The 57671-nt window shown below is 53.2% G+C and carries 55 protein-coding genes, 1 other RNA gene, 1 pseudogene and 1 other annotated feature (1 of these 58 running past the window's edge); of the genes and pseudogenes, 21 read left to right on the plus strand and 36 right to left on the minus strand.

Annotation, left to right across the window (positions count from 1 at the left end):
• Positions 1 to 193: 193 nt before the first annotated feature.
• The 3 genes from clpB to rluD all read right to left on the minus strand — a co-directional run bounded on the left by clpB (position 194) and on the right by rluD (position 4605).
• A complete protein-coding gene (gene clpB, locus OGY18_RS03045) occupies positions 194 to 2767 on the minus strand; it encodes an ATP-dependent chaperone ClpB (protein ID WP_003826468.1) in 2574 nt (857 codons plus the stop codon).
• Between the two features lie 129 nt (positions 2768 to 2896).
• Entirely contained in the window at positions 2897 to 3628 is a 732-nt protein-coding gene (gene yfiH, locus OGY18_RS03050; protein WP_126317545.1) for a purine nucleoside phosphorylase YfiH, read from the minus strand.
• On the minus strand, positions 3625 to 4605 hold the full coding sequence (gene rluD, locus OGY18_RS03055) for a 23S rRNA pseudouridine(1911/1915/1917) synthase RluD (protein ID WP_003826464.1): 981 nt from the start codon (positions 4603 to 4605) through the stop codon (positions 3625 to 3627). Before rluD ends, yfiH begins: the two co-directional genes overlap by 4 nt.
• Before the next feature lie 131 nt (positions 4606 to 4736).
• Between rluD and bamD the strand changes: the two genes are divergently transcribed.
• The 4 genes from bamD to pheA all read left to right on the plus strand — a co-directional run bounded on the left by bamD (position 4737) and on the right by pheA (position 7493).
• Positions 4737 to 5474, plus strand: a complete 738-nt coding sequence (gene bamD, locus OGY18_RS03060; protein WP_003826460.1) for an outer membrane protein assembly factor BamD — start codon at positions 4737 to 4739, stop codon at positions 5472 to 5474.
• 269 nt (positions 5475 to 5743) lie between these two features.
• Positions 5744 to 6082 carry a ribosome-associated translation inhibitor RaiA gene (gene raiA, locus OGY18_RS03065; protein ID WP_003031244.1) on the plus strand — a complete coding sequence of 113 codons (339 nt, stop codon included), beginning with the start codon at positions 5744 to 5746 and terminating at the stop codon, positions 6080 to 6082.
• A 102-nt stretch (positions 6083 to 6184) separates the two neighbouring features.
• Positions 6185 to 6310: a sequence feature (Phe leader region), on the plus strand.
• Complete coding sequence (pheL, locus tag OGY18_RS03070) at positions 6186 to 6233, plus strand: pheA operon leader peptide PheL (protein WP_100250063.1); 48 nt, start codon at positions 6186 to 6188, stop codon at positions 6231 to 6233. It overlaps the preceding feature by 48 nt.
• A 22-nt stretch (positions 6311 to 6332) precedes the next feature.
• Positions 6333 to 7493, plus strand: a complete 1161-nt coding sequence (gene pheA, locus OGY18_RS03075) for a bifunctional chorismate mutase/prephenate dehydratase (RefSeq protein ID WP_191219772.1) — start codon at positions 6333 to 6335, stop codon at positions 7491 to 7493.
• A gap of 96 nt (positions 7494 to 7589) precedes the next feature.
• Here pheA and tyrA read toward each other — a convergent pair whose 3' ends face one another.
• Both tyrA and aroF read right to left on the minus strand, forming a co-directional pair.
• Positions 7590 to 8711, minus strand: coding sequence for a bifunctional chorismate mutase/prephenate dehydrogenase (gene tyrA / locus OGY18_RS03080; RefSeq protein WP_003826456.1), 1122 nt, complete (start codon positions 8709 to 8711; stop codon positions 7590 to 7592).
• A gap of 10 nt (positions 8712 to 8721) precedes the next feature.
• Entirely contained in the window at positions 8722 to 9792 is a 1071-nt protein-coding gene (gene aroF, locus OGY18_RS03085) for a 3-deoxy-7-phosphoheptulonate synthase AroF (RefSeq protein ID WP_286551676.1), read from the minus strand.
• A gap of 215 nt (positions 9793 to 10007) precedes the next feature.
• Between aroF and OGY18_RS03090 the strand changes: the two genes are divergently transcribed.
• The 4 genes from OGY18_RS03090 to OGY18_RS03105 all read left to right on the plus strand — a co-directional run bounded on the left by OGY18_RS03090 (position 10008) and on the right by OGY18_RS03105 (position 12773).
• A complete protein-coding gene (locus OGY18_RS03090) occupies positions 10008 to 10382 on the plus strand; it encodes a DUF2799 domain-containing protein (RefSeq protein ID WP_286551677.1) in 375 nt (124 codons plus the stop codon).
• Between the two features lie 158 nt (positions 10383 to 10540).
• Complete coding sequence (yfiR, locus tag OGY18_RS03095) at positions 10541 to 11059, plus strand: regulatory sequestration protein YfiR (RefSeq protein WP_148361624.1); 519 nt, start codon at positions 10541 to 10543, stop codon at positions 11057 to 11059.
• Positions 11052 to 12275 (plus strand): diguanylate cyclase DgcN/YfiN, encoded by a 1224-nt coding sequence (dgcN, locus tag OGY18_RS03100; protein ID WP_286548304.1) that lies wholly within the window; start codon positions 11052 to 11054, stop codon positions 12273 to 12275. The genes yfiR and dgcN overlap by 8 nt, the downstream gene beginning before the upstream one ends.
• A 15-nt stretch (positions 12276 to 12290) precedes the next feature.
• Entirely contained in the window at positions 12291 to 12773 is a 483-nt protein-coding gene (locus tag OGY18_RS03105) for an OmpA family protein (RefSeq protein ID WP_148361623.1), read from the plus strand.
• Between the two features lie 132 nt (positions 12774 to 12905).
• Here the strand turns inward: OGY18_RS03105 and rplS are convergent, their stop codons facing one another.
• The 5 genes from rplS to ffh all read right to left on the minus strand — a co-directional run bounded on the left by rplS (position 12906) and on the right by ffh (position 16531).
• A complete protein-coding gene (gene rplS / locus OGY18_RS03110; protein ID WP_002914145.1) occupies positions 12906 to 13253 on the minus strand; it encodes a 50S ribosomal protein L19 in 348 nt (115 codons plus the stop codon).
• Positions 13254 to 13292: 39 nt separating this feature from the next.
• Positions 13293 to 14060, minus strand: a complete 768-nt coding sequence (gene trmD, locus OGY18_RS03115) for a tRNA (guanosine(37)-N1)-methyltransferase TrmD (protein WP_003031232.1) — start codon at positions 14058 to 14060, stop codon at positions 13293 to 13295.
• A 44-nt stretch (positions 14061 to 14104) separates the two neighbouring features.
• Complete coding sequence (gene rimM / locus OGY18_RS03120; protein ID WP_003031230.1) at positions 14105 to 14653, minus strand: ribosome maturation factor RimM; 549 nt, start codon at positions 14651 to 14653, stop codon at positions 14105 to 14107.
• Between the two features lie 18 nt (positions 14654 to 14671).
• Entirely contained in the window at positions 14672 to 14920 is a 249-nt protein-coding gene (gene rpsP / locus OGY18_RS03125; RefSeq protein ID WP_003031228.1) for a 30S ribosomal protein S16, read from the minus strand.
• Between the two features lie 249 nt (positions 14921 to 15169).
• Positions 15170 to 16531, minus strand: coding sequence for a signal recognition particle protein (gene ffh / locus OGY18_RS03130; protein ID WP_003031226.1), 1362 nt, complete (start codon positions 16529 to 16531; stop codon positions 15170 to 15172).
• 165 nt (positions 16532 to 16696) lie between these two features.
• Here ffh and OGY18_RS03135 point away from each other — a divergent pair, with 165 nt between their 5' ends.
• Both OGY18_RS03135 and OGY18_RS03140 read left to right on the plus strand, forming a co-directional pair.
• On the plus strand, positions 16697 to 17488 hold the full coding sequence (locus OGY18_RS03135) for a cytochrome C assembly family protein (RefSeq protein ID WP_003031224.1): 792 nt from the start codon (positions 16697 to 16699) through the stop codon (positions 17486 to 17488).
• Between the two features lie 18 nt (positions 17489 to 17506).
• Positions 17507 to 18796 (plus strand): HlyC/CorC family transporter, encoded by a 1290-nt coding sequence (locus OGY18_RS03140; RefSeq protein ID WP_008324538.1) that lies wholly within the window; start codon positions 17507 to 17509, stop codon positions 18794 to 18796.
• Positions 18797 to 18845: 49 nt separating this feature from the next.
• Here OGY18_RS03140 and grpE read toward each other — a convergent pair whose 3' ends face one another.
• Entirely contained in the window at positions 18846 to 19439 is a 594-nt protein-coding gene (gene grpE, locus OGY18_RS03145; RefSeq protein WP_003826408.1) for a nucleotide exchange factor GrpE, read from the minus strand.
• Between the two features lie 122 nt (positions 19440 to 19561).
• Here grpE and nadK point away from each other — a divergent pair, with 122 nt between their 5' ends.
• The 3 genes from nadK (at position 19562) to bamE (ending at position 22681) form a co-directional block, all read left to right on the plus strand.
• Positions 19562 to 20440, plus strand: coding sequence for an NAD(+) kinase (gene nadK / locus OGY18_RS03150; RefSeq protein WP_003826406.1), 879 nt, complete (start codon positions 19562 to 19564; stop codon positions 20438 to 20440).
• An 85-nt stretch (positions 20441 to 20525) separates the two neighbouring features.
• Positions 20526 to 22187 (plus strand): DNA repair protein RecN, encoded by a 1662-nt coding sequence (gene recN, locus OGY18_RS03155; RefSeq protein WP_003826404.1) that lies wholly within the window; start codon positions 20526 to 20528, stop codon positions 22185 to 22187.
• 149 nt (positions 22188 to 22336) lie between these two features.
• Complete coding sequence (gene bamE / locus OGY18_RS03160) at positions 22337 to 22681, plus strand: outer membrane protein assembly factor BamE (RefSeq protein ID WP_003826401.1); 345 nt, start codon at positions 22337 to 22339, stop codon at positions 22679 to 22681.
• A gap of 49 nt (positions 22682 to 22730) precedes the next feature.
• Here bamE and OGY18_RS03165 read toward each other — a convergent pair whose 3' ends face one another.
• Positions 22731 to 23027, minus strand: a complete 297-nt coding sequence (locus tag OGY18_RS03165) for an RnfH family protein (protein ID WP_008785525.1) — start codon at positions 23025 to 23027, stop codon at positions 22731 to 22733.
• Positions 23011 to 23454 (minus strand): type II toxin-antitoxin system toxin RatA, encoded by a 444-nt coding sequence (ratA, locus tag OGY18_RS03170; RefSeq protein ID WP_003826396.1) that lies wholly within the window; start codon positions 23452 to 23454, stop codon positions 23011 to 23013. The genes OGY18_RS03165 and ratA overlap by 17 nt, the downstream gene beginning before the upstream one ends.
• A gap of 154 nt (positions 23455 to 23608) precedes the next feature.
• Between ratA and smpB the strand changes: the two genes are divergently transcribed.
• The 6 genes from smpB to ssrA all read left to right on the plus strand — a co-directional run bounded on the left by smpB (position 23609) and on the right by ssrA (position 41202).
• On the plus strand, positions 23609 to 24091 hold the full coding sequence (gene smpB, locus OGY18_RS03175; protein WP_003031211.1) for an SsrA-binding protein SmpB: 483 nt from the start codon (positions 23609 to 23611) through the stop codon (positions 24089 to 24091).
• A 585-nt stretch (positions 24092 to 24676) separates the two neighbouring features.
• Complete coding sequence (locus OGY18_RS03180; RefSeq protein ID WP_286551680.1) at positions 24677 to 35902, plus strand: BapA/Bap/LapF family large adhesin; 11226 nt, start codon at positions 24677 to 24679, stop codon at positions 35900 to 35902.
• A gap of 100 nt (positions 35903 to 36002) precedes the next feature.
• Positions 36003 to 37412, plus strand: coding sequence for a TolC family outer membrane protein (locus tag OGY18_RS03185; protein ID WP_286551682.1), 1410 nt, complete (start codon positions 36003 to 36005; stop codon positions 37410 to 37412).
• The gene (locus tag OGY18_RS03190) at positions 37409 to 39595 is read left to right on the plus strand and encodes a type I secretion system permease/ATPase (RefSeq protein WP_286551683.1); all 2187 of its coding nucleotides are present in this window, start codon (positions 37409 to 37411) and stop codon (positions 39593 to 39595) included. The genes OGY18_RS03185 and OGY18_RS03190 overlap by 4 nt, the downstream gene beginning before the upstream one ends.
• A gap of 7 nt (positions 39596 to 39602) precedes the next feature.
• On the plus strand, positions 39603 to 40766 hold the full coding sequence (locus OGY18_RS03195) for a beta-barrel domain-containing protein (RefSeq protein ID WP_122973896.1): 1164 nt from the start codon (positions 39603 to 39605) through the stop codon (positions 40764 to 40766).
• 72 nt (positions 40767 to 40838) lie between these two features.
• Positions 40839 to 41202, plus strand: a transfer-messenger RNA (tmRNA) gene (gene ssrA, locus OGY18_RS03200).
• A gap of 117 nt (positions 41203 to 41319) precedes the next feature.
• On the opposite strand, the gene OGY18_RS03205 is transcribed toward ssrA, so the two are convergent.
• From OGY18_RS03205 to OGY18_RS03240, 8 genes are all read right to left on the minus strand, one after another.
• Entirely contained in the window at positions 41320 to 41538 is a 219-nt protein-coding gene (locus tag OGY18_RS03205) for an ogr/Delta-like zinc finger family protein (RefSeq protein ID WP_000980498.1), read from the minus strand.
• A gap of 68 nt (positions 41539 to 41606) precedes the next feature.
• Positions 41607 to 42707, minus strand: coding sequence for a phage late control D family protein (locus OGY18_RS03210; RefSeq protein WP_286551686.1), 1101 nt, complete (start codon positions 42705 to 42707; stop codon positions 41607 to 41609).
• The gene (locus OGY18_RS03215) at positions 42704 to 43189 is read right to left on the minus strand and encodes a phage tail protein (protein WP_286551688.1); all 486 of its coding nucleotides are present in this window, start codon (positions 43187 to 43189) and stop codon (positions 42704 to 42706) included. The genes OGY18_RS03210 and OGY18_RS03215 overlap by 4 nt, the downstream gene beginning before the upstream one ends.
• On the minus strand, positions 43186 to 46131 hold the full coding sequence (locus OGY18_RS03220; protein ID WP_286551689.1) for a phage tail tape measure protein: 2946 nt from the start codon (positions 46129 to 46131) through the stop codon (positions 43186 to 43188). The genes OGY18_RS03215 and OGY18_RS03220 overlap by 4 nt, the downstream gene beginning before the upstream one ends.
• The gene (locus OGY18_RS03225) at positions 46124 to 46243 is read right to left on the minus strand and encodes a GpE family phage tail protein (protein WP_007848878.1); all 120 of its coding nucleotides are present in this window, start codon (positions 46241 to 46243) and stop codon (positions 46124 to 46126) included. Before OGY18_RS03225 ends, OGY18_RS03220 begins: the two co-directional genes overlap by 8 nt.
• A 14-nt stretch (positions 46244 to 46257) precedes the next feature.
• Entirely contained in the window at positions 46258 to 46560 is a 303-nt protein-coding gene (locus tag OGY18_RS03230) for a phage tail assembly protein (RefSeq protein WP_014884889.1), read from the minus strand.
• Between the two features lie 54 nt (positions 46561 to 46614).
• Positions 46615 to 47130 (minus strand): phage major tail tube protein, encoded by a 516-nt coding sequence (locus OGY18_RS03235; RefSeq protein WP_007848874.1) that lies wholly within the window; start codon positions 47128 to 47130, stop codon positions 46615 to 46617.
• Between the two features lie 9 nt (positions 47131 to 47139).
• Entirely contained in the window at positions 47140 to 48312 is a 1173-nt protein-coding gene (locus OGY18_RS03240; RefSeq protein WP_007848866.1) for a phage tail sheath protein, read from the minus strand.
• A 197-nt stretch (positions 48313 to 48509) separates the two neighbouring features.
• Here OGY18_RS03240 and OGY18_RS03245 point away from each other — a divergent pair, with 197 nt between their 5' ends.
• Positions 48510 to 49556 carry an acyltransferase family protein gene (locus OGY18_RS03245; RefSeq protein ID WP_159109693.1) on the plus strand — a complete coding sequence of 349 codons (1047 nt, stop codon included), beginning with the start codon at positions 48510 to 48512 and terminating at the stop codon, positions 49554 to 49556.
• Here OGY18_RS03245 and OGY18_RS03250 read toward each other — a convergent pair.
• The 6 genes and pseudogenes from OGY18_RS03250 to OGY18_RS03275 all read right to left on the minus strand — a co-directional run bounded on the left by OGY18_RS03250 (position 49548) and on the right by OGY18_RS03275 (position 53952).
• Entirely contained in the window at positions 49548 to 50150 is a 603-nt protein-coding gene (locus OGY18_RS03250; protein ID WP_159109694.1) for a tail fiber assembly protein, read from the minus strand. The genes OGY18_RS03245 and OGY18_RS03250 overlap by 9 nt on opposite strands.
• Positions 50150 to 51528: pseudogene (locus OGY18_RS03255) on the minus strand (phage tail-collar fiber domain-containing protein). The gene OGY18_RS03250 and the pseudogene OGY18_RS03255 overlap by 1 nt, the downstream one beginning before the upstream one ends.
• Positions 51525 to 52130 (minus strand): phage tail protein I, encoded by a 606-nt coding sequence (locus OGY18_RS03260; protein ID WP_200035909.1) that lies wholly within the window; start codon positions 52128 to 52130, stop codon positions 51525 to 51527. Before OGY18_RS03260 ends, OGY18_RS03255 begins: the two are co-directional and overlap by 4 nt.
• Positions 52123 to 53031, minus strand: a complete 909-nt coding sequence (locus OGY18_RS03265; RefSeq protein WP_286551697.1) for a baseplate assembly protein — start codon at positions 53029 to 53031, stop codon at positions 52123 to 52125. Before OGY18_RS03265 ends, OGY18_RS03260 begins: the two co-directional genes overlap by 8 nt.
• Positions 53018 to 53377: a GPW/gp25 family protein gene (locus OGY18_RS03270; RefSeq protein ID WP_286551699.1), complete on the minus strand. Its 360-nt coding sequence runs from the start codon at positions 53375 to 53377 to the stop codon at positions 53018 to 53020. Before OGY18_RS03270 ends, OGY18_RS03265 begins: the two co-directional genes overlap by 14 nt.
• The gene (locus OGY18_RS03275) at positions 53374 to 53952 is read right to left on the minus strand and encodes a phage baseplate assembly protein V (protein WP_105540689.1); all 579 of its coding nucleotides are present in this window, start codon (positions 53950 to 53952) and stop codon (positions 53374 to 53376) included. Before OGY18_RS03275 ends, OGY18_RS03270 begins: the two co-directional genes overlap by 4 nt.
• 86 nt (positions 53953 to 54038) lie before the next feature.
• Between OGY18_RS03275 and OGY18_RS03280 the strand changes: the two genes are divergently transcribed.
• Complete coding sequence (locus OGY18_RS03280) at positions 54039 to 54557, plus strand: hypothetical protein (RefSeq protein ID WP_286551701.1); 519 nt, start codon at positions 54039 to 54041, stop codon at positions 54555 to 54557.
• A gap of 2 nt (positions 54558 to 54559) precedes the next feature.
• Here the strand turns inward: OGY18_RS03280 and OGY18_RS03285 are convergent, their stop codons facing one another.
• The 9 genes from OGY18_RS03285 to gpM form a co-directional block, all read right to left on the minus strand.
• Complete coding sequence (locus OGY18_RS03285) at positions 54560 to 55006, minus strand: phage virion morphogenesis protein (RefSeq protein ID WP_200035913.1); 447 nt, start codon at positions 55004 to 55006, stop codon at positions 54560 to 54562.
• Complete coding sequence (locus OGY18_RS03290; RefSeq protein WP_200035914.1) at positions 54999 to 55430, minus strand: phage tail protein; 432 nt, start codon at positions 55428 to 55430, stop codon at positions 54999 to 55001. The genes OGY18_RS03285 and OGY18_RS03290 overlap by 8 nt, the downstream gene beginning before the upstream one ends.
• Positions 55393 to 55638, minus strand: a complete 246-nt coding sequence (lysC, locus tag OGY18_RS03295) for an Rz1-like lysis system protein LysC (protein WP_286551735.1) — start codon at positions 55636 to 55638, stop codon at positions 55393 to 55395. Before lysC ends, OGY18_RS03290 begins: the two co-directional genes overlap by 38 nt.
• A complete protein-coding gene (gene lysB, locus OGY18_RS03300) occupies positions 55526 to 55954 on the minus strand; it encodes an Rz-like lysis system protein LysB (protein WP_286551707.1) in 429 nt (142 codons plus the stop codon). The genes lysC and lysB overlap by 113 nt, the downstream gene beginning before the upstream one ends.
• Positions 55951 to 56466, minus strand: coding sequence for a lysozyme (locus OGY18_RS03305; protein WP_286551708.1), 516 nt, complete (start codon positions 56464 to 56466; stop codon positions 55951 to 55953). Before OGY18_RS03305 ends, lysB begins: the two co-directional genes overlap by 4 nt.
• The gene (locus tag OGY18_RS03310) at positions 56447 to 56662 is read right to left on the minus strand and encodes a hypothetical protein (RefSeq protein WP_014884902.1); all 216 of its coding nucleotides are present in this window, start codon (positions 56660 to 56662) and stop codon (positions 56447 to 56449) included. Before OGY18_RS03310 ends, OGY18_RS03305 begins: the two co-directional genes overlap by 20 nt.
• A gap of 3 nt (positions 56663 to 56665) precedes the next feature.
• Positions 56666 to 56869, minus strand: coding sequence for a tail protein X (locus tag OGY18_RS03315; RefSeq protein WP_032642157.1), 204 nt, complete (start codon positions 56867 to 56869; stop codon positions 56666 to 56668).
• A complete protein-coding gene (locus OGY18_RS03320) occupies positions 56869 to 57336 on the minus strand; it encodes a head completion/stabilization protein (protein ID WP_286551711.1) in 468 nt (155 codons plus the stop codon). The genes OGY18_RS03315 and OGY18_RS03320 overlap by 1 nt, the downstream gene beginning before the upstream one ends.
• 98 nt (positions 57337 to 57434) lie before the next feature.
• Positions 57435 to 57671, minus strand: partial view of a phage terminase small subunit gene (gene gpM / locus OGY18_RS03325; protein ID WP_006777754.1) — the 3' end only. It continues 417 nt past the right edge of the window; 237 of the gene's 654 nt are visible here — the last part of the coding sequence; its start codon lies beyond the right edge, outside the window; its stop codon occupies positions 57435 to 57437.

Here is a 57671-nt window from a genome sequence, read left to right on the forward strand (position 1 = left end):
CCCCGCTGACCCGGCGGCTTGTAATCCGTTGTTCCGTGTCAGTGGAGGCGCATTATAGGGAGTTATTTCAGGCTGACAAGTTAAAAATATAAAAAACTTATCAAGCGATTACTTTTCAATCAATACGTCCATTTTCGCCTGGATTTTAAACAAAAACGAGCCCCGCAGGGCCCGTTTATTGTTGTTTTGTGACTTACTGCACTGCCACTATGCGATCGTCATTCACTTCCAGACGAATCGTTTTGCCCGGAATCAGTTCACCAGACAGAATTTGCTGCGCCAGCGGGTTTTCGATCTGCTGCTGGATAGCACGTTTCAATGGACGCGCGCCATACACCGGATCGTAACCATTCGCGCTCAGCAGTTTAAGCGCCTCGTCAGAAATATGGATTTCATAGCCACGCTCTTCCAGACGTTTGTACAGACGCTGCAACTGGATCTGAGCAATAGAAGCAATATGCTGCTCACCCAGCGGGTGGAACACAACAACCTCATCTATACGGTTGATGAATTCCGGGCGGAAGTTATTGCTCACAACGCCCAGCACCATATCTTTCATATGGCCGTAATCCAGCTCACCGAAGCGTTCCTGGATCAGATCGGAACCCAGGTTTGAGGTCATAATGACAACCGTATTACGGAAGTCGACCGTTCTCCCCTGTCCGTCAGTCAGACGACCATCATCAAGCACCTGCAGCAGAATGTTGAACACATCCGGATGCGCCTTCTCCACTTCATCCAACAAGATGACAGAGTAAGGACGACGACGTACTGCTTCCGTCAGGTAACCACCTTCTTCATAACCGACATATCCCGGAGGTGCCCCGACCAAACGAGACACGGAGTGTTTCTCCATAAACTCGGACATATCGATACGCACCATTGCATCGTCACTGTCGAACATAAAGTTTGCCAGCGCTTTGCACAGTTCGGTTTTACCGACACCGGTTGGACCAAGGAACAGGAATGAACCAATCGGACGATTCGGATCGGACAAGCCCGCACGGCTACGACGGATGGCGTTAGAAACGGCTTCCACCGCTTCGTTCTGACCAATCACGCGGCTGTGCAGCTCCTGCTCCATACGCAATAGTTTTTCCCGTTCGCCTTCCAGCATGCGAGCAACTGGGATCCCGGTCCAGCGCGCCAGCACCTCAGCAATTTCTGCATCCGTGACTTTATTACGCAGCAGACGCATGGTTTTGCCTTCAGACTGGGTAGCTGCTTCCAGCTGTTTTTCCAGTTCAGGAATTTTGCCGTACTGCAGTTCAGACATCCGCGCCAGGTCGCCAACGCGGCGCGCCTGTTCGATGGCGATTTTTGCCTGCTCCAGCTCAGCCTTGATAGTTTGCGTTCCCGAGAGGGAAGCTTTTTCAGCTTTCCACTCTTCCTCTAACTCAGAATACTGGCGTTCTTTGTCGTCCAGCTCTTCGTTGAGCATATCGAGACGTTTTTTACTTGCCTCATCAGACTCTTTCATTAATGCCTGCTGTTCCAGTTTGAGCTGGATAATACGGCGGTCGAGTCTGTCGAGTTCCTCCGGCTTGGAGTCAATCTGCATACGAATGCTGGATGCCGCTTCGTCAATAAGGTCGATAGCTTTATCCGGCAACTGACGATCGGCAATATAGCGGTGAGACAGCGTAGCTGCCGCAACAATCGCCGGGTCAGTAATCTGCACATGATGGTGCAGTTCATAACGTTCTTTCAGGCCACGCAAGATTGCGATGGTGTCTTCCACTGAAGGTTCAGCCACAAACACTTTCTGGAAACGACGTTCCAGCGCCGCATCTTTTTCGATGTACTGGCGATATTCATCAAGCGTTGTTGCACCTACGCAGTGCAGCTCCCCACGGGCCAACGCAGGTTTCAGCATGTTCCCGGCGTCCATTGCGCCATCGGCTTTACCCGCCCCAACCATGGTATGCAATTCGTCGATAAACAGAATGACGTTGCCTTCCTGTTTCGAGAGATCGTTCAGCACACCTTTTAAACGTTCTTCGAACTCACCACGATATTTGGCCCCAGCCACCAGCGCGCCCATATCCAGTGCCAGTACACGACGGCCTTTTAAGCCTTCCGGCACTTCACCATTGATGATGCGTTGGGCCAGCCCTTCAACGATGGCGGTTTTACCGACACCGGGTTCACCGATTAACACCGGGTTATTTTTAGTACGACGTTGCAGCACCTGAATGGTACGGCGAATTTCTTCATCACGGCCGATGACCGGATCGAGTTTGCCCTGTTCGGCACGTTCGGTCAGATCAACGGTATATTTTTTCAAGGCCTGACGTTGGTCTTCAGCCCCCTGGTCATTCACGCTTTCACCTCCACGCATTTGTTCAATTGCCTGAGTGATATTGGCGGTCGTCGCGCCTGCTGATTTTAATAAATCGGTCAGCGTACCGCGTGACTCAAGCGCCGCCAGAACGAACAGTTCTGACGAAATAAAGTTGTCCCCACGTTTTTGCGCCAGCTTGTCGCAAAGATTCAGTACACGCACCAGTTCCTGAGAAGGCTGCACATCGCCGCCGGTACCTTCTACCTGTGGCAAACGGCTCAACGCCTGGTCAATGGCTGTACGTAACTGGCCAGCATTAATGCCAGCAGACGTTAATAAAGGACGTACCGATCCCCCTTCCTGATTCAGCAAGGCGCTCATTAGATGAAGTGGTTCGATAAATTGATTGTCGTGCCCCAATGCGAGTGACTGGGCATCGGCAAGAGCAAGCTGGAATTTATTAGTAAGACGATCCAGACGCATAACTCCTCCCATAACAGGTCAAAATTGCTACTGGAGATTAAATGAGGTCATCCCTCAATTATTCAAGGTGAATGACCTGAATTATGTGAAAAGAAAATTACACGTACCGGATCGTCTTGATTCTTTAGGTTATATCAGCCAAATAAAACTTGCCATACGACCCGTGGTATTGTCGCGACGATAAGAGAAGAACGTCTCACTTTCGCTGAAGGTGCAACGGTCGCCACCGTAGAGATTCTCCACGCCGACATTGGCCAGGCGCTGACGGGCAAGCTGGTAGATATCCGCCAGATACTTGTCGCCGCGCGGCACAAATGCAAGGTCCGCTTGCGGATCTTTCGTCATGAACGCCTCGCGGACTTCTGGTCCAACTTCAAACGCGTTTGGACCTATCGCCGGGCCTAGCCAGGCAATAATGTTTTCAGGTTTGTCGGCAAAACACGCCACCGTCTCTTCCAGCACGCCGGCGCATAATCCGCGCCAACCCGCATGGGCAGCAGCAACTTCCGTTCCGGCACGATTGCAAAACAACACCGGCAAACAATCAGCGGTCATCACCGCACACACGGTGCCCGGCGTGTTGCTGTACGACGCATCTGCACGTTTGGAGGCGTAAGGCTCGCCGGTCAGTTTCAGGACATCCTTACCGTGGACCTGCTCCAGCCAGACCGGCTTTGACGGCAGATTGCCCGCAGCAAACAGTCGTTTGCGGTTCTCTTCAACATGCTCCGAGTTATCGCCGCAATGGGCGCCCAGATTCAGCGAATCGTAAGGCGGCATACTGACTCCGCCAATACGGGTAGAACTACACGCCGCGACACCTTGCGGTATCGGCCACTGCGGGACAATTAGCTTACTCATAGCCAGGCAATATCATCCTTGTGTTCTTCGAAATCAGCGCGCATCACTTCAATCAATTGCACCATATCTTGTGGAATCGGCGCATGCCATTCCATTTCGATACCGGAAATCGGGTGATACAAACGCAGCATGGTCGCATGCAGCGCCTGACGGTCGAACTTACGCAGTACGGAGATAAATTCGTCAGAAGCGCCTTTCGGTGGACGTGGACGGCCACCGTAGACCTGATCGCCCACCAGAGGATGAGTGATATGTGCCATGTGCACGCGGATCTGGTGCGTACGTCCGGTTTCCAGACGCAACCGCAGACGCGTGTGCACACGGAAGTGTTCCATAATGCGATAGTGCGTTACCGCCGGTTTACCCATTGGGTGTACCGCCATATGCGTACGCTTGGTCGGGTGACGGCTAATCGGTTCCTCAACGGTTCCGCCAGCAGTCATGTGACCAATCGCCACGGCTTCGTACTCACGGGTAATTTCGCGCAGCTGCAACGACTCCACCAAACGTGTTTGCGCCGGAACCGTTTTTGCTACCACCATTAATCCAGTCGTGTCTTTATCCAGACGGTGTACGATACCGGCACGAGGAACATCCGCGATTGGCGGGTAGTAATGCAGTAACGCATTCAATACCGTGCCATCGGGATTCCCGGCGCCCGGATGCACTACAAGGTCACGGGGTTTGTTGATGACAAGAATGTCGTCATCTTCATAAACGATATCCAGTGGGATATCCTGAGGTTCAAAACGAACCTCTTCATCAATTTCTGCGTTGATGGAGACACGCTCTCCACCCAACACTTTTTCTTTCGGTTTATCGCAAAGTTGGTCATTTACCAGTACGCGCTGGTCGAGGATCCATTCTTTTATGCGCGATCGCGAATAATCAGGGAACAATTCGGCCAAAGCCTGATCTAAGCGTTGACCGAGCTGATTTTCGGAGACTGTTGCGGTGAGTTCTACTCGTTGTGCCATAAACTGCTTCTTCGTTTAACGTTGGGTTTTACGGCTTTGCCGTTTAATATAGTGTGCTATTGTAGCTGGTCTTAACCGGGAGCAGGAACAGAGAATCTCCCGTATTACATTTTGAGGAAAGTCAAAACGTCATGACGCGCATGAAATATCTGGTGGCAGCAGCCACGTTGAGCCTGTTTTTGGCGGGTTGCTCTGGTTCAAAGGAAGAGGTGCCCGATAATCCGCCAAATGAAATCTACGCGACTGCTCAGCAAAAGCTGCAGGACGGTAACTGGAAACAGGCAATAACGCAATTGGAAGCGTTGGATAACCGTTATCCATTTGGACCGTATTCTCAGCAGGTGCAATTAGATCTCATCTACGCCTACTACAAAAACGCCGATCTGCCACTTGCTCAGGCTGCTATCGATCGTTTTATCCGTCTTAACCCGACACACCCTAACATTGATTATGTCATGTATATGCGTGGCCTGACCAATATGGCGTTGGATGATAGCGCACTGCAAGGATTCTTTGGTGTTGATCGCAGCGATCGCGATCCACAACATGCCCGAGCTGCGTTTAATGACTTTTCCAAACTGGTACGTGGCTATCCGAACAGCCAGTACACCACTGACGCCACCAAACGTCTGGTGTTCCTGAAAGATCGTCTGGCGAAGTATGAATACTCCGTTGCGGAATACTACACTGCCCGCGGTGCATGGGTTGCCGTGGTAAACCGTGTGGAAGGCATGCTGCGCGACTACCCTGATACCCAGGCAACACGTAATGCCCTGCCGTTGATGGAAAACGCTTATCGCCAGATGCAGATGAATGCGCAGGCTGAAAAAGTAGCGAAAATTATTGCCGCCAACAGCAGCAATACTTGATTTACCTCAGAATGCAAAACGGCAGCCCTTGGGCTGCCGTTTTTTTATCCGTTAACGCCATAACTGAAGCGGTTTAGCTCCGACGCATCCCATCAAATATGGCCTGCTTTCAGGTATTCCTCAAGTAAAAAATCGCCTGTTCCTGCGGTGCCTCACAAAAAGGTTTTCTTGACAAAAAGCGACAAAATAATGTGATTTAGATCACACATTTTGACATTAGGAACGGTATGCTGGAATCACCAAGACGGGAAAGACAAGAGGTAAAATTTATGACAATGAACATTACCAGTAAACAAATGGAAATTACTCCGGCAATTCGCCAGCATGTCGCAGACCGTCTCGCCAAACTAGAAAAATGGCAAACTCATCTGATTAATCCACATATCATTCTGTCTAAGGAGCCACAGGGTTTCATTGCTGATGCCACCATCAATACACCGAACGGACATCTGGTCGCCAGCGCAAAACACGAGGATATGTACACCGCAATTAACGATTTGATCAACAAGCTGGAACGGCAGCTCAATAAAGTGCAGCACAAAGGCGAAGCCCGTCGTGCAACAACTTCAGTCAAAGACGCCAACTTCGTCGAAGCAGAAGAAGAGTAGTCCCTTACATTGAGTGTATCGCCAACGCGCCTTCGGGCGCGTTTTTTGTTGACAGGGTGAAAACAGTACGGGTACTTTACTGACGTAGCCAAAGGAAAATTACATGAAACTTGTCCCGTTCTTCTTCGCATTCTTTTTTACCTTCCCCTGAATGGGAGGCGTTTCGTCGTGTGATAAAGAATGCGAAGACGAACAATAAGGCCTCCCACAACGGGGGGCCTTTTTTATTGATAACAAGAAAGGCAACACTATGACATCGGAAAACCCATTGCTGGCGCTGCGCGATAAGATCAGCACGCTGGATGAAAAATTACTGGCCCTGCTGGCTGAGCGACGTGGACTGGCCGTAGAAGTTGGTAAAGCCAAACTGCTTTCACATCGTCCGGTACGAGATATCGACCGTGAACGTGACCTGTTGGACCGCCTGATCCAGTTGGGCAAAGCACATCATCTCGATGCTCACTACATTACTCGCCTGTTCCAGCTCATCATCGAAGACTCCGTCCTGACTCAACAGGCACTGCTCCAGCAGCACCTGAACAAAATTAACCCACACTCCGCGCGCGTGGCCTTCCTTGGGCCAAAAGGGTCATATTCCCATCTCGCAGCACGTCAGTACGCCGCCCGCCATTTTGAACAATTTATTGAAAGCGGCTGCGCAAAATTTGCCGACATCTTTAATCAGGTCGAAACCGGACAGGCTGACTATGCTGTGGTTCCGATTGAAAACACCAGTTCCGGTGGGATTAACGACGTTTACGACCTTCTGCAGCACACCAGCCTGTCTATCGTTGGCGAGATGACCATTACAATAGACCACTGTGTACTGGTGTCCGGCACGACGGATTTTGAGACCATTGAAACGGTATATAGTCATCCGCAGCCGTTCCAGCAGTGCAGCAAGTTCCTGAATCGCTACCCGCACTGGAAGATTGAGTACACCGAAAGCACCTCTGCGGCGATGGAAAAAGTTGCGCAGGCTAACTCACCGCGCGTGGCGGCCCTGGGGAGCGAAGCCGGAGGCGTACTGTATGGATTGCAGGTTCTCGAACATATTGAGGCTAACCAGTCGCAAAACATCACCCGTTTCGTGGTGTTGGCACGTAAAGCAATCAATGTATCCGACCAGGTTCCGGCGAAAACCACGCTGCTGATGGCAACAGGACAGCAGGCCGGTGCGCTGGTTGAGGCGCTGCTGGTACTGCGTAACCATAATCTGATTATGACTAAACTGGAGTCACGCCCGATTCACGGCAATCCGTGGGAAGAGATGTTTTATCTTGATATCCAGGCCAACCTGGAATCGCCCCAGATGCAAAAAGCATTGAAAGAGCTGGGTGAGATTACGCGTTCGATGAAAGTACTGGGTTGCTATCCAAGTGAGAACGTGGTGCCAGTCGATCCGAGCTAACGTTTGACAATGCCGGATGGCGCTACGCTTATCCGGCCTACAATTCATACGATTTTTGAAGGCCGGATAAGGCGAAGCCGCCATCCGGCATCTTAATTAAGGACGGCTGTCATTCGCCTGGCGTAACAAAGTACGGCTTTCACTTTGGAAGCGTTTCGCGTAATCACCAAACCAGTGCTCCACCTTACGGAAACTGTCTATAAACGCTTGCTTATCGCCCTGCTCCAGTAAACCGATCGCCTCGCCAAAACGTTGGTAGTAGCGTTTGATCAGCGCAAGGTTGCTCTCAGACGACATAATAATATCGGCATAGAGCTGCGGATCCTGGGCAAACAGACGGCCAACCATTGCCAGTTCAAGGCGGTAAATCGGCGAAGAGAGCGCCAGCAGCTGCTCCAGTTGAACGTTCTCTTCCGCTAAATGCAGACCGTAAGCAAAGGTCGCAAAGTGACGCAGTGCCTGAATAAACGCCATGTTCTGGTCATGTTCAACGGCGCTGATCCGATGCAGTCGCGCACCCCATACCTGAATCTGTTCCAGAAACCACTGATAAGCTTCCGGCTGACGTCCGTCACACCAAACTACGACCTGCTTGGCCAGACTGCCGCTGTCCGGACCAAACATTGGGTGTAACCCCACCACCGGGCCATCATGTGCAGCCAGCATCGCCTGCAAAGGACCATTTTTCACTGAAGCCAGATCCACCAGGATGCAGTCAGACGGCAGACGCGGTAGTTTGGCGATCACCTGCTCGGTGACGTGGATCGGCACGCTGACGATCACCATGCCGGCATCAGAGACGATCTCCGGCGCGCGATCCCAGTCCTGCTGTTCCAGGATCCGCACCTGGTAACCTGACAGGGTGAGCATTTTTTCGAACAGACGCCCCATCTGACCGCCACCGCCGACAATCACCACCGGCCGCAGAGAAGGACAAAGCGTTTTAAACCCTTTGTCGTTCTCACTGGAGTAGGACTCACGCATAACGCGGCGTAGCACATCTTCAATCAGGTCCGGCGGCACGCCAAGGGCTTCCGCTTCCGCACGACGAGAGGCCAGCATAGAGGCTTCCCGTTCCGGTACGTAGATCGGCAGCCCAAAGCGGCTTTTTACTTCACCAACTTCGGCAACCAGCTCCAGGCGGCGTGCCAGTAAATCCAGCAACGCCTTGTCGACTTCATCAATTTGATCGCGTAATGCGGTCAATTCAGCAACCATAACCAACCTCTTATGCTACACGCGCCGACAGCTGGCCGTTTAAATCCTGGCTAATTTCACGCAGCAGCGCATCCGTCATTTCCCAACTGATGCAGGCATCGGTTACGGACACGCCGTATTTCATTTCGCTGCGCGGCTGTTCAGAAGACTGGTTGCCTTCGTGAATATTACTTTCAATCATCAAGCCAATGATCGAGCGATTGCCATCTTTGATTTGTGCAATCACGGATTCAGCCACGGCAGGCTGACGGCGGTAATCTTTATTGGAATTACCATGACTGCAATCTACCATCAGAGAAGGTCGTAGTCCCGCCTGCTCCATCTCTTTTTCACACTGGGCGACATCTGCCGGGCTGTAGTTTGGCGCTTTACCCCCGCGTAGGATCACATGACCGTCCGGATTCCCCTGTGTTTGCAGCAGTGCAACCTGCCCGGCCTGGTTAATACCGACAAAGCGGTGCGACTGCGCAGCCGCACGCATGGCGTTAATGGCGGTCGCCAGGCTACCGTCGGTACCATTCTTAAAGCCAACCGGCATCGAAAGACCGGAAGCCATTTCACGGTGAGTCTGCGATTCCGTAGTACGGGCACCGATTGCGGACCAGCTAAACAGATCGCCCAGGTATTGCGGGCTATTTGGATCCAGCGCTTCAGTTGCCAGCGGCAGTCCCATATTTACCAGTTCAAGCAGCAGCTGACGCGCAATTTTCAGACCTGCTTCAACATCAAAAGAGCCATCTATATGAGGATCGTTAATTAACCCTTTCCAGCCGACAGTGGTACGGGGTTTTTCAAAATAGACGCGCATCACCAGGTAGAGGCTATCGCTGACCTCTGCGGCAAGGGCTTTAAATCGACGAGCATACTCAATCGCCATTTCAGGATCGTGAATGGAGCATGGGCCACATACCACCAGCAGGCGAGGATCGCGACCAGAGATAATATCTGAGATGGTTTTACGCGACTGGGCGATTTGCGCCTCTTGCTCCTGGCTCAGCGGAAATTCAGCTTTCAGCTGCTCCGGAGTCATCAGAACCTGTTCGTCGGTAATATGTACGTTGTTCAGCGCGTCTTTTTGCATGATGGTGATCCTGTTTAGCTCGTTTGCGATAGTTGATCCTCAGCGAGGAGGAAATAACGATATCACAACAGGTAAAGATTTCAATCCACAATCCGTAAATTATAATTTACATTGTGCCATTTCAAGACAAAAACAGCCCTTATAAATGTACATTTAAATTTACACCACCGAATTTTCAGATCCACTATGCTTAAAAAAACGAAGGAGCACAGGCAATGAAGCAACTCATCAGCATCTTGTTTCTATTACTTCTTAGCGGATGTCAGATAGACCCCTACACCCATGCCCCTACCAGGACTGGTACCGACTGGTACGACGCCGGGATACAAGATGCCATTTCGGGGTATGCCGTTAAAGATAATGAAACGCTTGCCGACAACTACAATGACCCCGAGGTCGATCGTACGGAATATCTTAAGGGTTACACTGAAGGACAACGTAAAACCTGCCAGCAGGATTTTGTTTACGCCAAAGGTTTGACCGGGAAAACTTTTCCCTCAAGTTGTGATACGGTCGAAAATGTTGACCAGTTACACAGTGCCTGGCAAAAAGGAGCAAACGAAGGTGCCGCATCAATAAGATTAAATTAAACAATAGGTTATATTTTTAAAATTACTAAGATTTAACTTAAATCACTAACAGCTTTATCCCTGACATAATGACGGCTTAGGAAAATAATGTTATTTTGTCCTAAACAATCTTGAATGTATTTCGACGTTTTACAGCAAACGCTGGTAGGTAACTATTCATGAGCTATTCTTACCGACTCATACTTCTACTGGCACTGCTCCTGACCGGATTACCGCTGTATGCCCAAAGCGTTACGGAAGAAGCAAAATCTGTACGCACTATGGTTTCCGGCATCGTCAGTTATACACGCTGGCCTGCACTTTCCGGGCCCCCAAAACTGTGTATTTTCTCTTCATCGCGTTTTTCCAGTGTCCTGAAAGATACCAGTGCAGGCGCATTACCCTATCTTCCCGTCATCATCCGTACGGAACAAGAAATATTAGTTTCGCAGTGTGACGGTTTTTATTTTGGAAAAGAATCCCCTACTTATCAGGTGGAATTAAAGAATAAATATCCGACTAAGGCATTGTTATTAATTGCTGAACAGAACCCCGAATGCGTTATTGGCAGCGCCTTTTGTCTCATAATTAAAGACGAAGATGTAAGATTTTCCGTAAATATGGATTCCCTTTCACGCAGCGGCGTAAGGGTCAGTCCAGACGTATTGATGCTTGCACGGAATAATAAGCATGGATAAGGGCCATTCTCCCATAGCACGCCCGACGTTTAAGCGAACATTACGGCGTATCAGCATAATCAGCGTTCTGGTAACCATGATGCTGATCTGGCTGCTGCTCAGCATTTCTTCCGTGCTGGCATTAAGACAGTATGCGCAAAAGAATCTGGATCTGACTGCCGCTACCATGACCCGTACGCTCGAAGCTGCATTAGTCTTTTCTGATAGTGTTGCAGCAACTGAAACGCTGGCGGCACTGGGCCAGCAGGGGCAATTTTCCGTTGCAGAAGTCCGTAATAAAAACCAGAAGGTGATCGCCACCTGGCGCTATAACGCGCAGGATACCACTGAAAAGATCAGCGGGATGATCAGCCACTGGCTGTTCCCACAACCGGTCACTCAGCCGATTTTGCATAATGGCAACGTCATCGGCGAAGTACGATTGACTGCGCGCGATAGCGTTATCAGTCATTTCATCTATTTGTCGCTGGCCGTCCTTACCGGGTGCATTCTGGTGGCATCCAGTATTGCATTAATGCTCACTCGCTATTTACACAATGGTGTTGTGGATGCACTGCAAAACATTACCGAAGTGGTACATGATGTTCGTACCAACCGTAACTTTTCACGGCGCGTATCAGAGGAACGCATTGAAGAGTTTCATCTCTTTGCCCTGGACTTTAATAGTCTGCTGGACGAGATGGAGGAGTGGCAACTTAAACTGCAGGCAAAAAACGCTCAGCTTTTGCGTACTGCACTACATGATCCTCTGACGGGTCTGGCTAATCGCGCCGCATTTCGCAGCAGCATAAATGCCCTAATGAATGACGACGCAGCGCACAGCAGCTCGGCATTGTTATTCCTTGATGGCGATAATTTTAAATTTATTAATGATACCTGGGGCCACGCAGCGGGGGATCGGGTCCTGATTGAAGTCGCAAAAAGGTTATCCGAGTTTGGGGGGAGTCGCCATTACCCATACAGACTTGGCGGCGATGAGTTCGCTATGGTGCTGTATAGCGTTCACTCTGAATATGAGGTTCAGCGGATCTGCGCGGCACTGTCACAAGAGTTTAACCGACCTTTTGACCTGCATAATGGTCATCTGGCAAGCATGACACTCAGCATTGGGTTTGCGCTGACGTGGGAACATGCCTCTGCCGAAAAATTACAAGAACTTGCCGATCAAAATATGTATCAGGCTAAACATTTGCGTTCTGAACGCATTATTAAATAATAAGGAATTACACACATGCTAAAACGTTTATTATCCCCGTTTCTTCTGCTTTTACTGATTCTGGCTGGCTGTCAGGCACCTCAAGGGAAATTTACCCCGGAGCAAATTGCAGCCATGAAATCATACGGATTTACTGAAGCATCAGGAGACTGGTCTCTCGGCCTGTCTGACACCATCCTGTTTGACAAAAATGACTATAAGCTCCGTCCTGAAAGTGAAAAACAGATCAAGGAAATGGCATCCAAACTAGCAGCTACCGGGCTAAACCATGCGCGTCTGGATGGTCATACCGATAACTACGGCGAAGACAGCTATAACGAAGCTCTGTCACTCAAACGCGCTAATGTTGTTGCCGATGCCTGGGCGCAGGGCGCTAATATTCCCCGCACCAACCTGACGACTCAGGGACTCGGGAAGAAATATCCCATTGCCAGCAACCAGACATCAAAAGGTCGTGCTGAAAACCGCCGCGTGGCGGTTGTGATCTCAACGCCATAATCATCCCCCAACTGGCTGCGCGCCGCGCAGTCATTCCATTGCCATAAAGAATAAAAGAAGTAAACGTCGGGATAAAAAAAGGGCCAGCCTTTCGGCCAGCCCTTTTCTAACAGGATGTCGCTTGCGCGAATCTTAGTTAAGACGCTCTTTGATACGAGCAGACTTACCAGTGCGCTCACGCAGGTAGTACAGTTTAGCTTTACGAACAGCACCACGACGTTTAACAGCAATGCTGTCAACTACCGGAGAGTGAGTCTGGAAGACACGCTCAACGCCTTCGCCGTTGGAAATTTTACGAACAGTGAATGCAGAGTGCAGACCGCGGTTACGAATAGCGATAACCACGCCCTCGAATGCCTGCAGACGTTTTTTGGAACCTTCAACAACCCATACTTTCACTTCCACGGTATCACCCGGACGGAAGGAAGGTACGTCCTGCTTCATCTGTTCTTGTTCAAGTTGCTTAATAATGTTGCTCATAATTTAATCTCTTATCCTGGGTAAACTGATATTGGGGGCTTACGCCTGCCCATCATGTTTATGTTGCTGTTGTGCGTGTTCCTTTTTGAACTCCGCCAGCAACCTTGCTTGCTCTTCAGTCAGAGCCAGGTTTTCCAGAAGTTCAGGTCTTCTAAGCCAGGTCCGGCCCAGCGACTGTTTCAAACGCCAGCGACGTATCTCAGCGTGGTTCCCCGACAGTAACACTGCCGGTACTTCCATCTGCTCTAACACTTCAGGTCGGGTATAGTGCGGGCAATCCAGCAATCCATCAGCAAAAGAATCTTCGATTGCCGAAGCTTCATGACCCAGAACTCCCGGAATAAACCGGGAAACGGAGTCGATCAGCGTCATTGCCGGTAACTCACCACCGCTGAGTACGTAATCGCCGATTGACCATTCTTCGTCAATTTCGGTTTGAATCACGCGCTCATCTATTCCTTCATAGCGACCACATACCAGAATCAGCTTTTGATTCGTGGCCAGTTCGCTAACGCCCGCTTGATCAAGCTTGCGTCCCTGAGGTGACAGATAAATCACCTTTGCGCCTTCACCAGCCGCAGCTTTTGCTGCATGAATGGCGTCCCGTAAAGGTTGCACCATCATTAACATCCCCGGTCCGCCGCCGTAAGGACGATCGTCCACGGTACGGTGCCGGTCATGAGTAAAGTCACGAGGACTCCAGCTCTGGATGTTCAGCAGGCCATTTTTTACTGCCCGGCCAGTTACCCCGTAATCGGTAATTGCGCGGAACATTTCTGGAAACAGGCTAACGATACCTATAAACACAAGCCAATCCCCATAACGCCGACTTTTACCGTTTATCCGGTGGTTTAAAAACCAGGATCCCAATCTACTTCGATAGTACGAGTAGCGAGATCGACTTTCTTGATAACCTGCCCATCGAGGAACGGTACAAGACGTTCCTTGATACCAAATGCATCTTTCAGGTTTGCCTTGATGACGATGACGTCATTCGAACCGGTTTCCATCATATCGACGACTTTACCGAGATCGTAGCCTTCAGTGGTCACTACCTGGCAGCCCATAAGGTCTTTCCAGTAATAGGAACCATCTTCCAGCGCTGGCAACTGCGAGGAATCCACGACAATTTCGCAATTAGTCAGTAGATTCGCCGAATCACGATCGTCAACGCCTTTCAGCTTGATGATCAGATCCTGATTGTGGTGCTTCCAGCTTTCCAGCTGTACTTGCTGCCACTGACCCGCCTTCTGGATAAACCAGGGCTGATAGTCAAAAATGCTTTCGGCGTCTTCAGTGGAAGAAAACACTCTGAGCCAACCACGGATACCGTAAGAAGACCCCATTTTCCCCAAAACGATGGGTTCCACAGGAGCCTGTGCGGCGAGTTGCTTGCTCATCATGACCACCGTGACAGATTAAGCTGCTTTGTTTGCTGCTTTGATCAGCGTAGCTACGCGATCAGAAATAGTCGCGCCCTGGCCAACCCAGTGAGCGATGCGATCCAGATCCAGGCGAGTGCCTTCTTCTTTTTCGCTAGCGATTGGGTTAAAGAAGCCAACGCGCTCGATGAAGCGACCGTTGCGTGCATTACGGCTGTCGGTAACAACAACCTGGTAGAACGGACGCTTTTTAGCGCCGTGACGAGCTAAACGAATAGTAACCATAACATCCTCTTGTGTGAATAAAACACCCAGGCCCCATCGAGGAACGGAGCCCGGGTGTCATATTAAAAGCCCGAAAATTTTACTGATTTCTGGGGAAAATGCAATCAGCAGTTGATAACTCTGCTATAAAAGGCCGTTGGCGGTGCCGTCAGTTCGGTGCCGGCGTGCGCGCAGCCACCGGAGCGTACACGCAGTACGTGAGGATGGCGAGCACACCCCGGTGCCGAAATGGCAAACAAGCCAGGCCGATTAGCGGCCTGGGAATCCAGGCGGCATCATCCCCTTCATACCACGCATCATCTTCGCCATTCCGCCCTTCTTCATTTTCTTCATCATGCGCTGCATGTCGTCGAACTGTTTCAGAAGGCGGTTTACGTCCTGAACCTGCATACCGCAACCGGCAGCGATACGGCGTTTACGGGAACCTTTGATAATTTCCGGCTTAGCGCGTTCTTTCATCGTCATCGAGTTGATGATGGCTTCCATACGCACCAGCACTTTATCGTCCATCTGCGATTTCACATTGTCAGGGATCTGACCCATGCCCGGCAGCTTGCCCATCAGGCTTGCCATACCGCCCATGTTTTTCATCTGGTTGAGCTGTTCAAGGAAATCGTTGAGATCGAAGCCATCGCCTTTTTTCAGCTTGCTGGCTAATTTTTCTGCCTGCGCGCGGTCAACCTTGCTTTCGATATCTTCGATCAGCGACAGCACGTCGCCCATGCCGAGAATGCGCGAAGCAATCCTGTCCGGATGGAACGGCTCCAGTGCTTCGGTTTTCTCGCCGACGCCGAGGAATTTAATCGGCTTACCGGTAATATGACGAATAGAGAGCGCCGCACCGCCACGGGCATCACCATCAACTTTTGTCAGCACTACGCCGGTTAGCGGCAGCGCTTCGTTAAAGGCTTTTGCGGTATTCGCGGCATCCTGACCGGTCATGGCGTCGACCACAAACAGCGTTTCTACCGGTTTGATAGAAGCGTGGACCTGTTTGATTTCGTCCATCATCGCTTCGTCAACGTGCAGACGACCGGCGGTATCCACCAGCAGCACGTCGTAGAATTTGAGTTTGGCTTCTTTCAGCGCGGCGTTAACGATATCGACCGGCTTCTGGCCGACATCCGACGGGAAGAAGTCCACACCGACCTGCTCGGCCAGCGTTTCCAGCTGTTTAATCGCCGCCGGGCGATAAACGTCCGCGGAGACCACCAGCACTTTCTTCTTATGCTTCTCGCGCAGGAATTTACCCAGCTTACCGACGCTGGTCGTTTTACCCGCACCCTGCAGGCCCGCCATCAGCACCACGGCTGGCGGCTGTGCAGCCAGATTCAGGGTCTGGTTTTCTTCGCCCATTGCCGCAACCAGTTCGTTACGGACAATCTTGACGAACTCCTGACCCGGCGTCAGGCTTTTGTTAACTTCATGACCAACCGCTTTCTCTTTTACGCGATTGATAAACTCACGCACTACCGGCAGCGCTACGTCAGCCTCCAGCAGCGCCATGCGCACTTCGCGCAGCGTCTCTTTAACGTTGTCTTCAGTAAGGCGTCCACGGCCACTGATATTGCGCAGCGTGCGCGACAAACGATCGGTTAAATTATCAAACATTGTCTCTCGCCTGGGGTGGAAACGGTCGGTCGCGACAGCGACACATCAACAGAAATTTGTCGCAGTATAACATGAAGCCGCCTTTGTTGTTATGCAACGGTTGGAGCAGCGGTCACGTAACGCTATACTGCTTTTCTTTATCACTGGCCAACTGTCGACACCTATATGCCCGTTTTTGCTCTGCTCGCCCTTGTCGCCTACTCAGTCAGCCTCGCGCTGATTATTCCCGCACTGCTGCAAAAAAACAGCGGCTGGCGGCGTATGGCTATTCTCTCTGCGGTTGTTGCGCTGGTAAGCCATGCTATCGCCCTGGAAGCGCGTATCCTACCCGGCGGCGAAAGCGGACAAAACCTGAGTCTGTTGAACGTCGGCTCGCTGGTAAGCCTGATGATCTGTACGGTAATGACCATCGTCGCGTCCCGCAATCGTGGCTGGTTATTGCTGCCTATTGTCTACGCCTTTGCGCTGATAAACCTGGCCTTCGCCACGTTTATGCCTAACGAGTTCATCACTCATCTCGAAGCTACGCCGGGCATGATGATTCACATCGGGCTATCGCTGTTCGCTTACGCCACGCTGATTATCGCCGCACTCTATGCGCTACAGCTTGCGTGGATTGACTACCAGCTGAAAAACAAGAAACTGGCCTTCAGCAATGAGATGCCGCCACTGATGAGTATTGAGCGGAAAATGTTTCATATCACCCAAATTGGCGTGGTTCTGCTGACGCTCACCCTGTGCACTGGCCTGTTTTACATGCATAACCTGTTCAGTACCGAGAACATTGATAAAGCCGTTCTCTCTATCGTGGCATGGTTTGTCTATATCGTTCTGTTGTGGGGGCATTACCATGAAGGTTGGCGCGGACGTCGCGTCGTATGGTTTAACGTCGCAGGCGCAGGCATTCTGACGCTGGCCTATTTCGGCAGTCGCATCCTGCAGCAGTTCGTGAGTTAAATCTTTAAGGAATCCTACGTGGAACACATCTCCACCACCACGCTCATTGTCACGCTCCTCATCATGGTGGTCATTTCCGCCTATTTTTCCGGTTCTGAAACCGGAATGATGACCCTGAATCGCTATCGTCTACGTCATCGGGCCAAGCAGGGAAATCGACAGGCGAAACGCGTTGAAAAGTTACTTCGCAAGCCGGATCGCCTGATAAGCCTGGTGCTCATCGGTAATAATCTGGTGAATATTCTGGCCTCCGCGCTCGGCACCATTGTCGGTATGCGCCTGTATGGCGATGCGGGCGTCGCCATTGCCACTGGGGTACTGACGTTTGTGGTGCTGGTTTTTGCCGAAGTGCTGCCAAAGACGATTGCCGCGCTATATCCGGAAAAAGTCGCCTATCCGAGCAGCGTCCTGCTGGCTCCGCTGCAGATTCTGATGATGCCGTTGGTATGGCTACTCAACACCATCACGCGGCTGCTGATGCGCATGATGGGCATCAAAACGGATATCGTAGTGAGCGGTTCGCTGAGTAAAGATGAACTGCGAACGCTGGTGAATGAATCGCGCTCGCAAATCTCACGCCGTAACCAGGATATGCTGCTGTCAGTGCTGGATCTGGAAAAAGTCAGCGTCGATGACATCATGATCCCGCGTAATGAAATCATCGGCATTGATATTAACGATGACTGGAAATCAATCGTGCGTCAGCTTTCGCACTCTCCGCACGGTCGTATTGTGCTGTATCGCGACTCGCTCGATGACGCCATCAGCATGCTACGCGTACGTGAAGCCTGGCGATTGATGGCCGAGAAAAAAGAGTTCACCAAAGAGACCATGTTACGCGCCGCCGACGAAATTTATTACGTTCCGGAAGGCACGCCACTCAGCACTCAGCTCATTAAATTTCAGCGCAACAAGAAGAAAGTGGGACTGGTCGTCAATGAATATGGCGATATTCAGGGACTGGTTACGGTCGAGGATATCCTGGAAGAGATTGTTGGTGACTTCACGACCTCAATGTCACCGACGCTTGCCGAAGAAGTCACGCCGCAGAATGACGGTTCGGTGATCATTGACGGTAGCGCCAACGTTCGTGAAATCAATAAGGCGTTTAACTGGCATCTGCCGGAAGATGACGCACGTACTGTGAACGGTATTATTCTTGAAGCGCTGGAAGAGATCCCGGTTGCTGGCACACGTGTGCGTATTGGGCAGTACGATATCGATATTCTCGACGTGCAGGATAATATGATTAAACAGGTGCAGGTGTTGCCCGTCAAACCGCTGCGGGAAAGCGTATCGGACCAGTGAGAGTAATCCAGACCGGGTAGCGCATCAGCATTACCCGGTCTGAGGCTAATTAGCCTTTGGCTTTCGCCACAGAGACCATCGCCGCACGGATGGTACGTCCGTTCAGGGTATAGCCTTTCTGCATAACCATCAGCACATTACCGGCAGCAACGTCGTCAGACTCTACCATTGCAATCGCCTGGTGCACGTTCGGGTCCATCGGCACGTCGATATCCGCAACCACCTGTACGCCAAACTTCGCCACAACATCCAGCATTGACTTACGGGTCAGCTCAATACCTTCGACCATAGCCGCCATAGCGTCATTGTCTTTGTCCGCAACTTCCAGCGCACGGTCCAGGCTATCCAGCACCGGCAGCAGTTCGTTGACGAATTTTTCCAGTGCAAACTTATGCGCTTTTTCTACGTCCAGTTCGGTACGACGACGCAGGTTTTCCATTTCCGCTTTGATACGCAACACGCTGTCGCGCTCGCGCGTTTCGGCTTCAGCAAGCTGAGCTTCCAGATTCGCAATTTTTTCATCGCGCGGATCCACCTGCTCAGCAGAAGCGTCTGGTTCAACCGCCTCAACTTCTTCGTGCTGATCCATGATAATTTCTTCCGGGGCTTGCCCCTCAGGCGTTTTCTGTTCTTTACTACTCATGAATTTCTCCGCGTTTTTTTCGCATTCATCTCGCTAACTTGGCTTATTATGGGGATCAGATTCAGGGATTCAAGGGAAGTACTCACATTGTCACTAATCTTCGTTACAAGGACCTCGAGAAAATGAACAAACATTTCAAGTGTATTGGCATTGTGGGGCATCCACGTCACCCCACTGCACTGACCACACATGAAATGCTCTACCGTTGGCTGTGCGCCAAAGGTTATGAGGTTATCGTTGAGCAACAAATCGCCCACGAGCTGCAGCTGAAAAATGTGAAAACCGGTACGCTCGCAGAGATTGGCCAGCAGGCAGACCTCGCCGTGGTAGTCGGCGGCGACGGCAATATGCTGGGTGCCGCACGCACCCTGGCACGTTATGACATCAAGGTTATTGGCATTAACCGCGGTAATCTCGGTTTTCTGACCGACCTTGACCCAGACAATGCCCACCAACAGTTAGCTGACGTGCTGGAAGGCCACTACATCAGCGAAAAGCGCTTTTTACTTGAAGCCCAGGTGTGCCAACAGGATTGCCAGAAGCGTATTAGCACGGCGATCAATGAAGTTGTGTTGCACCCCGGAAAAGTGGCGCACATGATTGAATTTGAAGTCTATATCGATGAAATTTTTGCCTTCTCCCAGCGCTCGGACGGCTTGATTATTTCCACACCGACCGGCTCTACCGCCTACTCGCTCTCTGCCGGAGGTCCGATCCTGACGCCTTCGCTGGATGCTATTACGCTGGTCCCGATGTTCCCGCATACGCTTTCCGCGCGACCGCTGGTGATCAACAGTAGCAGCACCATTCGCCTGCGCTTCTCTCATCGCCGTAACGATCTGGAAATCAGTTGCGACAGTCAGATCGCCCTGCCTATACAGGAAGGTGAAGACGTATTAATTCGCCGCTGTGATTATCATCTAAACCTGATACACCCAAAAGATTACAGCTATTTCAACACATTAAGCACTAAACTAGGCTGGTCAAAAAAATTATTCTAATTTAACGCCAACCTCTTTACTGTATAAAAAACCAGTTTATACTGTATGTAATTACAGTTATGGTTTTTCATACAGGAAAACAGCTATGTTGGCACAACTGACCATCAGCAATTTTGCTATCGTTCGTGAACTTGAGATCGATTTCCAGAACGGAATGACCGTTATTACCGGTGAAACCGGTGCGGGTAAGTCCATTGCCATTGATGCTCTCGGTTTGTGCCTGGGCGGACGCGCAGACGCCGACATGGTACGTGCAGGCGCCACGCGAGCCGACCTCTGCGCGCGATTCGCCTTAAAAGACACCCCCGCGGCTCTGCGCTGGCTGGAAGAAAACCAGCTTGAGGAAGGCCGTGAATGTTTGCTGCGTCGTGTTATCAGCAGCGACGGACGTTCACGCGGCTTCATTAACGGCACTGCCGTACCGTTGTCACAGCTGCGCGAGTTGGGCCAGTTGCTTATTCAAATCCACGGTCAGCATGCGCATCAGCTCCTGACAAAATCAGAACACCAAAAGTCTCTGCTGGATGGTTACGCCAATGAAGCGTCCCTGACTCAGGAAATGGCTGCGCGCTACCAGCTGTGGCACCAAAGCTGTCGTGATCTGGCGCATCATCAACAACAAAGTCAGGAACGCGCAGCCCGGGCGGAACTGTTGCAATACCAGTTAAAGGAACTGAACGAATTCAACCCGCAGCCGGGTGAATTTGAGCAAATTGATGAAGAGTACAAGCGTCTGGCTAACAGCGGGCAATTGCTCACCACCAGCCAACAGGCGCTGGCTATCCTGGCGGATGGCGAAGACATCAACCTGCAAAGCCAACTGTACACCGCAAAGCACCTGGTCACTGAACTGGCAGGCATGGACGGCAAACTTTCCGGTATCCTGGATATGCTGGAAGAGGCCACTATCCAGCTCAGCGAAGCCAGCGACGAGCTGCGCCACTATTGCGATCGTCTGGATTTGGACCCTAACCGTTTGTTCGAACTTGAACAGCGTATTTCCAAACAAATCTCATTGGCCCGCAAGCATCATGTTGCCCCTGAAGCGCTGCCACAGTTCTATCAGTCATTGCTGGATGAACAACAGCAGTTAGACGATCAGGCCGACTCGCTCGAAACCTTAACCCTGGCGGTGAATAATCACCACCAGCAGGCTCTGGAAACGGCAAAAATGCTGCACAAACAGCGCCAGCATTATGCTCAGGAACTGGGACAACTGATTACAGAGAGCATGCATACTCTCTCAATGCCGCACGGTGTCTTTTGCATTGATGTGAAATTTGAGGAACATCATTTGAGCGCAGACGGTGCCGATCGCGTAGAGTTTAAAGTGACCACTAACCCAGGCCAGCCGTTGCAGCCGATTGCGAAAGTGGCTTCAGGTGGGGAACTGTCGCGCATTGCGCTGGCTATTCAGGTTATTACCGCACGCAAAATGGAAACACCTGCGCTGATTTTCGATGAAGTGGATGTAGGTATCAGCGGCCCGACTGCTGCGGTAGTGGGAAAAATGCTGCGTCAGTTGGGCGAGTCAACTCAGGTAATGTGTGTTACTCACCTGCCGCAGGTTGCTGGCTGTGGCCATCAACACTTCTACGTCAGCAAAGAAACGGATGGCGCGATGACCGAAACACACATGCAGCCGCTTGATAAACGCGCTCGCCTGCAGGAATTAGCCCGCCTGCTTGGCGGTAGCGAAGTAACGCGCAATACCCTCGCAAATGCAAAAGAACTGCTGGCGGCATAAACTTTTTTACCTTGTTAAGGTCTGAGTTCAACATAAAATCGCCGACCGACCCGACAGCAAAAGGTTTTAAAGTGGTGAAAGGTCTATTATCATCGGCATATTACATATGAGCCGCGTACTGCTCGGGCCCGAAAAGGAATCAAATCACTATGCGCTGTAAAACGCTGACTGCTGCTGCAGCAGTACTACTGATGTTGACTGCAGGCTGTTCCACTCTGGAGCGAGTGGTTTACCGCCCTGACATCAACCAGGGAAATTATCTGACACCTACCGATGTCGCCAAAGTGCGCACGGGTATGACGCAACAACAGGTTGCTTATGCTCTGGGTACACCAATGATGTCCGATCCTTTTGGCACTAACACCTGGTTTTATGTGTTCCGTCAGCAACCTGGTCATGAAGGCGTAACCCAGCAAACACTGACGCTGACCTTTAACAGCAGCGGCGTTTTGACCAACATTGATAACAAACCTGCTTTGACCGACAACAAGTAGGTTTGAGAGATCAAAAAAGGTGCTCAATGAGCACCTTTTTTATTGTCTGCTATTTTTTAGCGGATTTCTCTGCTCGCTGTCTGCGCAGCTCTTTCGGATCAGCAATCAGTGGCCGGTAGATTTCCACCCTGTCACCGTCCTGCAGAACATCAGCAAGCTTTACCGGACGGCTGTAAATGCCCACTTTATTTTTGCTGAGATCGATATCGGTACGTAATTCCAGCAGCCCGGAAGCGCGGATAGCCTCTTCCACCGTAGCGCCCTGTTGCAGCGTTACACGCTGCAGATACTGTTTCTCGGGCAGCGCATACGCCACTTCAACGACAATTTTAGCTGACGCTGACACTGTAAACCTCTTTCGCGCGAACCGTGAAGGCCTGCACCATGTTTGAAGCCAGCTCTTTAAAGATACGACCAAACGCCAGCTCGATTAATTTATTGGTAAACTCAAAATCGAGATGAAATTCAATGCGGCACGCTTCATGACTCAGTGGCGTAAACTTCCATCCGCCAATGAGTTTCTTGAACGGTCCGTCGACCAGATGCATCAGGATGCTCTGGTTACTGGTCAGTTGATTGCGCGTAGTGAACGTTTTGCTGATCCCTGCTTTCGAGACATCCACCGCCGCTGTCATCTGTCCCGGAGTTGACTCCAGCACACGGCTACCGGTGCAACCCGGTAAAAACTGGGGATAGGATTTAACATCATTCACTAGCTGATACATCTGTTCCGCACTGTAAGGTACTAAAGCGGTCCGGCTAATCTGAGGCATAACAATTTCCATCAATATCAATCACACAAATAATACCATTTATCCCCCGCTAAAAAAAACGCTATAGCCTAACTCGTGCTAAGATAGCGCCTTGCGCCCCGCTGGATGAAATGGGGTGTTTTTCGATTCCAGATTACCTATACTGAGCGGCATTATGACGAAGAAAAAAGCACACAAACCTGGCTCAGCCACAATCGCGCTGAACAAGCGCGCACGACACGAATACTTTATTGAAGAAGAGTTCGAAGCAGGACTCGCTCTGCAAGGTTGGGAAGTCAAATCCCTGCGCGCGGGTAAAGCTAACATCGGCGACAGCTACGTCATCCTTAAAGACGGCGAAGCGTTCCTGTTTGGCGCCAACTTCACACCGATGGCTGTTGCCTCAACGCATGTGGTATGTGATCCCACCCGTACCCGTAAGCTGTTGTTAAACCAGCGTGAACTCGACTCCCTGTATGGTCGTATGAATCGTGACGGTTATACCGTCGTTGCGCTTTCACTGTACTGGAAAAATGCCTGGTGCAAAGTGAAAATTGGCGTCGCAAAAGGTAAGAAACAGCACGACAAGCGCTCCGATGTGAAAGAACGCGAATGGCAGTTAGATAAAGCACGTATTATGAAAAATGCTGGTCGCTAATCGCTACTCCCCTATGACCAGTCTCTCATCCTGAGACTGGTTCTTATTTTTTAGTTATTGAAACCCACCTAATACATTCATCGAGTTTATGGTTTGTTTGAGCTGAATCGTTCAGGTATAAAATAAACTTCCCTGGCATTACCGTAGCACTCCATAGTCTAATAAAATAAAACTTCAAGACCATACCACCTGTATTTAAACTTATTTAATAACACTATTATTACTGTTGTTTATTATATCACCCCCTCATTTCAGTTAAATCACAAACCCTTTAGATACAATAAATTAACTAAAAAACCAACCATTAAATACGCACCGGAAAGTATCCTTTTCAATAAGCCAAATATATTTTTAATATGGATAAGTTGCAGAATACTTTCTTTCTGACTATATCATCTAATACGAAAGAACTATTCAGCCGACAGGTCCCGAACGTATTTGATAAGTAAACGAACATCTGTATGACCTAATCAATGTAATTACATGTCTAAATTCATCTTTATGATGAACGGGGCCCCTGTCTGCTCATTTTCCCAGCGCGCTGTTGCGGATTAATACTCCCGACATGCCATCAGGAGTGAACATATGCGTCTACTCGCCGTTGTATCAAAATTAACTGGCGTTTCCACAAATGTTGAATCCTCTGAAGTTACGCTCAGTTCGCCTTCTATCGTGAAACTGTCGGTGTCGCGTGAGGAGGTGAGTCAACTGACACGCGTTAATCAGGATCTGGTTGTCACACTCCGCTCAGGTGAAACCATCACCATTAAGAACTTCTACGTCGGAAAAGGTGATGCGCAAAACCAGCTTGTTCTGGAAGACAGTAATGGTGCGCTGTGGTGGGTTCAGGATACTGATGGGGCATTCCATTTCCAGCATTTGGACGATCTCACTCCACTAATGACTGCCGAGGGAAGCCATGAAGGCGGCGCCGTCTGGCCGTGGGTTCTTGGTGGGATCGCGGTCGCAGGCGGAATTGGCCTCGCGGCAGGTGGCGGCGGCGGCGGCGGCGGCGGCGGCGGCGGCGGCGGCGGGAGTGATAATAACGCCGGAAACGGAAATGGCGGAAATGGCGGAAATGGCGGAAATGGCAACGGTAATAATGGGGATGGCGGCTCACCGCCAACAACAACCCCTAACATGCCTGACGTACCCGTTATCACCAGCATAATCGATAACCAGGAGCTGATTACTGGTCCTGTTAATCAGCAGGAATCCACCAACGATAATACGCCCACTCTCCAGGGCACCGGCCCCGCAAATGCCACATTGCATATTTTTGATAACGGCGTCGAAATCGGCCAGGTCACTATCGATGCCAACGGCAACTGGTCGTTTACGCCATCCTCTCCGCTCGCAGACGGTACCCACAAGTTTACCGTCAGTGCATCAGACGGTACGGGCAGCAGCGACATGTCGGACAGTTGGGAGATTATTGTCGATACGCTTGCCCCCGACGCCCCAGTGGTCACAGAAGTAACTGACGATTCAGGTTCCATTAAAGGCTTGATAGGTAATAACGGCGTAACCGACGATGCCACGCCAACACTCACAGGCACTGGTGAAGCGGGCTCTTACATCAGTATTTCTGATAATGGCATTCTGATTGGCATGGTTCAGGTGGATGACAATGGTAACTGGATGTTTACACCGGATACACCGCTTAGCGACGGTGTTCACAATCTGACGCTGACGCAAACTGACGATGCGGGTAACGTGAGCACGGAAACGAGTGTACCGACATTCACCGTTGATACCACCCCGCCTGAAGGCGCGGTCATTTCCTCCGTAAACCTGCAAGGCACCGAGGTAACCGGTAGTGCAGAGGTGGGAAGCCAGGTCATTATCATCGGTAGTAATAATCAGGTTTTGGGTTCAACTACCGTTGATCAAACCGGCAATTTCGTCATCGCGATTTCACCTTCACAGACGCACGGTGAAGCGCTGATCGCGAAGATTCAGGACCAGGCAGGCAACGTCGGGCCAGATACCTCCTTCAATGCCACTAACTCTGGCTACCCGGGCGTACCCGTTATCATCAGCATTGTGGATGATGTTACCCCCTCAACTGGACCATTGAACAATAATCAGGCCACCAACGACCCAACGCCTACGATCTCGGGTACAGCAAACGCCAACAGCACGGTTAACATTTATAACAGCGGTGCGCTTGTTGTAAGCGTGCTTGCCGATTCCAGCGGCAACTGGACCTGGACCTCCAACACCAACTTGCAGGACGACTCATACTCCTTCACCACCACAGCAACCAACCACCTGGGCACGGGAGGAACGTCAGCGGCATTCAATATCACTATCGATACTCAGCCACCGTCAGCGCCGGACGATCTGAACGTATCTGCCGACGGCTCTGTCGTCACCGGTACAGCCGAACCAGGAAGTACCGTGACCATCAATAATAACGGTCTTCAGATCGGCAGCGGCGTCGCCGGAACGGATGGCTCATTTACCATTACCATTGACCCGCCACAGACCAATGGTGAAACCATTACCGCTATTGCCACCGATCCCGCCGGGAACCCAAGCCAACCGGAAACCGCGCTCGCGCCAGACATCACAGCACCACAACCGCCAGCTAATCTGGTGATTAATCCTACAGGCGATCAGGTTACCGGCATGGCGGAACCCAACAGTACGGTACATATTCTGGATCCTGGTGGCGCGATAATTGGAACAGCAACCGCCGGCTCGAACGGAGAATTCACCGCCACGCTGGTTCCGCCGCAGACCAACGGAGAACATCTTGTCGCCAACGCGACGGATGCGGCTGGCAATACCAGCGGCAACAGCGCGATTACCGCCCCGGATACCACGGCACCTGACGCGCCTACCGGCGTCATCGTCGCCGGGGACGGTGGTTCTGTAAGCGGACATGCTGAAGCGGGAAGCTCCGTCACCGTAAAAGACAGCAATGGTAATCAGATCGGCACAGGCCAGGCTGACAGCGGCGGCAACTTCACGGTGTCGATTACGCCGTCGAAAATGAACGGCGAAACGGTAAAAGTTACCGCAACGGACAGCAGCAATAACGAGAGTCAGCCAACTTCCGCGGTGGCTCCGGATATTACCGCCCCCGGAACACCCATCATCACCGCCGTGACGGATGACCAGCCCATGTACCAGGGCCCTCTCAAAAACGGCGATGTCACCAACGATAGCAAACCTAAGCTGGAAGGCACCGCCGAAGCAGGTTCTCAGGTCAAAATTTACGATAACGGCACCCTGCTGACGACCGTTGTCGCTGATATCAACGGTAACTGGAACTATACGCCAGTCTCGGCGCTAAGCGAGGGCGCTCACATCTTCACGGTGACAGCCACAGACGCCGCGAATAACACCAGCAGCGCGGCAAGCTGGAAAATAATTGTCGATACCATTACGCCAACTGTTCCAGTGATAACGTTGGTTAACGATGACGTTGGCAGCATTACGGGCAGCGTTGCAAATAACGGTTGGGTCACCAACGACAATACGCCAACCATCTCGGGTACCGGTGAGCCAGGTTCACTGGTGAACCTGTACGATGGCATTCAGTTATTGACGGTTATTCTTGTCGACAGCTCGGGTACCTGGAGTTATACCGTTCCGGGGAATCAGGTGCTCAGCGATCGCACCCATCAGTTTACGGTATCGGCAACTGATGCCGCCGGTAATGTCATCACCTCACCCACAGTGGTCAGCGTTACCGTAGATACCCAACCGCCAGGCGATCCTGTCATTTTGGCTGCTACCGACGACGTTGGGAATGCACCGATCGATCTGCCTACCGGAAGCCGTTCAAACGATACCTTGCCAGAGCTGAAAGGAACCGGAACAGACGGTTCTAAGATCACTCTCTATGATGGAACTACGCCAATTGGAAGCACGACTGTTTTGCCCGGAGGCACCTGGAGTATTCAACTCGACCAACCGCTCAGTGAAGGCGCACACAATTTATCCGCTATTGCCACGGACGTTGCAGGCAACGCCAGTAATGCCGGGACCTTTACGCTAACGATTGATACCACCCCACCAGCAGCCCCAGTTATCAGCTCCGCAGAAGGTCTGATTGGGACAAATCTACAAACGCTGAGTAACGGCAGCAGTACCAAAAGCTTGAATCCCGAACTCTCCGGAACCGGCGAGCCCGGCGCGAAGATTACGATTTATGATAATGGCGGTTCCATTGGCACCGTCACCGTACAGCCAGACGGCACCTGGACATTTACCCCAACCTCACTCGCCGACGGGCCGCACAAATTCACTGCTACGGCGACTGATGTTGCAGGCAACACGGGGATCCCATCGGCCAGCTTTACCCTGACAGTCGACAATACGCCACCCGCGCAACCTGGCGCGCCAATCATTACCGACGATGTGGCTCCGGTAACAGGTGTGGTCACTAACGGCAACACCAACGATACCACGCCAACCTTTAGCGGCACGGGGAACGTCGGGGATTTGATTACCATTTATCTGAACGGCACTCCCCCTTTGCAGGGAACGACAACAGTAGGTGCAGACGGAACCTGGAGCTTTACTCCGCCAGCACCGGTTACTCCAGGTACTTACCAGGTAACCCTCACCGCAACCGATCCGGCAGGCAACATCAGCCAGCCATCAACAGCTATAACACTGAACATCGACACGACGCCGTCTGCGCCGCCGGTGATTATCGCCGCCAATGATAACGTCGGCGATATCATGGGTGACCTTGCGCCCAACGCCGTGACCGATGACACCACGCCAACCATTCGTGGTACAGGTGTCAATGGAGACATCATCACTCTGTATAACGGCGGTACGGTGATCGGCACTGCAACGGTGGCAGGCGGTACCTGGAGTATTACCCCCGGGACTGCGCTGGCAAACGGAAACTACACATTAAGCGCTACCGCAACTGACCCCGCAGGTAACGTCAGCGACAATTCAAACAGCATTTCGTTTACGGTTAACAACACGAAGTTAACGTTGCCGCAGGTCACGGATATCCAGGATAACGTTGGCGTCTTTACCGGTTCGCTAACCAGCGGCGGCGTCACGGACGATACAACGCCAACCATTAGCGGTACCGGCACACCGGGCAGTACGATTTTGATTTTCGATGGTAACAATCCCATCGCCATTGCGACAGCTACCGTTGCTGCTAACGGCAGTTGGAGTGTGGATGTCCCCCTCACGCCCAATGTCACTCACACACTGACTTTCGGCGCCGTGGATGACGCAGGTAACTCACTGACAGCAGATAACCCGCTGACGTTGATTGTCGATACCCTGCCGCCTGCAACGCCTACGGTTACCAGCGTAGACCCGAAAGGTACGCTGGTTAGCGGCTCTGCCGATCCAGGCAGTACCGTCATCATTCGCAGCGGTACCACGATCCTCGGCCAAGGGATCGCAGACGGTTCAGGTAACTTCGCTGTCACAATTTCGCCAGCACAAACAACCGGTCAGGCGCTCAACGCCATCGCTCAGGATCCCGCCGGAAATCAAAGCGACCCGACAACGTTTAGCGCTGCTACCTCCAGCGTTCCTCATCCACCAACGCTTGAGATCGTTGATGACATTGCGCCTATCATGGGGGTGATTGGCAACGGTAAAACTACCAATGACACATTACCGTTGCTGCAAGGGACGGCCACAGCAGGGGCGACTGTTAATATTTATATAAATGGCACATTGCTCCCCATCACGGTAACTGCCGATGCCGTGTCTGGCGCATGGAGTTATCAGTTACCCGACCCACTGACTAATGGCGTAACCTATAACTTCACTGTGGCGCAAACCGTCAATGGCATACTGAGCGGTCAGTCACCCAACTACGCTATCACCATCGACACGACGGCACCGCAAGCGCCAACGATCACCAGCATTATCGACGATGTTGCCCCCGGCACAGGATCGTTGGATAAAGGGCAAATTACAAATGATTCACGTCCGACGCTCAACGGAACTGGCGAACCCGGGGCAACCATTACCCTCTACGATAACGGTATCGCTTATGCCACAACGACCGTAAACAGTAACGGATTCTGGAGCTTTACCCCGACAGCACCGCTGGGAGAAGGCGATCATCTCTTTACCGTCCGCGCAACGGACGCCGCTGGCAACCAGGGAGATCCATCCAGTGATTTCCGGATCATTGTCGATACCCTGGTACCGAATGCGCCATCTATTGTGACGGTCACGGACAACGTTGGTACGATCCAGCCCCTGACCTCAGGGCAGTTGACCAATGATAATACCCCAACGCTTGCTGGCGTTACCGAGGCGGATTCGGTTGTTACCATCCGCGATAATGGCACGGTAATCGGCACAACCACCAGCGACGAAAATGGCAACTGGAGCTTTACGCCTGCCCCTGCTCTCGGAGAAGGAAGCCACTCGCTGACTGCCAGCGTTACAGATAACGCGGGTAACATTAGCCCGACAACGCCACCATTTGTGGTCGTCGTCGACACGCTGGCGCCAGCCGCACCGAGCATTACCTCAGTAATTGACGATCAGCCCGGCAATACCGTGCTGACCAACGGACAGCTTACAAACGATGCGCAGCCTACCCTGAACGGCAAAGGCGAGATTGGCGCCATCATCACGATCCGTGATAACGGCGCTGAAATAGGTACAACTCAGGTGGACGAGTCAGGTAACTGGAGCTTCACTCCGGATGCTCCGCTGGGACAGGGGCAACATATTTTCACCGTCGTTGCCACAGATCAGGCGGGGAACACAGGCGGAGTATCATCATCGTTTACTATTGAGCTGGACTCTATTGCCCCGTCTGCACCGGTAATTCTGACCGTTCAGGACAATACCGCGCCGACAACCGGGCCAATCTCCAATGGGCAAATCAGCAACGAAAGTCGCCCGGCGCTCAGCGGTACCGGTGAAATTGGCGCGACGATTACCGTCCTGAGCGATGGTCAGGCCATTGGCACCACCATCGTCGGCGCAGGCGGAAGCTGGAGTTTTACACCCTCCGCGGCATTGGGTAACGGCCAGCATACTCTGACCGTCACGGCTACAGATAGCGCAGGCAATACCAGCCTGCCTTCTGGTGGCTTTACCTACACTGTCGATACTCTGGCACCGACAGCGCCAGTGATTACTCAGGTTGCGGATGATGTCGGCCCACTGATTGGAAATCTGAACAACGGTCAGGCCACGAACGATCCACTCCCGACGCTTAGCGGTACGGCAGAAGCCAATTCCACGGTGAAAATTTACGATAACGGAGCGCTTATCGGATCTGCTCCTGTAGATGGTACGGGCGCCTGGAGCTTCACACCAGGAACCCAACTTAGCAACGGTAACCACGCGCTGACGGTAACAGCCACCGACGCGGCCGGAAACGTCAGCCCGACATCTGCAGGATTTAACATCGTTGTTGATACCGTCGCCCCGCTTGCGCCAACGATTATCCAGGCGTTTGATGACGTGCAGCCGGGAACCGGAACGCTATCGAACGGAGCCTCTACCAACGACACCCGCCCCGTACTCAGCGGCTCAGCGGAAGCCGGTGCCCGGGTAGCCATCTACGATAATGGCGCGCTGCTGGCAACGGTGACTGCGACGATAGACGGCACCTGGGAATATCTGACCACCACACTTGGCAACGGTCAGCATGTATTTAGCGCCATCGCTACCGACGCCGCCGGGAACGTGAGTCCTGTCTCAGGCGGGTTTACGATTAATGTCGACACCATTGCACCATCCGTCCCGCTGCTGGTCTCTGTGGTGGATGATATCGCAGGCGGCGTGTTCAATGCAGCGCTCAGCAACGGACAGCTGACCAACGATGCACGTCCGACGCTGAACGGCACCGCCGAGGCAGGCAGCACCATCAGCATCTATGACGGAAGCACCCTGTTGGGTACCGCGCTGGTGCAAAGCAATAACAGTTGGTCGTTTACCCCAACCACACCGCTGGCAAATGGATCGCACACCTTCACCGTCACCGCCACCGATGCGGCGGGCAACACAAGCGGCGCGACGGCAGGCTTTAGCGTGGTGGTTGACACCACGGCGCCGACGCAGCCTTCAATCAGCAGCATTATTGACGATGTCGGGCCAAACACCGGGCCGATTGGCAGCAATCAGCCGACCAACGACGCGCGTCCAACGTTAAACGGCATCACGGAAGCCAACGCGCGAGTTGATATTTATGATAACGGCAGCTTTGTCACCAGCGTAACGGCGGACGGCAGCGGCAACTGGAGCTACACCCCGACTACCGCGTTGGCACAAGGTACCCACTCGTTTACCATCACTGCAACGGACAGTGCGGGTAATACCAGTGGCATATCGTCTGCGGCAGCGATCGTGGTCGATACCGTTGCCCCGGGTATCCCAACCGGGCTGGCGGTAAACGCCAACGGCACCGCGCTCACCGGCATTGTCGAGCCAAACAGCACGGTCATTATTACCTCCAGCGGCGGAACGGTGCTCGGCACGGCAACCGCCAACGCCTCCGGTAATTTCACCTTCACTCTGAACCCACCGCAAATCAGTGGGCAAACTCTGCTGGTCAGCGCACAGGATGCCGCAGGCAACATCGGTACGGCGGGTAACGTGCTGGCACCGTATACCGGCGTACCACCTGCGCCTGTTATTGCCAGCGTGCTCGATGACGTCGGCACTATCATGGGACCCGTCGCTCCCGGTAAAACCACCAATGACACCCTGCCAACGCTCAGCGGAACGGCGCAGGCTAACGCCGTCATCAATCTGTACAACAACGGCGTGCTAATGGGCTTCACGACCGCAGACGGTAACGGGATCTGGAGCTTTACCCCATCCGGTGCACTCAGCGAAGGTAACCATGCGTTTACCGCCACGGCAACCAACGCCAACGGCGCAAGTGGGTTGTCCGGTTCGTTCAGCGTGATTGTGGATACTACACCACCGACCGCGCCAACGCTCCTGATCAGCGCCGATGGCGGTACCGTGAGCGGCGTCGCCGAAGCGGGAAGCACCGTCACCATTTCTCTGCCCGGCGGCACCAGCGTGACGGCAATCGCCAACAGCAGCGGTGTCTACAGCGTCAACCTGCCGGTTCGCCAGATTGAAGGGCAGTCGCTGTCCGCCACGGCGACCGATGCGGCGGGAAATACCTCATCGCCGACAAACGCTCTCGCACCAGTATTGCCGCTGCTGGCTGAAGACAATGTCACCAGCCTGCCGCTACAAACCGATGTCACCGTCAGCACCGAGCATCAAAGCGATTATGGTTTCCTGTTAGTCAATGCGCTGGGAAATGTCGCCAACGTGCTGGGGAACGATACGGCAAGCGTGAATTTCAGCATCGCCTCTGGCGGCAGCGGATCCATTACGATCAATGCCGCAGCGACCGGCGTGGTGCTGTCGCTTTTAAACACGCTTGAAGTCGTCATCCAGCGCTTTGACACCGCGCTGAATACCTGGGTGACAGTGGTGGATACCGGGAAACCAAACTTTGCCAGCCTGCTTACCCTGGGCGCCTCGGGCGTAACGCTCAATTACAGCGGACTGACTGGCGGTGATTACCGCGTGGTCAGCTACAACACCAACCTGCTGGCGACCGGGGCATACACCAGCCTTGATGTCTCAGTGGTAAAAGCCAGCGCAGGGACCATCACTGGCGGTACCACGGAATCCGGGAATATCATCACCGATACCGATCCCGCCAACGGGCAGGATAATGCCCCTTCCGGTACGCTGGTCACCGCCATCACCGACGGTAACGGCAACGTCGTGAACATCCCGGCGGGCGGCATTGATGTGCAGGGGAAATACGGCATCCTGCATATCAATCAGAACGGTAGTTACACCTATACCCTGACCAATACGTCAATCTCGGTGTATGGCCGTTCTGAAAGCTTCACCTACACGCTGACGCATGGCGGCGATCACTCCTCGGCAAAACTGGTGGTAACGCTCGGTCAGGCGCCCACCACCAGTACGGTAACCGCGGCAGATGATGTGGCTGCGCTGACTTACGGGACGCAGGTCATCGCGGTTGATCATGGCACATCACAGCAAACCGGCTTCACCCTCGCCAACGTCGGACTGGGTAATGTGCTGGATGTCAGTCTGGTTAACGGTTTAACCAATCCGATCAAATTTAATGTGGATGATGGCGCAACCCGCACGCTGACCGTCAAGGCCAGCGTTCTCGGCGTCACGGTTGGCGGTTTTGATCTCTATGTTTATCGCTTCAACGAGTCCATTCAGCAGTATGAGCAGTTCCGCGTGAAGCCCAACTGGGTCACGGCGCTGCTAGGAGGTAGCTCAACGGATTACACCATCACCCTACCTGGCGGTGACTACCTGTTCCTGCTTAACGCCTCCGGCGGTTTGACGCTGCTGACCAGCTATACCCTGAATATCCAGGCCGATCACACCTACGCCGTCGACAGCCTGAGTGCGACAACCAATGGAAACCTGCTGGTCAACGACTCGGCTCCGGCCAATACCGTTATCACCGAAGTTAACGGTGTCACCGTAAACGGAACGGGCACTACCACCATTAACGGGCAGTACGGCACGCTGACTATTGATGCGAAAGGGAACTACACCTACACACTGAGAAGCGGACTGGGCGCAGACGGTATCAATACGCCGGACAGTTTCGTGTATAAGGTCAAAGCGCCAAACGGCGATACCGGCAGTGCATCGCTGAATATCAAACCAACACCGCAGGCGCTGGATGCAGTAAATGACGTCAGCAGCACGATGGCGGTCACCACCCAGGCGGATACTTCCCGGTCGTTTACCGACGACAGCGTCGGGAACGCCAGCTGGAGTGCCCAACTCCTTTCACCCACCTCAAAAAGTGGTACTGGCGTCATTGAAATCGCTACGGGAACGGCGGTGCAAAACGCCATACTGCATTTTAACGTCGCGTCAGGTCTGACGCTGGGCGGGCTGACCGTCACCTGGGCGCTGTATGACAGCAACAACATCAAGATTGCCGGTAACTCTTTCAATGGCGGATTGCTGGTTGGCGGCAATATCGATATAGCCTTGAGCGGGATCGTACTGCACCCCGGCAACTATCGCCTCGACTATACCGGAAGCGTCGGGGGGCTGGGGCTGGGGAATATCACCATCACCCCCAGCGTGAAAGGCACGATAATCGACCTGCAAAACTTCGAGACTTCCACAGCGAACAGCGTCACCGGCAATATTTATGACGGAGACCATATTGCCAGCGTGCATACCTTGCTAACGGTGAACGGCACGGGCGGCAGTACCGCCACGCTTGATCCGCTGAGTAGCACGACCAGCGCCATCATTAACGGGTTGTACGGCAAACTGACCATTGGCATTGATGGTCATTACACCTATGCCCTCAACAGCGATGTCTCGCTCTCCACCATCGTCACCAAAGAGACATTTACCTACACCCTTAACGACCAGAATGGCCATACCGATACCGCTACGCTGACCATCAATATGAATCCGCAAGTGGTGAGTACCGTCGATGCCGATCGCCTGACTGGCAGCGCCTACGGCGATACGCTGATTTATCACCTGCTCAACGCCAACGACGCTACCGGCGGCAACATTAGCAATGGTGCTACCGATACCTGGACCAACTTCTCGCTGGCCCAGGGTGACAAAATCGATATCGGCGACCTGCTGGTGGGCTGGAACGGGCAGAACGCTACACTCGGCAACTACCTCACCGTAACCACCAGCGGTAACAACACGGTGATTGCCATCGACCGCGACGGTACGGGCAACACATATCACTCAACCAATCTCATAACGCTGGAGAACGTACACACCACGCTCGATGAGCTGGTGCAACAAAATCACATTGTACCCTGACGTTAACGCAATGCGTTAAAGCGCCATAACTACAGCCCCGGATGCCATGACGTCCGGGGCAATAACAGTCGTCGCTGCCGTATTTTGTAAGGGATAAACTATGAAAAATGTCGCGCCTGTTGCATTACTTCTGGCATTAACGCTCTGTACCCTGCGGGTGAATGCCGAAGATGAACCGCAAATTATTACGCCGGAAGGACTGGCCACCAGCCAGATGCTTCCCTCGCTGGACGGCGCGGTTGCCGATCTGCCGCTGAGCGCTGCCGCCCCCGGCAACCTGATGCTCAACGACGCGGTAAGTCGTGCCGTGAGCTGGCATCCTTCTATTCGTGAATCGATCGGCAAACTGCTCTCACAAAACGAGCAGATAGACGTGGCGAAATCGAAATATTACCCGCAGATTTCTGCCGGAATGAATAACGGTTACAGCAATACCTATACCGACCACGGCTTTAGCCCGGCGCTGGTTATTTCGGTGTCACAAATGCTGTACGACTTCGGTAAAGTCGCAAGCCAGGTCCGCGCCGAGACCGCCGGAGCCGCACAACAGCAGGCGAATGTGTTACTCAGTATTGATACCATCGCCCACGCAACCGCCAACGCGATAGTCCAGGTGCAGACGTGGCAACAAATGGTGGATGCGGCCGAAGAACAGCTCACCGCCTTAAACGACATTGGTCGACTGACCCGACAACGCAATGATGAAGGGGCAACCTCGCTGTCCGACGTGGTGCAAACCGATGCGCGTATCGAGTCTGCACGTTCTCAGCTGGCGCAGTATCAGGCCAATCTCGACAGCAGTAAGGCCACATTGATGAGTTACCTCGGCTGGAACTCACTTAACGGCATCAGCAACGAATTCCCGGCCAAACTGGACAGCAGCTGCGATGTGGTCAAACCGGAAGATAAACTGGTTCCCGCGGTTCTGGCGGCCTGGGCACAAGCGAATGTGGCACAGGCAAATCTCGATTACGCCAACGCGCAGATGACGCCCACCATCTCTTTGGAACCGTCGGTTCAGCATTATCTCAACGACAAATACCCCAGCCATGAGGTACTCGACAAAACCCAGTACTCCACGTGGGTAAAAGTTGAGATGCCGCTGTATCAGGGGGGCGGACTCACCGCCAGGCGCAACGCCGCCAGCCATGCGGTAGAGTCTGCACAATACTCCATCCAGCGCACCCGACTCGAAGTACGACAAAAATTACTGGAGTCCCGCAGCCAGGCAATGAGCCTCGCCACCGCCCTGCAGATTCTGCGCCGCCAGCAGCGACTGAGTGAACAAACGCGCGAGCTTTATCAACAGCAGTATCTGGACCTCGGTTCGCGCCCGCTGCTCGACGTGCTTAACGCCGAGCAAGAGGTGTATCAGGCCCGTTTTGCCGAACTCCAGACTCAAAACCAGCTGCGCCAGCTCCAGCTGAACTGCCTCTATAACACTGGCTCGCTTCGCCAGGCGTTCGCCTTAAATAATCGCAGCATTCAATCGGTGGAGATCAAGCTATGAGCGACCTCGATTCACATGCAGAAGATGCGATTAGTGAACACGCTCTTAGCCAGTGGGCGCTGGCGATGACGCATATTGCCAATCACTATCGCGTGGCCTGTTCTCCCGGCGCAATCCAGGCCAACGCCCCGTGGTTTGCGGGAAAAAGCCGGGCAACGGCCCTGTCGCAACTGGCGCGTCAGGCGGGCCTGTCATTTCATGCGCTGGATACCGCCACGCAGGCGTTCGGTCAGTGGCATCTGCCGGTGGTGGCGGAACTGCGCGACGGCCAGCTAATGGTGATAGAGCATTTCAACGGCGAAGATGCACTGGATGTGTTTATCATCGCCGAAGGGGGCCAGCGTAACCGGCTCACGGTCGCAGAGCTTCTGCCGGAGATCGTGAGTATTACCGCGCTGCGCCCGCTGTCGGCGCTGAAGGACAGTCGGGTAGACCGCTATATTTCGCGCTTCAAGCCCGACTGGATGCGCGAACTGGTGTTAAAGGACATCCGCCCTTACCTGCCGGTCATGATTGCCGCCTTTCTGATTAACGTTCTGTCGCTCGCCGGGATTATCTTTTCTATGCAGGTTTATGACCGGGTGATCCCCGCTCAGTCTTATCCAACGCTGTATGTTCTCTCCACTGGCGTTCTGGTGGCGGTGCTGTTTGGCTTTTTGCTGCGCGAAGCGCGTACCCACATAATGGACCTGCTCGGCAAACGCGCCGATATGCGTATTTCCGATCGCGTATTCAGCCATGCATTGCGCCTGCGTAACAGCGCCGTCCCTCGCTCGACGGGGAGCTTCATTTCTCAACTGCGCGAGCTGGAACAGGTTCGCGAGATGATCACCTCCTCGACCATGTCGACCATTGTCGATCTGCCGTTTTTCTTTTTGTTTATCGTGGTGCTGGCTTTTATCGCCCCGCCGCTGGCATGGATAGCGCCCGTCGCGGCCCTGCTGATGATCCTGCCCGGTTTGCTGTTACAGAAGAAGCTGGCGGTGCTCGCCAACCAGGCTGCCCATGAATCCCCCCTGCGCAACGCAGTGTTGGTCGAAAGCGTCCAGGGGCTGGAAGACATCAAGCTGATGCAGGCTGAAAACCGCTTTTTACAGCAGTGGAACAGCTACATCCGCATTACCGGAGAGTCCGGGCTGCGCACGCGCAGGCTGACTCAGGGGCTGATTGGCTGGGGCATGTCGGTACAAAGTCTGGTCTACGCCGCCATCATTATGTTTGGTGCGCCGATGGTCATTGAAGGCACGATGACCACCGGGGCCGTGGTGGCCGCCTCGATGCTCGGTTCCAGAATGATTGCCCCAATGGCTAATCTGTGCGGCGTGCTGGCCCGCTGGCAACAGGTCAAGGCGGCGAAGATGGGGTTGGACAGCATCATGCAGCTCCCCACCGAAACGCAGTACGACGAAGACCGGGTACATCAGGAGATTTTTCACGGTCATTATCTGTTTGAGAACGCACACTTTCGCTACCACAGCGACGATCAGCGCGTTCCGCTGCGCATCTCGCGCCTGGAGGTCATGCCCGGCGAACGGGTGGCGATTCTCGGGCGTAACGGTGCCGGGAAATCAACCCTACTGCAGGCCATGGCGGGCGGAGTGGAGATTATCCAGGGCGATGTCCGGCTCGACAACCTGAGTCTGGCGCAGATCGATATGGCTGATTTACGCCGCAACATCGGTTTTCTTAGCCAGAATGCGCGGCTGTTTTTCGGCACCCTGCGCGAGAACCTGACCCTCGGCGCGCCGCATGCCAGCGACGCGCAGATCTTCGAAGCGCTGGAGGTCAGCGGCGCGGCAGCCTTCGTTAAACAGCTCGCCAAAGGGCTGGCGCATCCCATTATGGAGGGCGGCAACGGTTTGTCCGGTGGACAACGGCAGTCGATCCTGCTGGCAAGAATGCTGCTGCGATCGCCCAATATCGTGCTGCTCGACGAACCCAGCGCCTCGCTGGATGAACATACCGAGCGGGAGTTTATTCAGCGCCTGAACCAATTGCTAGGCAACCGCACATTGATTGTCGCCACCCATCGCGTACCGGTTCTGGAGCTGGTCGAACGCGTGGTGGTATTAAAAGAAGGCCAACTGGTTATGGATGCCCCGAAAGCGCAGGCATTAAATGCGAGTCGGGCACCCGCCCCAACTCACGGTCGGGAGTGGAAAAATGAAAACCAATCCGCATGATGCCGCCATGGACGACCTCGATATCCGCCGCGAGCACCGTTTTTCCGGGGCCAGCCGCATTATACTGCTCAGCACGCTGCTGTTTGCCGTCCTGGGTATCTGGGCATATTTCGGCAAGCTGGATGAAGTCTCTACCGGCAGCGGGAAAGTGATCCCCAGCTCGCGAGAACAAGTCTTGCAGTCGCTGGATGGCGGCATTCTCGCCGAGCTTACGATACGCGAGGGAGATAAAGTGCAGGCCAATCAAATTGTGGCGCGCCTCGACCCTACCCGTTCTGAGTCCAACGTTGGGGAGAGCGCCGCCCGTTATCGCGCCTCACTGGCTTCCAGCGCAAGGCTTAATGCCGAAGTTAACGATCTGCCGCTGGTCTTTCCCGATTCACTGCGCGCCTGGCCGGATCTCATCGCCTCCGAAACTCGTCTGTATAAAAGCCGTCGCGCGCAGCTTGCGGATTCAATGGCAGAACTTCAGGATGCACTGGTCTCAGTAAATAAAGAACTGGCCATCACCCAACGGCTGGAGAAAAGCGGTGCCGCCAGCCACGTAGAAGTGCTGCGCCTGCAACGACAAAAAAGCGATCTGGGATTAAAAATCACCGACCTGCGCTCGCAATATTTCGTGCAGGCGCGGGAAGCGCTGTCAAAAGCTAACGCCGAAGTGGACATGCTGGCGGCGATTTTAAAAGGACGCGAGGATTCCGTCACCCGCCTGACCGTACGCGCGCCGATGCGCGGTATTGTGAAAAACATCCAGGTCACCACCATCGGCGGCGTTATCCCGCCCAACGGCGAGATGATGGAGATTGTGCCGCTGGACGATCATCTGCTGATAGAAACCCGCTTGTCGCCGCGTGATATCGCGTTCATCCATCCTGGACAACGGGCGCTGGTGAAGATTACCGCCTATGACTACGCCATTTACGGCGGCCTGGAAGGCGTAGTCGAAACCATCTCTCCGGACACCATTCAGGACAAAGTGAAACCGGAAATCTTCTATTACCGCGTGTTTATCCGCACGCATCAGGACTTCTTACAGAACAAACTGGGACGCCATTTCTCCATCGTACCGGGCATGATTGCCACAGTGGATATAAAAACAGGTGAAAAAACCATCGTCGACTATTTAATCAAACCGTTTAATCGCGCAAAAGAAGCGCTGCGCGAGCGCTAAATCCTTGAGGATTAGGGGTTGCGGGGGCTGGTCACGCGTGTCACAAGTCTGTTATACTTGCTCTAACACATTGGGGCTGATTCTGGATTCGACGGGATTCGCGAAACCCAAGGTGCATGCCGAGGGGCGGTTGGCCTCGTAAAAAGCCGCAAAAAAATAGTCGCAAACGACGAAAACTACGCTTTAGCAGCTTAATAACCTGCTCTGAGCCCTCTCTCCCTAGCTTCCGCTCTTAAGACGGGGATCAAAGAGAGGTCAAACCCAAAAGAGATCGCGTGGAGGCCCTGCCTGGGGTTGAAGCGTTAAAACTAATCAGGCTAGTCTGGTAGTGGCGTGTCTGTCCGCAGGTGCCAGGCGAATGTAAAGACTGACTAAGCATGTAGTACCGAGGATGTAGGAATTTCGGACGCGGGTTCAACTCCCGCCAGCTCCACCAAATAAAACAAGGGGTTACGTGAAAACGTAGCCCCTTTTTCTTTGGTAATGGCGGCAAAATGGCGACAGAGTGTCGGACTGGCGGCAACAAAAAACCCGCCATTAAAGCGGGTTCTGTTCAGAAACTCATGTGGCCTTGACCACCTTTTCCAGGATGTGGCGGCGCAGAAGAAATTAGATTCGGTTTTATAATGTGCCGTACAAACGTTTCATGAGTAACGAACGTACAGCCACAATTTATATTTTGGCACTGGTTGTAACGTTCTTTTGTCGTAGCTGATACCTGAAAGCTGCTTCTGGTATGTGCTGCATGACCGCACTCTGGACAGTTCATCATCGCTGTTATCCCACCACTCTTGCCGTAGTCGCAATAATGATACAACATCATTCAATATTGAGAACCAATTATTCAATTTCAAGATCATCAATCTTTACTTCAAGCTCCATGCTGGTCGTAAATCCATTATCCGGGCTGACAGAATGCGTCAGGGTGGTAATGGTCCATTCTGCATCATCGATCGGCTGCTTAAACCCCGTGACCTTCACCGGCATTTCCGTATAGAGATCAGCCCGCCCCTCAGCGAGCTGCAGGGAAAATGAAGCAACCCCACGCTGCAGACGTTCCCACTGCATTTTTGCTGCGCGCTCTGCATTGCTCCGATTGGCATAGGTACGATTAAGAACCAGCACGTTTTCATCCGTTCCCACCAGATAATCTCCCTGTTTTGCTTCCGGCTCTTTGGGTGTGGTGGCTTTCTTTCGACGGCGCATAACACTGGTTGTCTCTTTTTTCCTGGGTTCACGCGTATGCAACCAGCTGGCAATAACACCGGTATAGGCACCACGATCAGCAAGGGTGAACCGATGACCGTCACCGGCTTTGCGTGTGATGGTGATAACCGGCAGCGGCTTGCCGCTTGCCGTTCTTCCCTGTCCCTGCCGGATAAACAGCAGATTCCCGTCTTTAACGGAAGCAATCGCCCCATACTGTCTCGCCAGTTTCATCAGAAAACTTGCATCGCTTTCATTGGTCTGGTCCAGATGATCCAGCGCCTTATCCGTCAGGTCTTTACCCAGCGCTACTTTGAGGTTATGCCGGGCGGCGATTTCCTTTACCACCTCCCCCACAGTTGTCTGATGCCATGATTTTTCGCGCCGTGTATTGAGGGTTTCACGGAAATCTGCGCTACGCGCCCGGATGGTCAGCCGGTCAGGGGCACCGCTGTGTTCAATTTCATCCACAGTAAAAGCCCCTTTAGGGAAAAGCGGCTGGCCTTTCCAGCCCAGCGCCAGCTGAATCACTGCCCCACGTCGCGGCAGGGCGATCAGCCCGTCGGCGTCGTCCAGCTCCAGATCAAGCTGGTCCGCTTCAAAGCCCCGGTTATCCGTCAGCGTCAGACTCATCAGGCGGGTATCCAGCACGGTCGTCACGTCCTTACCTTCAATGACGATACTGAAAGCCGGGCTTTTGCTGTTCAGATTCAGAAGATCAGAATTAACGTTCACTGCAGCAATCCTCCTACCGTATTCTTAATCCCCCCAATCGCAGAGGCAGCAGAGTCCTGCAAATTACTGAGCTGATCGCTGAGGCTGCCAAACATATCAGACAGCGATTCATCCACCCGTTTGAGGCTCAGCGAAAACTCGATGCGCCGGGGCATACCGCTCTCAAAAAATTCTGTTTTTGTCTGGCTCAGACTCTCGATCACAAACATTCCGTAAATCGTCCCGCTCCCCTCAATCAGAGGCCAGGCTTTCCCTAGCTCCGCCATCTGCTCCAGCGCCAGCAAAGAAGGCCTGCCGCCGGTAATCTCCGGCAGCAGGACGCCGGACAGCGTCAAGGAATCGTTATCCGGCCCAAGAAACTGCGTTGACGGGCGCCGGTTAACCCGGCTGTTGGCTGCGTGCCGCCAGCTGCGCTGATACTGCAGCTCCTGATAGGGCACGGTGCGCAGCATGAATACGTATAACCCCAGCACCATCATCATGATTCATATCCCCCTCGATCACTGAAATTACTGCGCGCTTTTGCCCTGGCCCTGCGCTCACGCTCATCAAGCTGCCGCGCCACTTCGCGGGCAATATCCTGCGCGCTCTGCCCCGGCTGGGCGGTGATATGAATAGGCGCGTTAATTTCATAACGAATTGCCTGCGGCGCACTGACGGATTTAGCTGACTGGCTTTGTTTGTACTCTATCGCTGGCAGGCTATATGGATGCAGCGGCGAGGCTTCAGCAGGAGCCGCTGCCACACCCATGACGCCCGCAACAACGGAAGCCAGTGCAGCAGTACGCCGCCTGCTGGTGACATTTGCCGGGCCGTTCACAATCTCAGGGCCATTCTCACCCACGATGCCGAACTGACCGCGCGGAATGGTACCGCCGCTGTCGTACATGCCAGCAAAACCCATCGGCGGGAATCCGCCAGGCGGCAGCACGACTTTACCGTCTGTGCTTACCGTGGCTGGTTGCTGCCGCGTGACCTGCTCAGGAAGCTTCGCTTTAGCAGCCTCCTTGCTGACAATGCCAAGTTTTTCAAGCAGCCAGGACACGCCCGATTTAAGCGAATCCAGCGGGTGCATGACCATGTTCAGCCCTGCCGCCAGCGCTTCCCCGAACTGTCGCCCCATTGACGCCGCGCTTTGCAGTTCTGCAGAGGTGGATTTAACCGGCGTCAGCAGATCAGTAAACCAGCCCCACAATGCCTGGACCTTGTCACCTATCCACTGGAAAACAGGCTGCAGTGGCTCAAACGCCGCACTGATAGGCGCAGCTGCAGCTTTGAACCCTTCAACCACTCCGCCTAAAAATGCGCTTATCGGCTGCCAGTATTTCCAGACAACCAGCGCCACGCCAGCCAGCGCCGCCACAACGAGCCCTATCGGACTAAGCAGGGCGCCCAGCAATCCAGAAATCCCGTACAGCGCAACGCGAAGGAGGGCCAGCGGACCAGAAACAAGAAAACGCAACACGCCACCGGCAGCTGTCAGCCCACCCCGCAACGCCGCCAGCGGGTTCATCACCATACCGATAACATTACGGATGCCTGACATACCGGCACGGAACACGGCAAGCGGCGCACCTGCCAGCCATGACAGGGCACTGCCAGTACGTGTTACTGCTGCAGCAACGGAAGGTAATGTTTTTACACCCAGCACAGACAGGCCAAACCGAATCACCGCAATCGGCCCAAGCACAGCAGCTACCGCCACGGCAAGTGTACCCAGCCCGACAGTGACAGCCGCCGTAGCCGCCGCCACTTTCATCAGCGAGCCAGCCAGTACGGGATTCTGCTCCACCCAGCGACGCCGCGCCCCGGTCACGCCCTTAACCATGCCCATAATATCCATCAGCGGCTGGCGCAGCGTTTCCCCCAGACTGCTGAAAGCGTTCTGCACGCCAGTCTTAACCAGCAACCACTGCGCAGACAATGAATCCTTGTTAATGTCGGATTCTTTCTGCATGGAGCCATTAGCACCACTGCCTGATGTGAGTTTCAGCTGACGCTGCAGCTCCGGCAGGTTGTTAGCCAGCTTTGCCGCATCATCGCCAAACTCTTTACCAAAAATCATTGTCATGGCTGACAGGCGTTTATCCTGCGGCAGATTGTTGACCTTCTCCAGAACCCGGTGAATGGTGCCCATGGCATCGGTGGTCATCTGCTTTTCAATCTCCGCAGGATTGAGTTTCAGCAGGTTCATACCTTCAAAGAAGCGTTTACTTTGCATGGTGGCAATGGACAGTTCACGCACCATGGCATTAGAGGCACTGGCGGCAATTTCCGGGGCAGCCCCAAGAGAAAGGAATGTTGAACCCAGCGCAGCAGCCTTTCGGAAGTCAAGGCGGTCAGCCACGCCCCCCATACGCTGCAGGACGTTAATAATGTCCCCACCCTTTGACATGGCGTTATCGTCCAGGTAGTTCAGCGCATCGCCCAGTTGTTCAATATTGCGCGTCGGCACTTTATAGAGCTGCGCGATTTTCCCCAATCCTTCCGCCAGCTCATCGGCGGGCAGCTCAAAGGCCGTTGCAGCTTTTGCCGCCGTGGATGCAAAGGCCAGCAGGTCACGTTTCTGGTCTTCGTAAGGATCGTCCTGGTTGGTCACGCCCATGCGCGCGCCACCTTCAACCAGCGCGGCATAGTCAATAGCGCCATTCTCCATCGGCAGCTGTTCACTGGCGGCCTTAATGGCATCCTGCATGTCGTAAAACTGTTTTGTGCGGTTGCCGTTGTCGTCCCGCAGCCCATTAACCTGCTTTGCAACGCCTTTCATCGCATCTTCCATGCTGGCATAGCTTTTAACAGCTGCCATCACCGGCGCGCCCATCGCCAGCCCGGCGGCAGTCGTCGTTGCTCCCGCGCCCGCGATACGATCCCGCACCTCAAGACGCCGCGAATACTGATCGCGGACAGCGTTCATTCGGGCTTGCTGCTCGCCCAGGCGTTTAAGGGATTTCTGCTGTCGGTCCAGCGCCTGCCGGGTTTCGTCGGCATTCTGCCGCAGCTCCCGCTGCGCACTGCTCAGCTTTTTGGTGTCCAGCCCGGCCTCATTGAGCGCAAGACGCTGACGCTGCACCGACTGACGCAGGCCGTTGTATTTGCTTTGCAGCTCGTTAACGCGGTTTTTTGCCTGCTCCAGCAGACGCGCCTGCGCCGCCGTCGGGCGATTAGTGGCCGAGAACTGCGTGGCAAGCTTCGCCGCTTCTTCGCGTGCGGCTTTAAGACTGTTGCCGGTGACGGCCAGCTGCGCGCTTGCCTTGCGGAAACCGTCAATACGGCCCGCCTGGGCGTCCAGTTCTTTTAATCTTGCGCGGCTTTGCTGAATGGCGGTAGCCAGCTCTTTAGAACTGGCCTGCGCTGATCGGAATGGGCGGGTGAGCTTATCAACCGCATTTAGAATTACCTGCAAACGCAGGTTAGTGTCACTCATCGCTGGCCCCGCTTCTCTGTATCGCTTTATGCCGCCACTCCAGCACTTCGGTCAGCGGCATAACGTCAGTGACGGACGGCGGCCAGTGAAAAATGGTGGCGATATCAGCCACCAGGTCTTCTACCGTCAGGCTGTCGGCAAACCGGCAAGCACCGATTTCTTCAACAAAAAAGTGACCACCTCAACCGACAGCGCGGTGAGATCGGCTGGGTCCATTTCAGCCATTTCCTGAGCGGTCAGCGCGGGCGTGGAGATGCGGGGAATAATCGTCATCATCGCGCCGACGTCCATATCCATGATCGCCTGCAGACGGGTGCCACGCAGCGCGCCGGACTGCGGCTTGCGCAGCACAATTTCGGCAATTTCGGTTTTACCGCGTTTGATTGGGGTGTCCAGCTGTACGGTTTTTTCAGTCTGTTGTTCGCTCATTGTCATTTCCTGTTAATAAGGTACTGGCGCGGCTGCCCGCGCCTTTAAAGTAGATCAGAGGCCCAGGGCGTTGCGGTGTTCTTCCATCAGGTCCACACCATCAACGATTTCAATCATGTTGATCACATCAACCTCATAGAGCACCTCGCCGTTAATGGTCAGCTTCGCGTAGCTGTTGGTGCTGCTGACTTTTGTGGTATTGCTCTCCCCGGTTTTCCATTCGCCGGAATCGACTTCTTTATGTCGCCCGCGCACAACCAGCTCAACGGCCTGCACTTCGCCGGTATCGTCACGCTGAATGGAGCCGGTGAAACGCAGCTGGATACCGTCAACGGTGGCTTTACCCATCTGTTTGAATAACAACAGTTCGGTGCCACCGATTGAAAATTCCGTGTCCAGCGCGCCATCATCCAGCCCCAGATCAACATCAGCCGAACCGGGCATACCGCCGCCGCGATACTTTTCAAACTTGCGGCCGAATTTAGGCAGGGTCAGAGACTCAACGATCCCCTGATAGTTGTTCCCGTCGTTAAACAGGTTCAGGTGTTTTAACTTGCGTGGTAAAGCCATATTGTCCCCTTACGCGCTGACCTGGCTGGAGAAATCCAGCAGATACTGATCGGTGATGCGCTGGCGCAGCATCAAGTTTTCCAGAGGCGGTACCGGCGTATAGTCGTAATCGATAGTGAGTTTCCCGGCTTTCAGGGAATCTTTATCGTTTACGGACTCATCCAGCCAGCAGTCGGCGCCGATGATATAGCCCTGCGTTTTCAGGTTGCGCAGTTTGGCGCGAATACCTTCGATAATGTCGCGGGCCAGCGACGGGTTAAGCACGCCATCCACCGCCCACATGTGCGCTTCTGCGATGGTGTCAGCCAGTACCTGCGCGGTGCGGGTGTAGTTTTCAAAGGCAAACAGAGGATCGTCACTGAGGCAGCGGGAACCCCAGAAGCGGAAACCGTCTTTGCGGATCAGCGTGGTGACATCGTTCTGGTTCAGCAGCCCCGCATCGGTTGCCGGGTCCTGCAAATCCCAGAACACATCAGCAGAAATGCCGGTGACGCCGTTCACGCCCACGTTGGACAGGGATTTGTGCCAACCGGTCTGTTCGTCAATTTTGGCACGCAGGCCAAGCGCACGGGCTGAGGCGTAAGCCGTTGCGTCAGCATTCAGCACGGTGTCAAAACTGATGAAATCAGGCCAGATCAGCATCCCCTCGCGCTGGCTAAAATTAGCGCGGTAGGCAATGGCTTCCTCTACCGTTTTGCAGCCGTAGGCTGACAGATAGGCGAACCCGCGCAGACTCTGCGCCACGCTCAGCAGCTCAGTGGCAACAGCCTGCGTGTCGTGCCCCGGCACGCCAAGAATGCGCGGCTTAACGCCGAGCTGTGACTGCGCAGATAACAACGCTTTCATGCCCGTTTTTTTACCGTCAGCTGTCACGCCGCCGATAATGTTGGAGGTTGTTTCCGCTTCGGTTTCACCCTGCGCAACGCGCACAACGACGGTCACGGGTTTAGCCTGGTCGGCAATTGCATCCAGCGAGCGGGCCAGCGTGCCGGACTCGCCTGCTTTACCGCTGGCGGTCAGCACGTCGGTAAGCAGGACCGGCTTATTAAGAGGGAACACGGACGCATCTGCATCATCGCCTGTACAGACCATACCGACAATTGCCGTGCTTACTGTTGAAATGGGGCGGGTGCCATCGTTGACCTCAACGACGCGCACACCGTGGTGATAATCCTGAGCCATAAGTCAGTCTCTCCGGTTTACAGGGGGTGTGCATATGTTCTGGTTGATAGGCGTGCGGCGCACGCGGCAGGATGTGTGTGAGAGATGGTACAATTCAGGGAGTATGAATTTGCATTTTGGCTTAGAATGAAGAAAACGATGGGCATCGCCATCCCATGCTGTGTTAGCATCAGAAAAAATTTAACCTGAATATGACTATGAACATCAGAAATGACCTTCACGGATTAACGATATTCCGCTTTGTTGCTGCTTTCTATGTATTTTTATTCCACTGTAATCTCAGATATAAGGCTGATGTCTCTGACTGGCTGCAGTCTATTATCAACAATGGTGCTATCGGGATGTCTTTCTTCTTTGTTCTTTCTGGTTTTGTCATGGCATGGGCATCAAGAAATGGCATGAAGGATAATTACTATCGTTCCCGAATTGCCAGAATATTCCCCGCTTATCTGATCATGGGATTAATTACAGCCCCTTTCCTTTTTGAGTACAACACAACGCAAATCTCAACATATATTTTATTGTTTTTAACTACTGCACAGTCATGGTTTCCGGATAGTTTTAGCCAATGGAACTTCGGCGGTTCCTGGTCCGTTTCAACCGAAATGTTTTTTTACTTTGTTTTCCCACTCCTGTTGCCAGTGATTAAAAAAAGACCGGTTGTCGCATTAGGTATTGCAGTATTGATATCATCAATAATCATACCAACATCTATGATACTAACTAATAGCGCTGCTTTTCCTCGTTATTATGTCAGCCCTATTCATCGTCTGCCCGAATTTGTCGCAGGAGTAGCCATTGGTTGTATCTTCTCTCGCGGCTTTCGCATTACCAAACTTAACAACACTCTGTTTATTCTTGCTATAGCTTCTCTATTTTTCATTTCTCCAACCAACAATAATGGCTGGATGCAAAACAACTACATTACATTACCAGCAACATGTTTTGTTGTTTATTACCTCGCAGCCGCGGCAATTAATAAAAACGCTCTTACTTTACCATTGATATATTTAGGAAAAATAAGTTACTCATTTTACCTGATGCAATTACCCATAATGATTTACATAACCAAATATCATGACACCTTTGCATCATTCCCTACATGGTTTATCTGGACATTTTTGGCCTTCATTAATTTAGTGATGGCTTCGGCTTGCTATCATTTCGTTGAAGATAATAAGACCATTAAATCTTTCATCCTGAACTGGCGACGTAAGCCGAATTCATCTTTAGAGCTAAGCTAACTCAGGTTCTTCAGGCCAAAAAACATCAGGCGCCTCAGATGTTTTTATGGCCTGCAAGTCGCGAATATAATGCATCCATAATTTCAGTTTAACTTTGTCCTCATCACTGATGAGATCGAGTTGTAGCTCAGTCTGCCACAGGCTGATGGTACTCTGAGCAACAGCCAGCAGTGCGGTTTTTTTCTGCTCTGCAGCCTTAACCTGAGCATTTTTTTGCATCTTCTCATCTGTTACCCACTCGCTACCGTTCCAGTTATCATAAGGTGTTGACGGTGCTACGAGCGTTATACTGTCGTCATACGCTCCCGGCACAGAAATGACTATCGGTTTGCCTGTCGCCGTTTCATAGGCTAGCTCCCCCCGGTGGTCTTCGATATATTCCCAGAGATTACTGCCCACATTACGGCAAACAGTAAAACCGCATTTTTTCACTGGGGGCGCATCTGTGCATGAGTCGGCAGGGATACCAACCCCAACAGAGAGGTATTCAACTGACTCAGACAGATATTCTCCCGTACAACTGTCATAGTTATAAACCGTGATATCACCGGCTTTTGTGGCAATACCGTTTTTATTTAGTGTCGCTTTAGCCATTACGCCGCCCTCACAATAAAATTGAATGCCACGCTACGTGGGCGAGTTTCTGTTCCACCTGGATCCTGAAATGCAGGCGCTACTGAGCCATCAGGCTGGTTTATGCCATTGGTATAAATTCCCCTGATGCCTGTTTCGACACCAAAAACGGTATTATTCCCGGCTGCACCGCCTGACCCCAAGAAGGGATGCTTGTGTGTTTTGAACTCATCGGCAGCCCAACCGAGCAAATTCTGAGAAGGGTTAACCCCGCGTCCGTCGTCATAACCCCGTATGAACTCGCCACGCATATCCGGCAACACGCCAGACGGGTATGTCACACCTAACTTGCTGTATTTATTCTTATCAAATGGCGCGCCATTCACTTTCAAAAAAACCATGTTTTTCATGTCGTCAAATACGTCACTCGGCATCTGCGCCAAAGGCCATGCAAAAGGAGAGCCAATAACCGGTGCACCACTTCCCATCCCCAGATAAGCCGCAATACTGGCTGCATCTACTTTCCCCAGCATCACGCGCATAAACTCACTGATCGCGGTCACTGCCACCTGTTTATCTCCAGTGAAATAAGGGAAGGTGTTCTGTTGCATCGTCAGCCCGGCAAAGGCTGTCAGCACATTGTTCAGCGGCTGCTTACCTTCAAGCAGAAGATCAATACCAAGATTTTTTCGGGCATCCTCTTCGGTTGCTGCCCCGGTTCCACCTGCACTCACAGGCAGCGCTATCACCTGACCGTTATTGACTACCCTAGCCCCCCATGAACCGTCCTCACGGATGACCAGGCATTTTTTCATGTCCGGTGTATAGAGTACGGTCTGGTTTGGGCTTGTTGGATTAACAATATTGAAAAGTCCGGTATTCTGTAAGAACTTCTGCTTATCAGGAATATCAGCACCATTTTCGGCTTTTTTAAGCATTCCTGTTGCAACCTGATCGACGTATTGACGGGTTGCAAGCACTACCGATGGATCAATCTTCAGGGTGATATTGTCCGTGCTGCTGGTAATAAGTACCATACGAACGGTCTGCGTGCGCCCGCTGCCCTCTGCCAGCTGCGGCTTGTAGCTCTCCGGGCAGTTACCGACGGCAATCAGAGCGCCGGTTTCATCAAACAACCCAACTTCACGAATCCACCAACCGCCCTCTGTTTCAGGTATCACCTGCTCAGCTATCACCTGGCTGCTATTCTGCGGATCGATATACAGCATATTCAGAGCTGCACGGCGTTTTTCACCGACCAGCTTTGTCTGCTGTGCGTTTGGCGTTGGCAGCACGCCGCCGCCATCTGTGTAATTTTAAGCGGAACACCGAGCGCGGCGGCATTTGCCAGTTTCGCCGCGCCGATATCCGTCAGCAGGGTATAAAATTTTGCGCTCATGGGTTCACTCTCATTGTGTCAATAACATGGACGGCGCCGCCCTCGTAGGCAGAACCACCGGAAAGGATGGTTTCGTTGATATACGGGTAAATCGTGATTTCTTCGCCGCTATAGGTGGCAGCCCCCACAAAACATGGCCCGCTCGTCTGCAGATTTATGGACATGCCTATCAGATGCCGACTGCAGGGTTTGGCGTCACCGATCAGGCGCTCCAGCTCCAGATAGGTTTCCTCTGTTATGCCCTGGTCCTGCACCCCAATATCCAGGCGAAACGTGCCCGGCGCCTCACCGGTCTGCCACCATTCAATGATGCGGATCAGAAATCCGAACGGCTCCACCACACGCCGCACTGCGCTGGTTGTGCCCTTATGCTGATGGATATAGAACGCATCCTGCACCACGCGGCGCTTCACGCTCTCCGCCCATCCTTCGTCCCAGCGATCAACCGAAAAGGCCCACGCCAGATATGGCAGAAACTTGACCGGGCATGTTGCCGGGTTCCATAAATCGCGCAGCGGCACCTTCAGATCGGAAATTCCGCTGCAGGTCTGCGCCAGGCGGCGCTCAAGCGGCGATGAACCAGGAGGAAGCAGACTATTCATCCGTCCCCCCGTTGGTTACGCTCCATTCCGTACATGAAGCGGCTTGTGTCTTATCCAGCACCACATCAGCGAGCGGCGAGGCCAGTTCAACACGTTGCACACCTTCCACATGCAGCGCGGCATAAATAGCACTGCGGCGAATATCGCGCCCCAGCCTCGTCAGGCTGGCGATATATTTCTGCAGGCTGACCTTTGCCGCCTCCATCACCGGCTCAGCTTCTGGCCCCGGGTAAAGAAAGATCGTTGCATCTACGCTGTACGGAATAATTTCAGCGCTGCGCACCGTCAGACGGTCAGCAACCGGCCGCACGTTCTCACTGTTAAGCGCCTGTTCAACCACCGCCAGCAGGTCCGCCGCTGCCGTTCCGTCGCCCTCACGGCTCAGTACGGTAAGCACCACCTCCGCCGGTGCCGGGCTGGTTGCGCTGGCGTCAGCGACTCGCCCGTCCGTGCTTTTAGCGTGAAACTCATAAGCCGCCTTTGGCCCCGCAACGGACAGCCCCTCAAATGCAGCTGGAACACGCAGGCGCAACGCCTCGTCACTTTCCATTACCGCTGGGACCGGCGGCACCGCGTCGTTATCGGCAGGTGTAACCGTCAGCCGCTTCACGTTGTAGTTGGCCGCCATCTGATCAAGATCGCCGCCTATGGCATAAGCCACCATGACCGCCTGCGCCGCCTCGTTGATACGTTGGCGCAGCAGGATTTCCCGGTACGTGTTTTCCTGCAGTTGTTTGGTGATGGGTTCAGATTCCAGCTCAAGCGTGCGCCGCACCGCGTCCTGTTCGTCTGCCGGATACAGGGCCACAAAGGCGGCCATACGCTCAGCCAGCAGAGATTCAAAGTCCGGCACGTCAACAATTTGCGGCGCGGGGAGCTGGGAAAGGTCAATGACTGCCATTTTCTGCTCCTGTTGATACCGAAAGTGAAACAGGCGCGCCGTTATTGCCCTTCCCGGTTAGCTCAACCACCATGGAGCCGTCAAAGCTGCTGTTGATGGTGATGGAATCCAGCATAAGCCGAGGCTCCCAGCGACTCAGCGATACGTAAACAGCCGCCATAATCTGCAGGCGCAGCGCCGGGTTCTGGGGCTGGTCAATCAATGCTGACAGCGGGGAACCATATTCCCGGCGGGCTATACGGCTTCCCTGGGGAGTCAGCAGAATATCCCTGACCGACTGCCGCAAATGGTCCGCATCAGAAATGGCTTTGCCATTGCCCTGATTCATACCGATATACAGCGTCATACAGGACCTCCCGATGTATCGCCGCCGGACTTAACGCCGGTATGACCGTGTTTATCGACTACGATCCCGTTAGAACTCATGGCGCCGCCGCCCTGGGTGACGCCACCATTGATCACCACCTCGCTGTTTATGCGCGTGTTACTTGCTTCCACCACAAACTCCCCCGTTTTCAGGGTTATGTTATCTGCAGCCTCGATCACCATGGATTTGATACCCCGCACATGCCAGCGGCCGGTCGAGGGTTCATATTCAAACCATCCACCGTCCGGGTATTCCGTTACGCAGCCGTCCACTGATTCCGACGGTGGCGCGAACTGGTTGGAATAGATCGCAGGTAAGGCAAAAGCGGTTTCCAGATTGCCGCCCATACTCAGCACCACCACCTGCTCATCCGGCGACGGGCACCACCATGTACGGGCACCGCCTGCGCGCAGTGTCAGCCAGTTAATCCAGTTGGTTTCAAGCTCGCCCACTTTCACCCGGCACAGCCAGTTTTCCCGGTCCACTTCGGTTACGATGCCGGTGCGGATCAAGTTGGTGATAAGGCGCATGATTTCGGTTAGTTGTGCGTTCATATTTTTAATTTGCCAGCCAAAGCAAACTCAGGCATGTTTTGAACATTGTTTCGTAAATCACACAATGTGAAAAAAAAGAGAGACCGATGAAATTTAAATTTGGCTTGAATTTACCTTGGGGAATTTACCTTTCCATCCTTGTTCTTCTTACGATTGCAACTTATATTTGGGACAACGTAGACTCTACAGATACAAAGGATTTAATTAAATACATATGCTTGATACTTACACTCTCAATTGTTCAGGGAGCCTTACTTATAAGAATGAGTAAGTTCGAGATTTATAAAAACATTCTAAACGCCCTATGGAATATAGAAACAGCGGCAACTTTCCTCTATGGTATGTACGTAGTTTTGGAGTATTCAAACGCGCCATCACAAATTAAACTACCCTTTGCACAATGGTCAGCAGACAATTGTGAAATCTTTACCTTATCTATTATTTTATTTAGTGTTATTTGTGTGGCAAGAGCAGGATACTCAGTAGCAGAAATATTCAAAGCACCAATAATGAAAACATTACCCATTGAATCGTCAACCTTAAAAAAAACAATAATAGAATCTAAAAAAATTAAAAGGCACTCGGGCAAAAGAAGAAAGAAGTAAAGCTATTCCATGAGCCAGCGCATCAAGGTGTTAAGGGTAACGGTTTCCACCTCATCATTCACGCCCAAAAGACGGCGTGCCGGGTACCGGGCCTCCGGGCCGTTGCGTCTGACTCGCTCACGCAGGCCATAATGGTGAACACGAGCGATGCGCTGGACTTTCCCATCAAACTGCACGCTGGCAGAGTCCGCAGTGGCTGCAGTTTTCAGGTATTTAGTGGTGCGCAATTTGGCGAACATCTGGCGCTTTATGCGCCCCTTTTTACTTCTGGCCGTTACCCGGCGCGGCTCAAAAGCGGTGCCGTCTGGATTGCGCTGCAGCCTGATGTTTTGCTGTTGCGACCGACGCAGCTCCTGCGCCAACTGTCGCATCATACGATTGCGGGCTGCCGGTTCCAGATTCGCCAGCAGGGCCGACAGCCAGTCATCCACCCTCTGCAGGTCATCCACGTTTCACCGTCCACATTTCTTCGGGTTCGTCGGGTTCCTGCACCGCTTCAACGCTCGATACGGTGCCATCTGTGCTGACAATCACGCGCTCCGTGAGCTGCAGATTGAGACTGATATCACACAGATCGTTGCTCAGGATATCGACGTCAAAGGTAAAAAGTTTTTCGCGCAGCTCCGGGTTGTTAATAGCGTCCGGTTGATTGGTCATTAACCAGAGCAGCACGGGCGCCATCACTAAATTCTGGTCGCCGCTAAAGTCTTCAATCACCACGTTCAGGGTGTAGCGATATTCCCATGACATTGAACGGGCGCCGGTTGCGACCAGCGAACCGTTATCAACAAAAAGGTGCAGTTTGTCCGGGTTGTCACGGACATACGCCACCGATTTATTCAGGGCGTTGCGTAAGGACTGCGGCTTGTTCACTGTCTCGCTCCTGACACGCTATGATCGTGTCCACTTTGTCGGCACATACCGCCCAGGCGGCCTCAGTCTCATCCAGCACCAGGTTCAAATCCCCATTACTGCGCGGCGCTGACCTGTCCAGGCGGCATTGCGTCACTTTTGGACAACCACTCACGGTAAGCTGCACCTCCGGCGAGGGTCGGGCGGTCCCGCAGCCGGATAATGTCAGCTGGCAAAGGAGTGTCAGCCCAGCGGCGTAAATCCTCGTTTTCACGTTTTAGCTCCTCGATCCGGCGCTGGCGACTCCGCAACAGCGCGGAATTCTCCTCCGCTGCAGCATAAAGTTGCGTCTGCGCCCGGCTGTTGGTTTCGGTAAGAATGGACAGGCTGATAAGATGGCTGTTTTTCTTCGCCAGCTCCTGCTTGTTATTTGTAAGCGCCTCAGCCTGCGTCGCGATGGTGTGACCGGCATTGTTGAGCCGCCATGACTGCCAGCCCAGCAACGCCAGCACCAGAGCCAGGATCACCGCCAGCGCGCGCGTCATATCCCCGCCCCTTTAAGGCACCAGGCAAACTCACGGGCGCGCCGGTTTTCCAGCCCTTTATTCCGTTGACCATTTACATAAATCCAGCGTGGGAGCTGGTTGCACGCCTGCCACCATTGCTGGCGATTGATGTAAGAAACCATTGTTGACCGGCAGATTGCCCCCGTTCCGACATTAAAGCCGATACTGATCAGGGCATCGTAAACATGCTGAGGTGGCTTAACCTGCAGGCAGGCTTCAATCCTTTTTTCCGTCAGCAACACGTTATTAATCAGCCCCTGCGCGGCCTGTCGCTCCGTTATGGTTTTGCCCGGCACTACCCCGGACGTATTGCCGATCCCGTCAGTCCAGACCCCGGCGCTGCACTGGTATGGCTGCAGGCGGCACCCTTCGAAATCAGCAATCAGTTTCAGCCCCTCGACGGAGGTATGAAGCGACTGAAAGCCCGGCAGCGTGGCGGCAATCGCCAGCACCGCGCCGACCAGGCAACGCTTAACGATTGAAGGACTCATATTCCCCCCTGGATATTCTGCCGTCCCGCAGCAGCTGGTAGGCTTTCCAGCGTAAATAACAGGTCACCGCTGCAGTAATAATCCCCAGCGCAAGACCGGTAATGGTCGATACATCTTTAAGAGACAAATCGCCGAGCCATGCCAGGAGCAGGGCAACGCAGTAAGTGATAAAGGCGCTGATTCGTTCTAGCGTCATAGTTCAGTCCCATAACTGGACAGTCTGCGCAGTGGTTGACACCGTGATATCCGGCAGCTCCACCTGCAGCCCGTGCGGTAAAAAGGGGCCATATTCAGCCAGCCCCGGATTCGCCTGCAGCACCTGTTCAGTGACTCCCTGCGTGCGCCCGTAATGGCGCCAGCAGAGTGCGTCCACCGTGTCATACTGATGCGCACGCACTTTCATCAAATCAGCTCCACCGTCATATGCGGCAAATCGCGCAGGCGGGACTCCGCCCAGCGCACATCGCGCCACAGATCGCCTAAGGTTGTTTCGATATCTTCGGCTTTCTTGCTCCCGTCGCCGGTTGCGTCAAAATCGCGATAGCGCTCAACCAGATTTGCTTTTGCCCAGCAAAACACCGCACGGCGATACAGCATGAGCCGCTGGCTTTCGCCGTCGATCACATCAGCAGGGACGTCGGCCAGGCTCGCATACCCCTGCGCCCGTTGTTTCTCGCGGAACTCATAAAGATCGGCGTTAACTTCAGCAATCGCTGTCAGCAACGCCAGACGCAGGCGCGGATCGGTGACACTCCCATCCATGCGCATATAACGGCGGAACTCTGAAACCCTGACATCAGGCCAGAAACTGGTGTTTTTAATAACGTCCTGGGTACTTTCCCCGGCCTGTTCCGGCGAAACGAATTGCATATTTCTGGCACTCCCAAATAGTTGGGCGGTGGACGGGGTTTTGACGCGGCATAAAGCCTGTCGCCACCCCGTGCCGCCCCGCGCGTTGGCACGATTCGTTAAGCCGACATTGCCTGTCGCAATCGGCTTTCAAGCTTGTTGATTTCGGTTTTGACGCCAGAACTGTTATCCAGCTGCAGGGCACGCTTCAGATGGTTAAGTGCCGCCACTGCCTGATCGTTATCCCGCAGCGCGTAGCCCATCGCCTTATGAAGTCGGGCGCGGGACTGATCCGGCATATCCTGACCTTCAACGATATCGAGCACCTGGGTAAGAATGGCGGCACTGAATGATTC

This window comes from Citrobacter sp. Cpo142 (genome assembly GCF_030332425.1).
Lineage (GTDB): Bacteria > Pseudomonadota > Gammaproteobacteria > Enterobacterales > Enterobacteriaceae > Citrobacter > Citrobacter portucalensis.

What these genes read in the sequence shown, in the direction of transcription:
- clpB (WP_003826468.1), bottom strand. Translation starts at nt 2,767, where the DNA reads ATGCGTCTGGATCGTCTTACTAATAAATTCCAGCTTGCTCTTGCCGAT.
- yfiH (WP_126317545.1), bottom strand. Translation starts at nt 3,628, where the DNA reads ATGAGTAAGCTAATTGTCCCGCAGTGGCCGATACCGCAAGGTGTCGCG.
- rluD (WP_003826464.1), bottom strand. Translation starts at nt 4,605, where the DNA reads ATGGCACAACGAGTAGAACTCACCGCAACAGTCTCCGAAAATCAGCTC.
- bamD (WP_003826460.1), top strand. Translation starts at nt 4,737, where the DNA reads ATGACGCGCATGAAATATCTGGTGGCAGCAGCCACGTTGAGCCTGTTT.
- raiA (WP_003031244.1), top strand. Translation starts at nt 5,744, where the DNA reads ATGACAATGAACATTACCAGTAAACAAATGGAAATTACTCCGGCAATT.
- pheA (WP_191219772.1), top strand. Translation starts at nt 6,333, where the DNA reads ATGACATCGGAAAACCCATTGCTGGCGCTGCGCGATAAGATCAGCACG.
- tyrA (WP_003826456.1), bottom strand. Translation starts at nt 8,711, where the DNA reads ATGGTTGCTGAATTGACCGCATTACGCGATCAAATTGATGAAGTCGAC.
- aroF (WP_286551676.1), bottom strand. Translation starts at nt 9,792, where the DNA reads ATGCAAAAAGACGCGCTGAACAACGTACATATTACCGACGAACAGGTT.
- OGY18_RS03090 (WP_286551677.1), top strand. Translation starts at nt 10,008, where the DNA reads ATGAAGCAACTCATCAGCATCTTGTTTCTATTACTTCTTAGCGGATGT.
- yfiR (WP_148361624.1), top strand. Translation starts at nt 10,541, where the DNA reads ATGAGCTATTCTTACCGACTCATACTTCTACTGGCACTGCTCCTGACC.
- dgcN (WP_286548304.1), top strand. Translation starts at nt 11,052, where the DNA reads ATGGATAAGGGCCATTCTCCCATAGCACGCCCGACGTTTAAGCGAACA.
- OGY18_RS03105 (WP_148361623.1), top strand. Translation starts at nt 12,291, where the DNA reads ATGCTAAAACGTTTATTATCCCCGTTTCTTCTGCTTTTACTGATTCTG.
- rplS (WP_002914145.1), bottom strand. Translation starts at nt 13,253, where the DNA reads ATGAGCAACATTATTAAGCAACTTGAACAAGAACAGATGAAGCAGGAC.
- rimM (WP_003031230.1), bottom strand. Translation starts at nt 14,653, where the DNA reads ATGAGCAAGCAACTCGCCGCACAGGCTCCTGTGGAACCCATCGTTTTG.
- rpsP (WP_003031228.1), bottom strand. Translation starts at nt 14,920, where the DNA reads ATGGTTACTATTCGTTTAGCTCGTCACGGCGCTAAAAAGCGTCCGTTC.
- ffh (WP_003031226.1), bottom strand. Translation starts at nt 16,531, where the DNA reads ATGTTTGATAATTTAACCGATCGTTTGTCGCGCACGCTGCGCAATATC.
- OGY18_RS03135 (WP_003031224.1), top strand. Translation starts at nt 16,697, where the DNA reads ATGCCCGTTTTTGCTCTGCTCGCCCTTGTCGCCTACTCAGTCAGCCTC.
- grpE (WP_003826408.1), bottom strand. Translation starts at nt 19,439, where the DNA reads ATGAGTAGTAAAGAACAGAAAACGCCTGAGGGGCAAGCCCCGGAAGAA.
- nadK (WP_003826406.1), top strand. Translation starts at nt 19,562, where the DNA reads ATGAACAAACATTTCAAGTGTATTGGCATTGTGGGGCATCCACGTCAC.
- recN (WP_003826404.1), top strand. Translation starts at nt 20,526, where the DNA reads ATGTTGGCACAACTGACCATCAGCAATTTTGCTATCGTTCGTGAACTT.
- bamE (WP_003826401.1), top strand. Translation starts at nt 22,337, where the DNA reads ATGCGCTGTAAAACGCTGACTGCTGCTGCAGCAGTACTACTGATGTTG.
- ratA (WP_003826396.1), bottom strand. Translation starts at nt 23,454, where the DNA reads ATGCCTCAGATTAGCCGGACCGCTTTAGTACCTTACAGTGCGGAACAG.
- smpB (WP_003031211.1), top strand. Translation starts at nt 23,609, where the DNA reads ATGACGAAGAAAAAAGCACACAAACCTGGCTCAGCCACAATCGCGCTG.
- OGY18_RS03180 (WP_286551680.1), top strand. Translation starts at nt 24,677, where the DNA reads ATGCGTCTACTCGCCGTTGTATCAAAATTAACTGGCGTTTCCACAAAT.
- OGY18_RS03185 (WP_286551682.1), top strand. Translation starts at nt 36,003, where the DNA reads ATGAAAAATGTCGCGCCTGTTGCATTACTTCTGGCATTAACGCTCTGT.
- OGY18_RS03190 (WP_286551683.1), top strand. Translation starts at nt 37,409, where the DNA reads ATGAGCGACCTCGATTCACATGCAGAAGATGCGATTAGTGAACACGCT.
- OGY18_RS03195 (WP_122973896.1), top strand. Translation starts at nt 39,603, where the DNA reads ATGGACGACCTCGATATCCGCCGCGAGCACCGTTTTTCCGGGGCCAGC.
- OGY18_RS03205 (WP_000980498.1), bottom strand. Translation starts at nt 41,538, where the DNA reads ATGATGAACTGTCCAGAGTGCGGTCATGCAGCACATACCAGAAGCAGC.
- OGY18_RS03215 (WP_286551688.1), bottom strand. Translation starts at nt 43,189, where the DNA reads ATGATGATGGTGCTGGGGTTATACGTATTCATGCTGCGCACCGTGCCC.
- OGY18_RS03220 (WP_286551689.1), bottom strand. Translation starts at nt 46,131, where the DNA reads ATGAGTGACACTAACCTGCGTTTGCAGGTAATTCTAAATGCGGTTGAT.
- OGY18_RS03230 (WP_014884889.1), bottom strand. Translation starts at nt 46,560, where the DNA reads ATGAGCGAACAACAGACTGAAAAAACCGTACAGCTGGACACCCCAATC.
- OGY18_RS03235 (WP_007848874.1), bottom strand. Translation starts at nt 47,130, where the DNA reads ATGGCTTTACCACGCAAGTTAAAACACCTGAACCTGTTTAACGACGGG.
- OGY18_RS03240 (WP_007848866.1), bottom strand. Translation starts at nt 48,312, where the DNA reads ATGGCTCAGGATTATCACCACGGTGTGCGCGTCGTTGAGGTCAACGAT.
- OGY18_RS03245 (WP_159109693.1), top strand. Translation starts at nt 48,510, where the DNA reads ATGAACATCAGAAATGACCTTCACGGATTAACGATATTCCGCTTTGTT.
- OGY18_RS03250 (WP_159109694.1), bottom strand. Translation starts at nt 50,150, where the DNA reads ATGGCTAAAGCGACACTAAATAAAAACGGTATTGCCACAAAAGCCGGT.
- OGY18_RS03260 (WP_200035909.1), bottom strand. Translation starts at nt 52,130, where the DNA reads ATGAATAGTCTGCTTCCTCCTGGTTCATCGCCGCTTGAGCGCCGCCTG.
- OGY18_RS03265 (WP_286551697.1), bottom strand. Translation starts at nt 53,031, where the DNA reads ATGGCAGTCATTGACCTTTCCCAGCTCCCCGCGCCGCAAATTGTTGAC.
- OGY18_RS03270 (WP_286551699.1), bottom strand. Translation starts at nt 53,377, where the DNA reads ATGACGCTGTATATCGGTATGAATCAGGGCAATGGCAAAGCCATTTCT.
- OGY18_RS03275 (WP_105540689.1), bottom strand. Translation starts at nt 53,952, where the DNA reads ATGAACGCACAACTAACCGAAATCATGCGCCTTATCACCAACTTGATC.
- OGY18_RS03280 (WP_286551701.1), top strand. Translation starts at nt 54,039, where the DNA reads ATGAAATTTAAATTTGGCTTGAATTTACCTTGGGGAATTTACCTTTCC.
- lysB (WP_286551707.1), bottom strand. Translation starts at nt 55,954, where the DNA reads ATGACGCGCGCGCTGGCGGTGATCCTGGCTCTGGTGCTGGCGTTGCTG.
- OGY18_RS03305 (WP_286551708.1), bottom strand. Translation starts at nt 56,466, where the DNA reads ATGAGTCCTTCAATCGTTAAGCGTTGCCTGGTCGGCGCGGTGCTGGCG.
- OGY18_RS03310 (WP_014884902.1), bottom strand. Translation starts at nt 56,662, where the DNA reads ATGACGCTAGAACGAATCAGCGCCTTTATCACTTACTGCGTTGCCCTG.
- OGY18_RS03315 (WP_032642157.1), bottom strand. Translation starts at nt 56,869, where the DNA reads ATGAAAGTGCGTGCGCATCAGTATGACACGGTGGACGCACTCTGCTGG.
- OGY18_RS03320 (WP_286551711.1), bottom strand. Translation starts at nt 57,336, where the DNA reads ATGCAATTCGTTTCGCCGGAACAGGCCGGGGAAAGTACCCAGGACGTT.